Below are 57,671 nucleotides of genomic sequence, written 5' to 3'. Positions count from 1 at the left end.
TTTTTACTTATGCCGGAAGTAATTCTTTTCTTTTCAGAATAGATTCAAACAACTTCATATCGTGTTCACTATTAAAAACCGTGAAAGGAAACCGAAGGAACTGTCCTTTGCCGATAATTAATAAAAAGGAATCAGGTGTTTTTTCTGCTGACTGAATACTTTCCCATTTCATGATACCGCCCTCTTTTTGGTTCAGTTTTACTAATATCTGACGGCTATCTATTTCATACATAAATTTATCAAACATCTGTTTGTTCTGCTCCATCTGCGACGCAGCATAAAATTGCGCATACCAGAACAAAACGTATAATCCACCTCCTACAACAGCCACAACCGGAATCCACCAGTTTTTGTATGAACCTGTAAAATGTAATACTAATCCTAAGATGACTACTGCTGCCGGAATCAACAACCATTTCCAGTCTTTGCGCATATGGCGCTTAAAGGCAATACTTACGTAATCTTTTTTATCTAATGCAAATTTCTTTGTTTTAACTATCATTTTTTTGTTTCGTACTTAAATGAAAGCACAAAAATAGAAAAAGGCTCTGATAATATCAGAACCTTTAAGATTATTTTATACTTTTTAGGTAAATCAAATTTTGTATTTGAATTTCTAACTTTCCCGAAACTGAATAGTGTCTATAACGTATTTATTATTGTCTCCTCTTTTTACTAAAATATAGACCAGAAAATCTTTATTCCGGCTGCGATAATTGGCTACACTATACTTTAAATCAATATTTGATGCTCCCTGATACACATATTGAAAAGATAATGGAGGGTTATGCTGAAAAAACAATTTGAAAATCTGTTCAGCTTGTTGTGAAGATATTTTCTGGAAGTCAATTTTCTCAGAGTCAATAATTAGTTCTATTTCCTGATTAAGACAACTGGCAAGCATTTTAGGGTCTCCACCCTTGAATGACATCCTGATGCGATCTGTTAAGGCATTATCTATACTTTTTTTAGGGGTTTCAACCCTCCCCTTGGGTTTTGAGGCATTTACAAAAACTATCAGGACTAAAGCAGCGAATACGTATTTCATGAACTTCATATTATAGATATGCTAAGTTTTAAGTATCTTTGTTGGTGATTTATGGTTGCATAGTCTTTCACATAAACTATGCCAAAATCAGACACTACCAGTCCAGTATGGAATACCCAGTGTGAAATTCTTATTTGGATTTAATTGAAAAAAATATGTCTAATCAATTATTAAATAGTACTGAAACCTTCCAGAAAATCCGCCGGATAGCGTATCAGATTTATGAGCAGAATTTTGATGAGTCAGAAGTAATTATTGCAGGTATCAATGGCGAGGGCTATCATTTTGCTGAATTATTAGTAGTTGAACTGAAACAGATCTCGTCACTGGCAATACATATTGCTAAAGTAAGTGTAGATAAACAGGCGCAATCGCAACCTGATATTAAGATAGAAAGTGAAGTAGATACTTTTCGGAATAAAAATGTCGTTCTATGTGATGATGTATTAAACACAGGCCGTACACTCGCCTACAGCTTACGTCCGTTTTTAAGTATTCCTTTAAAGAAAATACAGGTAGCTGTAATTGTTGACAGAAATCACCCGATGTACCCTATTGCAGCCGATTATGTAGGATACTCTCTTTCTACAACTTTAAATGAGCATATTCAGGTGATTCTAAGCGATGAAGCAAAAACTGGCGTGTATTTATATTAACGTTGTTGAAGAATGGTTTCTAAAGTAAGTCTTGTCAGATTTGTATTTTTTTTCACGATTGCAGGTATTCTTTATGCTTGCGGTAAAAAAGAAGAAGATTATCACCCTAAACCTACCGGGTTTAATCGTCTTGATTTGCCCCCCCATACTTATCAGTCATTAAAAGAAGAACATCCGTATAGCTTTGAGTATTCAAAAGCTGCGATTGTTCAGAAAGACACTTTCGTGAATGCTGAGCCGCATTGGATAATAGTGTATTATCCAACATTGAATGCCCGGATCCAGTTTACTTATAAACCTGTTAATAATGACCCGAAGCGTTTACAGAATATGATGGGTGATGCCGCAAAACTGGCGTTTCATCATGATAAAAAGGCTTATTCTATTAAGGATGGAATACTCACAACGAAATCAGGCAAAAAAGCAGTTGTTTTTGAGCTTGAAGGGGAAGTACCCAGCCATTATCAGTTTTTTGTAACTGATACAACCAGACATTATCTTAGAGGAGCCGTATATCTGATGACCGCTACACAGAATGACTCTCTTCGACCAGTTATAGATTATATGAAAGTCGATTGCAGACATATCTTGGAAACATTAAAGTGGAAATAGCCTGAAATTTCACGACTATTCCCACTATTCATGGCTTAAAGCTAAAAAATCTACAACGGAAAAAAAACTTTAAAACTCAGCTTTACTTCATCTTTGGTTTTTAGTCCGAATAACGATGGTCGTTCTACCTGAAACTGGCTTAGTAAAATATCAAATTTACCATCAAGTATAATTTTTTTATCACTATCCGTGCGGGTTACGGTAATAGATATAGGTCTGGTGATTCCGTGAAAAGTAAGATTCCCATCAGCGGTTAAAGTATTGTTCTCACTCTTAATTTTACTGCTCGTAAAAACCACCTTAGGATACTTCAATCCCTCTAATACTTCTAAAGCGTGAGAATCACGATTGGCATTCCCACTATCAAAAGCATCTACCTTTAAAGATACGGCTACCTGACTGATAGTCTTGGTTGCGTCGTCATAAACAATCAGAGCGTTTACGTCTTTACAAACTCCCTCCCAGTCATGTGCCGGATGGCTCATGGCATAAGTAACAATCGAGTTTTTTTTATCGGCAACTATTTTTCTACTATCAGCCTTAGGAAAAAAAGCAAAAACGGTAAATAATAGAAGAATGGCTATAAAGTTCTTTATGGTTTTCATTTCGGTTAGTTGCTAAATGATATTTCTAAAATGTTGTTAGGATTTTTTAAGGATGTAGTTATCAATTTCCGAAGGATCAAAATTCAAACTTTAGTATAATCATAGAGGTAAAATAAGCTCCAAAAGTGGTGTATGCAGCTGCTCTATGATAAGGTTTCAGTTTAAAATTATCACTAATTTTATGTGCCAGTACATTGGTTGTTATCATGCCTGTCAGGTGAACGTACGATAAGATTTTATGCACTTTTACGTTGCTGATACCCTTACGGTTAAGCATGGCAGGAGGTGCCGTAAAGGCCATTAATGCTGTTGTACCATAAGCTATATTGATACCTAAAGCGGTGGCTTCATGCGCTTTCCGGATACGAGTATAATTATCCCCTCCGGCAGTGTACAGTTTGGCACCTAAAATACCCTGAGCTAACATTCCTGCAGCAGTTAATAACCCTATTGTCTGGTGAATTTTAAACATGGTTCTTCGTACTTTCAATTCTTTAGCCCTGTTTTCTGGGGTTAATTCAGGTGCAATACCCACTTTTCTATAAAGCCCATTTTCTCCCCAGAATATCCTTTGTGTTAATAGCATCTTATCTGGTAAAAGTTTTGTTTGAACAGTAATTGTATCAGAATCTAAGTCAGCTAAAAGGCTGTCAGAGTCAGTGACTTGTGCAAAACCCACTACAGAAAGCAAAAGAAAAAAAAACAAAAAAGCAATTTGTTTCATACGGTATATTAAAATTGGTTGGTTCATAATAGGGGAGGATATTGCTACCCTCCCTATTCAGCACACGCTATTCAGAAACACACATATCCACTTTATTTAAAAAACACATATATCAAAATTTTATAAGAAACACATATATCCAAAAAGAAGAGTTACGCAGAAACTCTCAGGGTATTACCACTATTCTGGATTTCAGTTTTATAAACTGTTAAGGAATTTGCTGCGGGAGATAGTTTAACCGAACCATCTAAATTAAATTCTGAGCCATGATTAGGACATTTCAGATCGTTAGTAGCACTTCGATATGCCACTGTGCTTCCTTCATGTGTACATACTTTTGATAAGGCCACATAAGCTCCACCAGAGTTTACAATTATAATATTTGCTACATAATTAAACTCACCGTTTGTTTTTAGTTTATTATAATCGGCATGGGTTAAGTCAATTGTGAAATCAATACCTGTGCCACTGGTAGTTCCTTTTATTGCACTGCTGGTTCCGCCTGTGCCCCCGGTTCCACCAGTACCTCCTGTCCCTCCTGTGCCACTTGGCGTTGGGTCGTCGCTACCCGAACTTGAGCAGGCAGTTAATCCCGTACCCATACAATAAAAAGCCATTAATGCGCCACTACTTAACCCAAGCTGTCGTAAAAATTGCCCTCTACTCAATTGTGTTTGTTCCATAGAAAGTATAAGTTTTATTTGGTTTAAAATGCGTAGTAATTACAATCCTTACGGACATTTTAAAAAGAGGGTTGCGTTGCCAAATAAAATCTTATAGCTTTTATTTTATTTCTGAGACGAAAAATAAACTAAATCGGGTTGCTTAAATTGGATAAAAATCTATATATTCGAGAGCGAAACAGAGTAAAAAAACTGATAATAATTTTATTATCAGTCGCTTAGTGTTAGATTCGAGGAGATTTGAAAATCAGGAAATATAAAATGGAACCGGGGCGTTTCTGGTAAGGAACTTTTGAAATGATAGTCGATTATTTTTCTAAATTCTTTTTAGCTTCGGCAATAATTCCCTTGTTTTCGGCTATGTCTAAAGCCTTTTTATACATATCCTGAGCATTTTTTTTATTGCCTGCTCTTTGGGCAATTCTTCCTAAGCCTAAAAAGGTCATGGCATAATAATCTTTAGTATAGCGCTCGTCAGGTTCGTTTTTTAGTACATTTGTATAGAATTCTGAAGCGAGCTTATCGTTTTTCTTTGCTTTTTCCGCCACCAGTCCATCAAATAGATTTGCAGCAATCTGATATACAGAGGTATTGATTTTCCGCAAAGTACCTATCTTCGGAATAGCCTCTTCATATTTTCCCATCATCACTAAAGTTTCAGTGAATCTCATCAGATAAATAGGATTATTGGGGTATTTATCATGAAGTAAATCTGCATAAACAAAGGCTTTATTATAGTTTAGTTCGTATTTAAGGTTCACATTCATGTAATAATAAGCGGCCTCTACTCTCGAAAAAACAGATTTCTGAATCGCCTGTTCCAATTGAGTTAAACCTGTTTTTTTATTGCCGTTTTCAAAGAAAATAACTACGGGTTTTACAATAGGATGGGTTTCAGGATATTGAATGCGATAGTAGTTGTATAATCCGGATGTAAAATAAAATTCAGGATTTCGATCCATCATACCAAATCCATCTTTCATATAACCATAAGCTTTTCTTGCTTCATTAGCGGCTTTCATGGGCTCTTTTCGGTAAGTATAAGCCAATGTGATATAGCCATGAGAAGCCAGTAAGAAGAAGGTCGCTTCGGCTTTTCTATTAGCATCATTGAGCATAGGCTCTGCCAGAGTCTGACACTTTTCTAAAAGTGCCATATACTGGTTAACTGCCTTCGGATTTTTTTCAAGTGGGAGATTCTGCCATTGTACCTGCAGGGCACTTAGCAGAGGTGTAACCGGATGATGCGGATAACGTGCTTTTACTCTCTGAAAAAAAGCATCAGCTTCCTTAAATTCATAATTATACAATTTGTCAAGACCTTTGATAATTGTCTGCTTTGAATCAGTATCGGTTAGTAGTTGTGCGGTCGTAGAAAAACTAAAAAGTTGGATGAGGATAATAAATATAAACGGCCTTTTCATAAAAGTTTATAGTAATACCCTTTATTAACAAATTAAAATAAAAAAACCTCCCGTTCAGGAGGTTTTTTTATTTGCTGCGTAACCTACTATTGTTGTGTAGTTTACAGATTAACGATGAGTTTGCAAGTAAGTTTCTACTGCTTCACGGCTTCTTAAATTAACACCGGCAGCTTTCATGTTTGCCAAAAGAGTTTTCTCGATAGTTGAGTAACCAAACACAAGGCTTGTTTGCGGTTTGTAGCTCATAACACCACCGGCAGCTTTTGAACTATAATAGAATGAAATCTTTCCAGTTTCGAAACCGAAACTAACCTGCTCTGTAGAACCATCTGTTTCTTTCACAAGAACTCTTGGCAATGCAACCCATTGAGTACCGATTTTTACGTAAGCCATTACAATACTGCTGGCTGAAATATTGGCGTCTGTTTTTTCAACTGCGCCAACCTGGCCTGTATTGCCAACTCCGGTACCTGCTGCATCTACTGTCTTCCAATCCGCTGCGGCTATTGTTGCTTCACTCCACTTCACGTTGGCATTTCCGTCCTTACCGTTAGTACCAGTAGCACCAGTAGCACCGGTAGCTCCTACTGCACCAGTCGCTCCTTGTGCTCCTTGTGCACCCTGTGCACCTTGAGGACCTTGAGCTCCTTGTGGACCAGCAGGACCTTGAGGACCTTGATCTCCTTTACATGACCATAAAGCAACAGATAACGCTAACGTTACCACTGAAAGAAGTCTATAAAATTTGTTCATGATTTGTTGGGTTTTGATAATTTGACTTCAGTTACGTAGCAATATTATTGAAATTTGCTCAACTTTGCAAATGCTAATATCGGTTTATTTATTTTACGGCGAAAATATTTAGGCGAAAAAATTAAAACATATTTTCTCTTTCGTCTTTTTGAAATAAAATAAACCTAAAATCGGCATAAAGCCGACAGATTAAAATATTATTAAATAAAAAAATAAATTTCTCGCTATTTATGCAAGTATTAGATTGTCTTAATCAGGTAGCTGATTTCCACCGAACATTCCAACACCCTGTTTTAGAAAGCCCACAGATACCTTCTAAAAAAAGATGTGATTTAAGGGTATCACTTATTGCTGAAGAATTGAAAGAATTAGAGGAAGCCATTGAAGAAAAAGATATTGTAGGTGTAGCTGATGCCCTCGCTGATATACAATATGTATTAGCAGGTGCAATTTTAGAATTTGGCTTGGGAGAAAAATTCCGTGAATTGTTTGATGAAGTACAACGTTCAAATATGAGCAAAGCCTGTACTACAATTGCTGAAGCTGAAGAAACCATGAACTATTATGCAGAAAAAGGAACAGAGTCTTACTATAAGGAAATAGAGGGAAAGTATTTAGTGTATAGAAAAGGTGATGATAAAACTTTGAAAAATATAAACTATTCTCCGGCAGATTTGCAAAGAATAATAGGTATCCCAGCTGACTGAAATAATAAACAAGAATTAGAAACTGTTTGAGTTAAATTTTGAAAATAAAAAAGGATGACTTTTGTGCCAGGACAAGGTGTAAAAACCGGAGTTTAGCAGAGCTACATGAGGATTTTTTCACCGCAGTATTGGTCAAAAGCAACTTTTTTAGTTCAATAAGATTAACTCAAACAATTTCTTAAAGTAAGAATCATCTCGAAGTAATAACTTACTTGCTCAATAACTCATTCACTCACTCATGAATTATGACACCTATTACTGATGCTATATATAATGTAAAAGAGAAGTTTCTCCGATACGTACAGATTGATACCCAATCTGATCCTAATTCAGAGTCAAACCCATCAACTGAAAAGCAAAAAGATTTAAGCAGATTGTTGGTTGAGGAATTACTGGCGATGGGTATTACGGATGCACATCTGGATGAATGGGGTTATGTATATGCCACTCTCCCAGGCAATTCGCCTAAAAATGTTCCGGTAATATGCTTCTGTTCGCATGTAGATACTTCGCCCGATTGCAATGGGGCAGGCGTAAAACCCATGATTACTGAATATTGGGACGGAACCGATATTTTTTTGCCCGATGACCCTACACAAGTCATCAGAATGGCAGAACACCCTGACTTAAAGCATCAGTTAGGGAATGATATTATTACAGCAAGTGGGACAACACTTTTAGGGGCTGATAATAAAGCAGGAGTGGCCGAAATTATGGCAGCAGCAGAGTATCTGATACAACATCCTGACATAGTACACGGAACTATCAAAATTTTGTTTACACCCGATGAAGAAGTAGGGCGAGGCACTGAAAAAGTAGATTTGAAGAAATTGGGAGCTGAATATGCCTATACTATGGATGGCGAGACGGTGGGTACACTGGAAGATGAAACATTTTCGGCTGATGCAGTTAGCTTGACCATTAATGGGGTTAGTACTCACCCGGGTTTTGCGAAAGGCAAATTAGAAAACGCCATAAAGATAGCGGCAGATATTTTGGCTACTTTACCTAAAGATACCTTATCGCCGGAAACTACTGAAGATTATGAAGGCTTTATTCACCCAACGCAAATATCGGGTATTCAGGAGCAGGTAAAACTGGATTTTATTATCAGAGATTTTACAGTGGCAGGTTTGCATGAGAAGGAAACTTATTTACAGAATATCGTAAATGAAATATTGAAGCATTACCCGAATTCAAGTGTTGATTTCAAAGTGATTGAACAATACAGGAATATGAAAGAAGTATTGGTAAATCATCCGAAAGTGGTTGAGTATGCTTTGGAAGCTATCAGACACTCTGGTATGAATCCTGAGCAACGAAGTATCAGAGGGGGGACAGATGGGTCTCGTTTATCTTTTATGGGTTTGCCTTGTCCGAATATTTTTGCAGGAGAGCATGCTTTTCATTCCAAACTGGAGTGGGTTTCGGTGCAGGATATGGAAAAGGCAACAGAAGTAATTATTAATTTAGTACGAATCTGGGAGCAGAAATCTTAGAGTCTGTTTGAATATTGTCTTTCTGATCGAAAAGCGTAGATTTTTCTGCCAGACAAGGCATATTTTGCAGACGTAGCCATCGAACCTCCGAAGCAGCAGCTACGGCGAAAAAAATATAATGCAGTATGGCTGGAAAAGCGGATGCTGCACGGATACCTTTGTAGGTCGAATTATAATATTTAAACAGACTCTTAAATGTCGATTGTAGATAATATAAAGAAAATAGAAAGCGAAATCAGTGGAAAAGGGGTAACGCTTATAGCCGTATCTAAAACCAAGCCTATTGAAATGCTAATGGAAGCATACAATGCGGGCTTTAAGCGTTTTGGAGAAAACTATGTGCAGGAACTAACCGAAAAACAGGAAAAAATGCCCAAGGATATTGAATGGCATTTTATCGGGCATCTGCAATCAAATAAAGTGAAATACATAGCACCTTTTGTGAGCCTTATTCATTCAGTTGATAGTTTTAAATTATTACAGGAGATAAATAAACAGGCAGCCAAAAATAATCGTGTGATTGACTGCCTGCTACAAATATATATTGCAGAAGAAAACACCAAAAGCGGCATGACGGAAGAGGAGTGTCTGGAAATTCTTCAATCAGAGACCATTAAAAATCTTACTAATATCAGAGTAATCGGCCTTATGAGCATGAGTACTTTTACTGATGATGAAATGCAGGTCAGAAAAGAATTCAGAAAACTCAAAACTTTTCATATCTCATTAATTAGCCAATATCCTCAGCTTACAACTATTTCAATGGGCATGAGCGGAGACTACGAAATAGCCATTGAAGAAGGAAGCACCATGATTCGGGTAGGTAGTAAGATTTTTGGTAACCGTGTATATACAGAATAATCTCATCCAACCTGAAAACACCGCATACTGATACTACCCATATCAAAACCTTCATAGGTATATATTATAGGCTCATCTTTATTGACAAGACCTGCTGTATATAACATAGGTAGATAGTGGTCATAACTTGGGTGAGCAATCTGTCCTAAAGCGCCGAAAGATTTGAAATCTGCCAGATCTGCTAATTGTCTGTTATCTAATTTGTTTTTAACAAGTGTATCGAACTCCAAAGCCCAATCAAAAGGTTTTGAGGCATCGCCATGCCAGTTAATCTGGCGAAGATTATGGACAATATTGCCACTTGTAAGAATTAGTACACCTTTGTTTCTTAAATTTTGTAATTCTTTAGCAAGTTCGAAATGGAATTGGGGTGGTTTTGAGAAGTCAATACTCATCTGGAATGTGGGAATGTTGGCTTCAGGATAAATATGACGAAGTACAGACCACGCACCATGATCGAGACCCATTTTGTGTTCTTCTATAATACCAATAGATTTAACTTCTCTGATTACTTCTCTGGCAACTTCCGGTGCACCTTTGGGTTCATATTTTACTTCATATAATTCTTTCGGAAAACCACCGAAGTCATAAATAGTCTGTGGCGCCGGATTGACCGAAACATAAGTTTTGTTCATGGTAAGCCAGTGTGCCGAAATAACTAAAATAGCTATGGGTTGTTCGATACTTTTGCCCAAAGCATGCAAACTATCTGTAAAATTATTATCTGCGAGCGCATTCATAGGGCTACCATGCCCGATGAAAATAGAGGGTGTTTTCTCTGACTTTGAGAAACTGTCTGTTATATTTTTTAAATCCTGTAAGTTCATTGCCTGGGTAGTAAAAGGTAAAATGCTTAACTTTTTAAGAAAGTCTGCTCTTTTCATACAAGTACATTATATGTATATACAACTATTTTTTGTTCAATAAAATTCAAATTCTTTATTTTTATATTTAAAGATAAATACAGTTATGTTTAATTGGTTGATTATAAGTAAGTTATGTAGATAATGACGAGAATATGACCTTTTATCTGTTTTTATTGGCAACGCTGACTTATTTTTGCCAATATTCCTCAATATATAAATATAGATAAAGCAATGAATAAATTTTTCTTACAGGCGGGGGCTCTTTTAGGAGCAATAGGTGTGGCATTAGGTGCTTTTGGTGCGCATGCACTAAAAGATAGACTGGTGGCAGCGGGCAGAATGGAAACATTTGAAACGGCTGTAAAATATCAGTTTTACCATGCATTTGCTTTGGTATTGATAGGCATATTAGCTAAAGAAATAATTTCAAAAAACCTGACTTATAGTGGTTATTGTTTTTTAGCAGGGACGCTCATTTTTAGTGGCTCTCTATATCTTATCTGTTTTACAGGAATCAAAACCTTTGGTGCCATCGCGCCTATTGGTGGGACATTGATGATTGCAGGGTGGTTGCTATTTTTCTGGGCGGTATTGAAGAGTTAATATTTTTATTTGCCCTACTTCCTTTGCCACAATGTATAAGTACATTGTGGTATTTTTACTCTACATAATCCAGATCCTTAGAAAAGGTTTCTTTAAGCGAAGCATTGGCAATAAAGGCTGCACCAAAACAAACAATACCTATAATAGTAGCACTCAGGATTAAATTGCCGTTCAGTGCTTTAGTAAGGTACTGATGTGCTATTGAGATAGGTACAGCTCCACCTCGGGCAAAGTTCGGAATAGTAGTAGCTACTGTGGCTCTCAGGTTAGTACCAAATTGCTCAGCCGACATCGTAATAAGCACAATCCAGTAGCCGGATGCTGCCCCCATTAAAAGGCACATGATAAATATTGCCGTATTACTGGCTGCCCAGAGATTGAGATAAATGAGGCACATACATAAACAGATAGCCTGAAAAATGAAAATAGTTTTGCGTCGGTTTTGTAATTTTTGGCTTACGTATCCACTAATGAGGTCACCGCACGTAAGGCCTATATATACATACATAACGGCTTGTCCGGCCGTTACTTTTCCTTCAATACCCAAGGCTTTAGCTACTTCAGGAGCTAATTGCATCAGGATACTTACAATAAAAAAAATAGGGAAACCTATAAACATACAGGCTATATAGCGTTTGAAACGGTCTTTATTTGTAAAAAGACTCAGGAAATCTCCTCTTCTTATACCCTGTTCTTCGGCATGCTTATACATTTTAGACTCAAAGGTTCCTACTCTTAATAATAATAGGAGCAATCCCATTCCTCCTCCAATAAAATAGGCTGTCCGCCAATAGAAGGCGTCACCTACCAATGCGGCTACAACCGCTCCAAAAGCACCTACAGAGGCCATAATCATAGTTCCATAACCTCTTTTTTCTTTTGGCATGGTTTCAGCAACGATGGTTATTCCGGCACCTAATTCGCCTGCCAGACCTATTCCGGCCAAAAATCTTAATATTCCGTATGTATATATATCAGTTACAAATCCGTTAATAATCGTAGCCAATGAATATAATATGATAGAACCAAACAAGACAGACAGGCGACCTTTTTTATCGCCTAAAACACCAAAAAAAATACCACCACACAATAACCCTATCATTTGTACGTTAAATAGCCATAAACCGACACTCGTATTATCAATACCTACTACACCTAATTCAGTTAGACTGCTATGACGAAGCACAACGAATAGAATCAAGTCATACGCATCTACGAAATAACCTAACGCTGCAACTAATACTAACAAAAAAGTTGATTTTTTCATGTATTAACAAAATTTCACGAAAATAGAGATTCGTGTAGAATTTCACGAAAAAAATAACGGCATTTTCGAAAATTTTCTGAAACTTATTCAATAAACTCAATAAAAGGCTAACTTTGTCGTTAGTAAGCCTAAACCGTTAAATACTAAATATTCAGATTTCTATGGAACAAACTCAAGAAAGAAGAAGTAACACGGCTATGACCGCCGGACTTGTTTTAGCCTGTGCTTTAGCAGCACTCTTCGGCTTCCTTTATTTCAATGCCCGTCAAGACATTGATTCAAAGAATGTAGACATTTCGCAAAAAACAAAAGAACTGCTCCTTACCAACTCTAAACTTGATTCCATTGCCGTACAACTTGATGCAAAAATTGCTGAAGTACAAGCTTTAGGCGGACAAGTAGAGGATTTACAAGCGTTGAAAGCTCAGTTAGAGCAAGACAAAAAGAATTTAGTTAATTCAAAGAGTGTGAGTATTAAACAATACGAAGGCAAAATCAAAAACTATGAGTTAGCACTTACAGAAAAAGATAATGAAATTGCCAAGTTAAAAGAAGAAAACGCAGTACTAACTACACAAAACGAGACTTTAGGTAGCGAAAATACCAACCTGAAAACCGAGAATACCGGCCTGAAAACTGACAAACAGGCATTAGCAGATTCAGTTTATAATGTTGGTGTTAAAAATAGAGAGTTAACCGAAAAGGTAACTCTGGCAGCAGCACTCAAGGCCATGAACGTAAATGTTAGTGCGATTAACTCTCGTGGTAAAGAGCGTGACGGAGGTGAATACAAAGCTAAAAGAGTAGATAAAGTAAAAGTATCTTTCAAATTGGCTGAGAACCCGCTTACCAAACGTGAAGAGAAAGTTATTTATATGAGATTACTTGACCCTAAGGGAAATGTAGTTTCAGATATGGCTACTGGCTCAGGTACATTTAATTTTGGAGGAAACGAAACCGTTTATACCTCAAAACAAACAGTAATGTATGATAATTCAGGCCAGAACGTGGATTTCGTTTATACACGTGGGAGTTCTTACGAAAAAGGCAAATATACTATTGAATTGTATTCAGAAGGGTTTAGCATTGGCCGTGGTACTTTCGATGTGAAGTAATATCATATCTTTGTATGGAAAATCCCTCCGGAGTGATCTGGCGGGATTTTTTATTATGTAAAATCTGATTGATCCTCTTGGTGTTTAACATCTTCTTATTCCTGGGCTATTTTCATAAGGGTGACATTTAATCAGCTTATCTACAGATTATCAGGATAGTTCTGAAACCAGTATTAAATTCAGTTGCACCGAATTTCAATCCATATACTCCAATCAAACATCCAGGAAAAAATGCTTTGTTTTTTCTACTACTTTTAGTTCATCAAACAAAAAAACTAAACATGAAAGCATTACTATTTCTATGCCTGATTTTATCAAATTTTGCTTTCGCTCAGGGTGTATCTATTTTACCAAACCAGGGAGTGAAATTTCCTCAATATTCTACTGCAAATATGCTGGCAATCGCTTCTCCTGAAAATGGCTCAACGATTTTTAATATTGAAACAAATACGCTTTGGACATACCTCGGAAGTGCCTGGAAGAACATCGGTAGCGGTGTAAATGGAACGAAGATTCAAACTTTTATTTTCAATAGTTTGTCTTGGAGCTCGGTAGATAGTGGATATGGGAGAACTTACACTGCTTCTGTTACCATCACTGAAATTAATTCAGAAATATTAAGTAGTGGAACGGTTGACGTTGCCTATATTCCTTATGGTAGTAGCACAACTATTTTTAGGAAATTACCAGAACCTGAATGGGGAGTAAGCATAGGAGGTACGGTTTATCCTATTATCAAAACTTTTTCTTACGAATCAAACGGTATTACTCTTATGGTAAAGATTCCCACTGGAAGCCCAAGTATAGGAGATTCTTTTATCATTCCACAGCAAATAAAGGTAACACTAATTTCTCCTAATGCAGGTAATTAAGTATTAAACTTTCCCTGATTAAATTCTTAGAAGTGTCACGAACTCGTGTAACTCTTCTATATAACCTTTCAAAGGTATTTATTATTCAACAACTATTAATTATACATAAATCAATTTGGCCAGAAATACAACCAGATGAGCCAAAGGAAGAATGAATAAGAGACTCAAACCCGTACCTATTATTCGGGCAATAACTACAAAAGTCAGATATCTTCTGAAATAAGTCTCAGAATAAAGCCCGTTAATAACTTTATCAGCCGTAATACCTAAATTAGGTTCTACGATAATCATAGATAAAACGGTAGAGAATCCGACAATAAAACCATTTAATGACAAGGAAGTTGTTCGTAAATCTGGATTTATATAGCCCGCATATAAACAGGAGAGTACACTGATGGTTGTTAATGAGGTAATAATTACATTCATTAAAAGAATACGTTTAGGTATATCACTTATTCGATTTAACCGACTTATATTTGACAACCTGGGTACAGAAAAAGATTGTAGAAAGTGTCTTAAAGAATCAAAAGTAAAAGATTTAACAATAACTCTTATCAACGAGTTTTTCTGATAAACTTTTTCTACTGTCTGATACATGGTTCTCTGAAGAGTGGGTATAAATAACGCCCCAGAAATACTACCTATTAACGAAACCAGACATAGTTTAAAAAATAGCCAGTTGTCTGGTCCCTGCCCGTTAAGAATTGATTTTTCGATTGATTTCGCTAAAAGAGGTGCCTGAAATGTATTCAAAAATCTGACGGCTAAAAAAATAATATTATACACTGCATAAGAAGCCGCCATTTTAGAAGTCCGTATGCCAACCAATCGTACAGAAAGTACAGCAATACTAAAAAAATGGATAAAAAAAGTAAGTAGTAAAACTATATTGATAATCATTAACTAAGAAATGATGCTTTTATTCTGTTTAAATACCATGACACAATAAATCGGGTAAGCGAGATTTCGGACTCTCTCAGAAATAATCTATAATAGAGGATTCTCTTGGTCGTCCCACCCCATAACATACTTATCAACCCATATTTTCTGATATCCCCAGATATGGAACGGTAATATTTCTCTTCCAGGTCATCGGTTTTAAGACGGCTTAAACTTTCCAGAAAATCACCAGGTATATTAAACTGATGCTGTTCAACCAAGTAAGGGAATGCTTTTTTGAGAAAAGGTTTAAACTGAAACCGCCTGATTATTTCAAGTAATTCCTCCCAATCTATTGCTGATTTATCAATAATAGTTTTGGCATCAGCTACCCATCTGAAAGGGGGTGTTGAATCAAAATTTCTTCCATGAACCATACTAAGGAAAAGTGCATGAGTGGCAGACATCCGGTAATTAATTACACCTGATTTTGTTTCTATAGTTGCATTTTTCCAGATAAAATCACATGAACCTGGTGTATAGATATATTCCCGAAAGGTGTTCCAATGTAAATCAATATCAACATCGCCTTCAAATTCAAGATGAAGGGCATGAGTAAAGTTTTTCATGGATAACTGAGAGATTTTTGTTTTATTCCCTAAAACCCCCTTCCCTGCTAATTCGATTGCCTTTTTTCGGAATTCGAATGGTATCAGAATATCTCCATCGTTCATTGGCCGATGTGCTGTATTTTCATAAAACCGACTGGCTATATCTAAACCTTTTATTTGCATACTTGGTATGCCATGCTGCTCTAAAAGCTTTTGTATTTGTATCGCTTTATGTTCAATCTGCTTGTTTCGTACCCAATAGTTTTTTCTTGTTCCAAGCAAAAAGCTAAAATACGGGTGGGTATGTTCTCCTAAATTATGAATAACCATTGGTAACATTCTATGGCTGCCCAAATCAAGGTTATCCATAAAGTCGGACAGAAAGTTTGGAGAAGTCATATCAAGATTATCCAGATGATTAGCCTCCAGCCATTCAGTAAAGTATCTGATGGCTTTCAAACGTTCACTTAATGCTGCCTTTAACAACAACGTTTGTTTTTCGTTCGGAAAATGCCCACCTGCATATTTCATGAATTTACCATTCTTTTGTTATTGATTCTGTCTTTTAAAAACCTTAATAAATAGGAGTAGTAATTATTTTCCTGTGAATGTGAATTATCTCTTACTCGTCTATATACTACTAAATTGTCGGTTTGGTTATAAACAATCCCTTTTGACTTAGCCGAATCAAACCAGATAATAAAATCAAGGGTTTGTACTTCAGGAAAATTCCCATACTTTATAAATACTTTTTTTCTGAATAATGAAGTGATTTTTGATTGAGCAGCTACTTCTCCTTTAATAAACTGATATCTTTCCTTATGCAATAATAATTCTGGGCTAAGGAATTGCTTCATTGTCCCGAATGTAGCCTCAAGACCTTGATTATGCTCAAATTCTTTAATCTGTTTTTCCAGTTTGTTTTCTAACAATATATCGTCTCCATCAAGAAAGGCTATCAGCTCTCCACTTGCTAATTTCAAGGCTTTATTCAAAGTTTTGGCAAGACCTATATTCTCCTGACTTACCAAAATTATTTTATCCTCAAAAGTATGCAGAATCTGCAAGGTATCATCAGTAGAACCATCGTTGATTACGATAATTTCAGTATTTGTATAGGTTTGTTTTAAAGCAGATTCCACAGCTTCGGCAATATACTTTTCTACATTGTAAGCTGTAATAATTATACTAATTTTCATTAATGAATTTTATTAGAGTCGGTGCAATTTGTTCCAGATTTACACCCGCCATTAATCTGAATGTAGGTGTTTTTGCTATAAGCAGTTTCATCTTTTCAACTGCTGTTTTATTGGTTCTTAAAATCCAGACAGAAGAAGGAACCAGTGCTTTGATGGCATCAATTTTGGAACATTCTTTAATAAAAGTATTTTCCAGACCTGTTATAGTCGGTAATAGAATTGCTTGAATACTGAATTGATTTATCATAGAATCTTTAAATGATTCATTGATATATATATGCCCTTTTTCTCTGGGAATATGTTCAATGTTACTTATCAGCGGCTTTAGATGAGGGAAATTCTCAAATTGCTCAACATTCAGTTTTGCAGCACCATAAAGGCTGTAAACAATGCTTTTCTCTGAATCGACCAAAATGAAGTCATCTCCGGCATATTTGAGTCTTGTATTCAGGCAAGATAAAGTACTCGTTGATTTGCCCGAACCACTTTTTCCGGTTAATAAAACACCTTTTTGGGAAAATCCTAATCCGGCTGCATGACATAAGAATAGTTTTGTAGATTCAAACCATAAATGAAACACCATTCTTAAAGGCGATGCTGTTTCATTGGGCGAAAGACGACAAAAATCATCTACCCAGTAATAAATCTCATTAGAAGCATAATCTACAAAGATAAAATAGGGCTCTGTTGAATTAAACAGTGCACGATTATCGCCAAAGTCAAGTAATTCACCACTATAGGGGTCAATCGTCGGCCAGTTTAACCAGGCCTCAGGAGGAGTTGAGCCAGTACTTCTTGACTCAATCAGATTTATCTTTATATTTTCTTCTCCTTTACTTTGGATTGCTAAGTGAGCAAGGGCTCTAAGATATTTCTCATATTTGAACGAACCATATGACAAAACTTTAAAAACCTGCCCTCCAATATTAAAAGTGTTTTCGGACTTTAGTAATTTCTCTTTATCAAAATTAAGCATCTCCCTGAATTACTTTTTTTGTGGCCATCCTCTAAATGACTCTACATCATGTATTGGATCAAGCAGAATAAGCTCCTGCATATCATCAAATATTTCCAACTCCACTTTCTCGTAAGGGAGTTTTATAGGAGATTCTTCACTAATAACAGGGTCAGTTAGCGATGTTTCAGTAATTATATTCTCATTTTCTAATTGACTAAGTAAATATTCTATTTCTACTCTTGCAGAGATTTTATCTGACTGAAATTCATTCTGAATAGTAGCTAATACAGTTTCTGTATTTGCTGGCTTCTGCAGCAACTCCAAGACTCTTATTCCCGTAGTTCCTCTTATACTATAGTATTTTCCTAAGGGGATATTAATTAAAATAGCTTCGTTTCCAAAAACCTCTTGAGCAATATTGGTGCTATCTAACTGGTAAGTTTTCATTTAGGTTAGTTAATTAATTGTCCGATTTATTTAAGTATTATTAATACCTTTTAAAGACATCTATAAATAATAATATGTTTTTTAATATATAAATTTCCGTGCTTCATTGGCTGACAAGCACAGTTAAAATGAAAATAAAAGTACGACTTAAAATCATTTGTTCTGCAAAAGTGTGCTGATTTTCATTTTTAAAGAAAATTCTTTCGTTGCTGATCAGGATTTCTAAATGTTATATACAGTTTGTTTTTAACGAGAGTTGTGAAGTATAAGAAGATTTTTTCGTATTTATTCTTTCTCTTTTTCTAATCAAAACAGTTGATGCCAAAGACAGCTTATCGAGCGGTTTTATCTGATAAAACTTTATAATATTTAAAAATGATTTTTGGGTATAATTGTCAAACCATTTATCTTGTCTGCTGAAAAATCAAAGATAGTATCCGGAGTATTCATTTCCTATTTTGCATGCTCATATTTGCATTAAACATACATTACCTAACAAGGTTGAACAATAGTTAAGAAATTTAAAAATGAATGCTGTTCAAAGTTTTTGGATTACTCCCGAATCAATAAATGCCGGAGGTTGGATAAATAAGCGCTTCGAATACATTGGTTGGTCTTTAAGTTTTTATTTACTTCAGAAAAACTTCAGTGAAGTTCATTTATACTGTAATTCGGCTGGTTACAAGATGCTTGTAGATAAACTGGGTTTAAATTATAGTAATATATATAAAACCTTAGATAATCAGGAAAAATTAATATCGAAATCGTGGGTTTTGGCAAAAATTCTTAATTTCTCTTTACAGGAAGCTCCCTTTGTACACGTAGATGGCGACGTGTTTTGGTTTGATTTGCCAAACAAAGATTTTTTTGAAGCAGATACATTTGCTCAATGTATTGAGATGGATGACGTCATGTATAAAAACATTCTGCAAAATCTTCAGACCGAGAATGCCTATTTACCTGATTTCTTAAAAATGCCAAATGTAAAAGCATGTTTATCGACAAATATGGGGATTGTTGGAGGGAACAACTTGAAATTTTTTAAGGATTTTTACCATGAAACAGTACTTTTTATTGATAAGAACCAAGAAATTTTTGAAAAGAATCAAGAGGGTTTTTCATTTGTCCCCATTTTTACTGAGCAATTACTATTCATTTATTTTGCCAATTACCTGCAAATCAAGCTTAGATTTTTGAAGAAGCCAGCATTCAGAGGTAACTTTATTGAGGTACTTGATTTCAATCAGATTTCCCCGGTTTCAAAGACTCCCGATTTTATTCATTTGTTAGGGTCTTACCGTGCCAGACTCACCTACTGTAATTTCGCAGAATTTTGGCTACATAAACTCTGGCCCGGGCAATTAGAAAAAATTAATGCTATTTATCAGATTGAGAAGGACGAATTAACCGGATTCCCTAATTTTTTAAGCCCTGAAAGAGAGAAACGGCTTCCTCATCTAAAATGGCTGTTTAGTAAACCGGAAGAGGTTTTAGAGTACCCATTCATCAGAACTCAAACTATTTTTGGAGTTAGTTTAGAAGAATATAACATTAATACTGTCGGAAATAGAGAGTTGCTTGATTGTGCTGAATTTGAAGAACAAAGAGTAAAAGTATTAAACAACCTGTTAAATGCAACTGATTCAGATACAATGTTCCAGCATTTTGAATCACATTTGAACTTTTGTTTAAAAAGTATTGACGAGGTGAAAGCCTTAAGCTTTGAGTTAAATCAGGCCTACATACTGAAAAGTAAATTCAATTGGTTTAACGACATAAAATATGAATCTCAATATTATTGGTACAACTTAATAATAGATTCGCAAAAAGAGTGTTTTCAGGAGTTTCTGCTAACAGAAAACGAATGTAAACTTGTAGAAATGTTTAAAGATGAAACCAGTTTTGTAGAATTAACTTCAGCCTGGTTAAGAAAGTATCCGACTCAAAATCAACAAAAGGTAGAAAAAACAATTCATGAAATGCTAAAAGAATTAATCAACCTTAACCTGATAATTTGTATCTGATGTCTCTTCAAATATAATACTACAAAGATTATCCCGAATAAAATCAGGTTTTCTGTATCTAAGGCAAGCTGATAAAGAAGTATAAAATTCATCCCAAAAATACTAACTTAGTTGCGCCATTAAAGAACTAAACTTTTAAAGATGAAAAATTTCTTACACTACATTTTGTATTTGAGCATTCTTCTTCCAGCTTGCAAGCAAAAGCCAAAAACTGATCAGGGCTCAATCAGTACTTCCACCATTTCGGTCTGTAGTTTGCCTGAGGTAATTGATAAAAACTGGTATTCTTCAAATAAAAAAGCTCCACTTTTATCTGGTCTGGAAGGGATTAATTTTCCTATCAGTACTAAAAATGTTGAAGCACAAAAGTACTTTAATCAAGGACTTATGCTGGCTTATGGCTTTAATCATGCCGAAGCGGCCCGGTCTTTTTATGAAGTGACGAGACAAGATTCAGCCTGTGCAATGGGGTGGTGGGGATTTGCCTATGTGCTTGGCCCTAACTATAATGCCGGAATGGAGCCGGATAATTTCCAGAGAGCTTACGATGCTGTGCAAAAGGCTAAATCTCTTTCTGTCAATTGTACACAAAAAGAGAAAGATTTGATTCAGGCATTAAGCAATCGCTACTCTGATGATATAAATGCTCCTCGAATCAAACAGGATACCGACTATATGTCGGCGATGAAAGCCGTGTATCAAAAATACCCGAACGATGCGGATATAGCAGCACTTTACGCTGAATCACTCATGAATTTGCATCCGTGGCAGTTGTGGAAAAATGATGGGACAATGCAGCCCTGGACACCTGAAATTATTGCAGTTCTGCAAAGTGCTTTAAAACTCAATCCTACCCATGCAGGTGCAAACCATTTCTATATTCATGCGCTGGAAATGTCGCAACATTCAGAAAAAGCGCTGTCTAATGCCAAATTACTTGAAACACTTGTACCAGGTGCAGGGCATCTGATTCACATGCCTTCTCATATCTATATCAGAATCGGGAGTTATCATGAAGGTGTAGTCGTAAATCAACAGGCTTCATTGGTTGATAGTTTATATGTAGAAGCCTGTCATGCCCAGGGAGCTTATCCGTTGGGCTATTATCCACATAATTATCATTTTATTGCCGCCTGTGGTACTTTGAGTGGCGAAAGCAAAAAAGCAGTATTAGGAGCTAAACAAACTGCCGACCATGCCCATAAAAAATTAATGCGTGACCCTGCCTGGGGTACTTTACAGCATTATTATACGATTCCGTGGTATGTACAGGCGAAGCTGGGATTATGGGATAATATCCTTCATTCTAAAGCACCGGAAAAGAATCTGAAATATCCTTCAATAATCTGGCATTATGCGCAGGCAATGGCTGTTCTTTCTCAGAATAAAACTGATTTAGCCAGACAACACCTGTCAGCCATGAAAAATATTCTGAAAGACACAACACTAAAAACCATAACCATCTGGAATATAAATAATGTTTATGATTTAAGTGTGATTGCCGCAAAAACAGTAGAGGGAGAGATTAATGCCAAAGAAAAGAATTATGCTCAATCAATTGTTTTTCTAAGTGAAGCAGTCGCCAAAGAAGATGCCCTTAATTATAACGAGCCGACAGACTGGTTTTTTTCTATCCGACATCATTTAGGGGCTGTATTAATTGAGGCTGGGAAGTATGATGAAGCAATTAAGGTTTATAAGCAGGATTTAAAAACATATCCTGCCAATGGATGGGCTCTCAAAGGCTTGATGAATATTTATAATAAAACAGGAGACAAAAAGAAATACAATCAAACCGAGCAGCAATTTAAAGAAGCATGGAAATTTGCCGATATTAAAATTACCTCTTCAAGAATTTTGTAATATTAGATAGGTTTATAATAAAAATACCGATAAATTGCTCCATCGGCATCTTTTGTTCTAATAAACCTACCTTTTTTCTTGCATAAGTATTCTCAGTGGGTCAAGTTTCAGGCGTTTTTCAAGCCAATCGAAGCAACTGATAAACACAGATATAATAATACCAGTTGTGAGTATGACCCGACCTGTTGTGCCGGACAATATTTGCCATAGATTGTTGAAAATGCCCATATAACCTAACCACGCAATTAATCCTACCCACCCAACTATACAAGTGGTGATTAACCAGAAATATCTCCTTTTTTCTTCACTATACTCCATTTGTTCAATTTGTGCCAATACTTCATTATTCCACACAAATGTGTCGTCTACTACAGAAGTTATTACTTGCTTTGACTCCAGAAATTGGTCGATAAGCCTGTAAGTAAATACCTGTTTCTGACAATGAAGACATGCCTTTATATGTTGTTCTTTGATGGAGTCGTTCAATTTCCCATTGATGTATGCTGCCAATTCCTGCTCGGAGAGATGAGATTGTTCCATTATATTAAAATTTGTATTTCTCAATTAATAATTCTTTTAAGTATTTTCTGGTACGAAACAAATGACTTTTGATTGTATTTATCGGAAGATTCGTAACCACTTCTATTTCTGCAAGGCTCATTTCTTCCTGATAAAATAAGGTCAGCAAGGTTCGAGGTAATGAGGGTAATGCTGCAATTTCTTGTTGTAAGATATTGGTTAATTCCTTACTCATCAATAGTTCATCAGGTTCTTCTTCTTTGTTAAAAGTAAAATCACCAATAGATTGAACAGTATTTTCTTCATCATCAGCTTTACCCGATACTTTCAATTCTTCCCAAAGTAAAGGACGTTTTTTGGCTATTTTTTTATGACAACTTGTATAAGCAATTTTAGCAATCCAGGTTGATAATTTGCTTTCAAAGGCAAAACCGGAAAGATTTTTATAGACTTTAAGAAAAATATCCTGATATAAATCCCGACGGTCTTCTGAGGCAGGAATTAACTGTTGAACGATGTGTAGTACCAATCGTTCGTTTTGCTTCATTAATCGGGCAAAAGCATTTCGTTCACCTTTCAAAACGGCGTTTACTATTTCACGATCTGATGCTTCTGCTTTTATCATCTAAGAGATTAGTTTCAAGAAGTTAGACCTTATGCTCCCATAAAAGTTGCATTTCTGAAATTTTTCCGATATTGCAACCTTTCACTTTGATGGTGGTCTAACGCAGTATAATCATTAAATTTTTATTCTTATGAAACGCTCTTATTTTTTTACCATATTATTATTAGGCTGCTCCTTCTCTGTCTTTGCTCAGGATGATAATACCAACGGACAATTACCAAAAGGCATTATCGAACAACTCTGGCAGCTAACTGCTGTTACACTATTGGTCTATTTACTGACCAGCATTGTTAAGACTTTATCAGACAACCGTCTGAAACGCCTGTTAATTGAGAAAGGATTAGCTACAAATCAACTAAAGTATCTATTTGGACAAGATCCAAGAGTAGGGCTACTTCAATCCTTACGTTATGGCTTATTAGCCTTAGGCATTGGCGGTGGTCTATGGTTCAATCACTTTCTGCCTTTTGGACTTATTACCTTCGGTTTGATTGGCATAGGAGCCAGTATTGGCTTTCTCTTATACGTGCTAATTGCTTATCAACTCATTAAACAAAATCCTATGTGGAACGATAAAAAGCCCGACGGAGATAAAATACCTCACTAATCATTTCATTAGCAAATAATCAATCTTCTGATTTACCAAAATTAATCTATTCTTATTCGAGTACTAAACAAGTCGAAAATCGACTTGATGGGATGTTATTACCCTATTTTTTCAAAAAATTAAAAAATTAATACGAATTATTATGAAACAGTTACTTACATTTCTACTAATGTGTCTTCTGACAACCGCCTGGGCTCAAACCCCTCAATCTAATTTGAATGATAAAGCTAAATTGATGGGTACACTCATCGACTCCTTAACGCACAAGCCCATTCCCTATGCTTCTGTCGCCTTAATGGCAGGCGAAAAAACTATAAATGGTTGTTTAACTGATGAAGCGGGTGTATTTGAACTTACCGGATTGAGTGAAGGGAGCTATACTCTACAAATAACTGGTTTAGGGTACAGACCCCAGCTAATACCTAACTTAATCATTAATCGTTCAACCAATGTTTCTGCTCTCGGAATTGTACAGTTAAGTTCATCAGCTCAACTGCTGAAAAGCGTTGATGTAGTCGGGCAGGCACCATTAATAGAACATCAGATTGATAAAGTAGTTTACCATGCAGATAAAGACATAGGGGCAGCAACGGGCGATGGTGCCGATGTATTGCGCCGTGCACCACAGGTTACGGTTGATGTCGATGGTACGCCTTCTTTGCGTGGCAGCAGTGCTTTGCGATTACTGATTAACGGGAAACCCTCAGGTTTGATGGGGAATCAGGCAGCCGATGTCCTACGTTCTATTCCGGCATCTCAGATTAAATCGGTTGAAATTATTACAAGCCCGGCTTCACAATACGATGCCGAAGGAACGGCAGGTATCATCAATATTATTCTTAAACGAAAAACGATAGAAGGAGTAAATGCCAGTCTGGATGCAGTATTAGGCTCTTTGCGTAGTATTGGGAACGCAAACGTAACATATCAACGAAAGCGACTAACTTTAGTGGGTAATATAGGAGGGAATAAACTTTGGCACCAGGTCTCAAAGGGGAGTTTTTCCAGAACTGATAATCGATTCAATACGCAAACACAACAGTCTGGTAGTCAGAACGACACCCGATATGCAGGAAATGGAAACATAGGCGTAGAATTAGATTTAAGCAAAAAGAGTACCCTAATGATGACCTTGCGAGGTAATACTTCTGTCAATGAAACAAATGGAACCGGGCATACACAATACAGAGCACCACAAGAGACAAACGCCATTTCGAGTACAATAAAACAGTGGGGGAGTGATTATTCAGTAGATTGGATAACAGATTTCCGTCAAAAACTACGACGTGAAGGAGAGGAAATCAGTTTTTCTACGCAGTATAGCCATAATGAAGGACAACCTAATTATCAGACACGCCTGAACTATGAGCAAGGGGCTTTATGGGCTGAAAGAAGTAAAGGTAAAAATAACTGGACTGAAAAAACCGCTCAATTTGACTATACTTTGCCCTGGAAAAAAGGAAGTTTAGCAATGGGTGCCAAAATTATTTATAGGCAGTTGAATACGCAACGTGATGTTTATCAATTGGATGAAACATTAGTCAGCGAACAATTAAATGCCGAGCGTTCAAATAAGTTAAGCTATGAGCAAACTGTCGGGGCTTTCTATGCTACCACCAATCATACACTTTCCGATTTGTTAAGCCTTAAACTGGGGCTACGCTATGAGTTTACTCAATTAGAAGGTTTATCGGTTTCAGCGCAATATTATCCGGTATTTTATCAGAAATACGGAAACCTGTTTCCCTATATAGCCTTAATGAGGCGTTTTAAAAAGCATGACCAGACCTTACGCTTAGTTTACAATAAACGATTACAACGACCCGGTATCGGGTATCTTAATCCGTTTCTGAGTGCCAGTAACCCTTTCTATCGTTCGCAGGGAGACCCATCTATAAAACCAGAATTGACTGACCAGATTGAGTTAGCATATTCTCAATCTAAAAATAAGTATAACCTGAATGTAGCTACTTACTATCGTTTAACCCGTCAATTGATTGAAAGATATACCAGATTGTCGTTAAATACTTTGAAAGTGATAGACAGTACTTCTTCACAGACTGTTGTGGCAACGGATACGTATGGAAACATAGGTGTACTTACTTCATGGGGAGTAAATCTGTTTGGTTCATTTAATCTTTCTTCTCAATGGAGTTTACGTTCTTCAATCAACCTGTCAACGTATCAGTTAAGCCTTCAAAAGGGATATACTGATTTGATTACCCAAACAGGTGTGCAAGGCTCTATTAATGGAGGCACTCAATATCAATTCAAAAAAGGGTTAAGTGTAGAACTTTCAGGCGTATGCAATACGCCTCGCAGAAATCCACAGGGTTGGAATAATCATTTTTCGTTCTTTAGTATCAATATCCGTAAGCAATTATCATCTAAAAAAGGATACTGGCAATTGAATATAGTAGAGCCTTTTCAGGGAATTAAGACTTTTCGTACAGAGGTTGAGGGAGAAGGGTTTTATCAGACAAGTGCACGGTTTTCTCCTTTTCGTGCATTTAACCTGAGTTTTAATCTGAATATAGGCAAGGAAATTAAACGCCAGAACAGAGGTAGTAAAATTAATAATGATGATTTGAAATAGAAGATTAGCATTAACTATCAACAAAAATACCAATAAATCGCTCCATCGGTATTTTTATATTAATCTATCGTATCTTCTTATTTCGGGAAGGTTACATACATTTCTTTACGGTTCTGGTATGGATTTTCAGATTCGTTTACTTTTAATGGATCACCTTTCATCTCTGTTATTGATACCCGTGCATTTGGAGCTATTTGTTGTGTAGCCACCTGTCCGGTAATTAATTCCAATGCTTTTTTCAAAAGGGTTTCGTTTTCATCGCCCCAGTCTTTAAACGGAACTACATTATCTACTACTTCATAATCAGGAGCGAACCCTGATTTTGTGCCATAATTTGACTCACCTTTAGAGTTTATGGTTTTCAATACAATAGGTTGCATCGCCCATTTCCAACGTTTCTCCGAATCAGACAAGGTTACGGAACCTACATTTTTACCGTAAGTATGAGAACCAATCAGAATAACATCCATATAGGGTCTTAAACCATTAATAACCAGTTCACTGGCAGAAGCTGTTCCGTTCGAGGTTAATACATACAGACGGGTCAGTGTACCTAAATTATTGGCTTCGTTTCTGAATTTAGTAGGAGTAGAGTATGAAGGTCGGTCTTTTGTTATATTCGCATTCCATTGGTCGCTATGTATTACATTATCAGTATTAAGGTTTTTCACAATCAATGAAGCCATAATATCGGCAGAAGAAATATATCCACCAGGATTCAATCTTAAATCAAGTACAAGTTCATTCACTCCTTTGCTTTTAAATTCACCGAACACTTGTCGCAGATTACTGTCAAAAGTGCTGATAAACTGGCTATAAACTAAATAACCGATTTTTTTATTACCTTTTTCTATTACTTTCCAGAAATGTACAGGGTTATCCTGTACTTCAGCCTTAGTTACCTGAATAATCGTACCGTTCAAAGAAAAGACACCACTTTCTGCTTTCCCTAAACCAAAAGAAGCATTTTCGGCAGTTGTTAAAGAACTATAGTTGGTTGCAGTCAGCTGAGTACCGTTGATTGTTAGAATAATATCACCACGCTTTAATCCGGCTTTTTCGGCAGGACTACCTTTTATAATATAGGTTATAAAAAAACCAACATTAGTTTTGGCATTATCGAGGTAGTAAATCGTATATTTCATACCAAACACTTTATTAATACCGTTTAAAGAGTTTGTTAACTCCTCAACATCTTTCTGAATCCAGGAAAAACGATCAGTATTCGGATAATCATTCAATAGAGGGTAGAAATAGTCATCTGGCGAAACATTAGATGTCGTTTTGGCAGGCATGTTATCTGTCCAGAGATACCAATATTTCATATTATCATAAATCCAGGCATTTATTGCTTCGTTAGAAGTATCATTTGTTGAAGGAGTAGGGTCAGTTTTTACTTTACAAGATAGTATGCTTCCTGTCAGAAATAGGCCCAAAATCAGAGATTTTGCAGGGGTAAATTTCATGGTTAAAAATATTATTTAGCGTTCTGTTGATAATGACGTAAGTTATTAACGAGAAGTTGCGGATTTTGTTTTATTTCAGTAAATATATATGTCTTTACGTGAAATAACTACAATATCTCAGCCAAATTGCCTTTAATATTTTTAACCATTGCATCTAATCCTAAGTCATTGGCATCTGTTCCGAAAGGCTCTTCTATTTCTTCTGCCATAATCTCAATTCCGGCAAAAGCATAGAATACCAGAGTTACAATTGGAATTGACCAGAATTTATATTCTAATACTGCAGTGATAGGCATTGTAAAAACATAGATAAAGATTATTTTCTTTATGAAGATATTATAAGAAACCGGGATAGGAGTATTTTTAATCCGTTCACAAGCACCAAGATTATCGGTAAATGAAGCAAGTTCGTTATTGATTACAATTAACTGCTCGGCATTAATGATACCGGATTTATGCAATTGATTAATTTCGATATACATAGCCTGGCTTATTCTGTTCGGAAGATGTTTGAAGTCTTTATAATATTTTTCATCATAAACTTCGGTAAAGACCAGACTATTAATATGACCTTTGCCACGGAGGTGTTCTTTTACTGCTTGTAAGTAATTGCCTGTCAATATTTTTAAAGTCTCTTTCGCAGGATGATTTTCAGGTAAATAAACTGCCAGTTTTAAGGCGAAATTTCTTGAATTATTGGTAAAACTACCCCATATTTTACGTCCCTCCCACCATCTGTCATAGGCTGTATTGGTTCTGAAAACTAATAATAATGATAATACAAAACCAACTAATGAGTGGATTGTCAGAGGATTTTTGATGGGTACATAGTGCAGAATATTGTTTTCAATGTAAGCAAATATGGCAGTATAGGCAGCCAAGCCCAACATGGCAGGCATTAGTTTACGGAATGTATCGGCCTTGTGGAAGTAAAAAATAAATTTCCACCAGTTTTTCGGATTGTAATCTATCATAAATTTGTGGGTAGTTTTTTTAGGCAATAATTAAGCAATTGCGGCTGCAAAGATAATTTTTTTGATCAATACTACTAAAACCGAAAAACAGAAACATTGTTCTTTTGGTTGTAAAGATGAAGATTAAATTGTAGGGATAATTTTTTATGAATAATTAAGAAAAAATCAATTAATTTCTCAGAATGCTTGTATATTCGTGCCAAAACCGTTGAAAATATGAAAAAACTGCTTTATTTGGTTCGCCATGCTACTGCTGAAGAAGGAGGCAATACTCCTATGTTTCGGGACTTTGACCGAAACCTTACCTCGCATGGTATTATCGAATCAGCCCGGATGGGTAAATTTTTAGCAGAGAAAGGAATAAAAATTGAATTGCTTGTAAGCAGCGCAGCCGACCGTTGTAAATCTACTGCGAAGATTTTTGCTGAACAGTTGCATAAAGATGCTGACGAAATCTTTTTAGATGAAGCCATTTATGGAGGAGGAGCGAGGGCATATTTAGCAGCTTTGAATAACTTGGACGATAAAGTAAAAACAGTTGCTATTTTTGGACATAACCCTGATATAACTTTTTTTGCTGAGTACCTTACCCGCGCCGATATTGGTGGATCAATGGAAAAAGCAGGTGTAGTAGTAATAGAATTTGAAAATGTAAAATGGGCTGAAATCTCGAATAAAAGTGGTAAGTTTTTGAACTATTACTCTCCAAGTAACATTACAAAAACAGAGTAGTAATTAAGTTTTGGTATTTAATCTGATGGCAAACAATCCTCAGGGCAATAAAAATCGCCTTCTTTTCAGAATTATATTCATTGCATTTATAGCCATTGTGCTTTGGTTTTTGTATGATTTGTCACGGCAGACCATAGCTCCTTGGAATAAGAAAAAACAGATTGAAAGGGCTCTCTGAGCAGATATTCAATCTGTTTTTATAAATTGTTTTCTTAAAACGATATAACCGCTAACACCGGATGATGGTCAGATGCAAATCTACCATTCCATGACATCGATATTGTAGCGTGTTTTTTTACTTTAAAATCGGCATTTTTTACAAAAATGTAGTCAATTCGCATTCCTTCTTGTTCCTTTGATTGAAAACCAGTGAATGAACTATATGGCCCGAAATGGGGTGTAAGTGTCAGGTTTTCAGTGTCAAGCAGATGATCTGGATTGGTCATATCAGTCAGAATCTGAATAGGCTCAGAACTTGGCGTAGCGTTGAAATCTCCTGTAATGATAGTAGGTGTATTGCCTGCAATCTCTTTGATTCTGGATAGTAATAATTTGGCACTTTCCCGGCGGGCCACTACCGCTTCATGGTCGAAATGCGTATTGAAAACAAAGAAAATTTTCTTATCAGCTACACGCTCAAATTTTGCATAAGTCACAATACGGTTATACTTGGCTTCCCAACCCAAGCCCACAGTTTCCGGGTGTTGATTCAGCCAGAAAGTATTGGTCTGCAGCATTGTATATCTGTCTTTTCTATAAAAGATACACGAAAACTCTCCGGCTTCTTTGCCATCATCACGCCCTTTACCGACCCATGCGTAGGTCTCAGGTAATAAACTTTCAAGGTCTTGTATCTGGCTATAAAAGGCTTCCTGCATACCGCAAATGTCTGCTTCAAAATAATTTAAGATGCTTGCCAGGTTTTTCTTGCGGTTATTCCATTGGTTATCACCGTCGGAAGCAATACCTAAGCGGATGTTATAAGTCATGAAGTTCATGTCTTTCTGAGCAAAAATGGCTTGTACTGAACTAAAACTAAGAATAGCAAAAAATAAGATTTTTTTCATAATGTTTAAAACCAGATAACTGGATTTCTAATAGGTAAATTTCTGATTACTTCTTCTGTAGAAGGATTATGCTCTAAGGCTTTCCAGGTTTGCAGCCACTTGTGTTGCTGAAATTTAGCTGCACCAAAGACTAAAAACGGTTGTGCTACTGGCCAATACTCCCAGTACATGACATCTTGCTTAAATGGCCATTTACTTTTGTCTGCCACATAAGGATATAAAAACTCAATACCTTTGCTGATGGCCTGGCCTTTCGGTGCTTTGTACTCCCAAAGATTATCCTCCTCTGTTGAAAGTATCTGGCAGATCATCACCATTGCATCTAAATTAAACAACGAATAACCATAGGGTTTGGTACGATTTATTTCTAAAGGGAAACTTCCATCCGTCGCCATCTGCTTTGGTAGTAAAACAGTTTTATAACGATTACGACAAAACTCCAGCAGATTCTGGTTATCGGTTAATTTAGCAAAGGAAGCTACTTGCATAACCCAGCAAGTACCGTGGTTATTTTTAGCCTCCATCTCCTCCTTTCCATATTGGTGGGTAGTCAACCAGTTCAGGTATTCTGCGAACCAGTTTTTAATATCTGCCAATAGTTTCTTGTCTACGTTTGATGCTTTTTCCATTTTACTTATACCTTGCGCTACTTCCATCAGATGAATGGTATCTATAATACCAATGCCTCTGCCTGATACTTTACGTGTAATAGCCTGTGCATACAATAAAGAAGGATTCATTTTGGTAGCAGGATTGACAAACCAGGCCTGCAAATGCGTGAAAGCATGAGTAACATATCTTGGATTATTAGTCAAAACATAAGCTGATGCCAATGCACCTATAATTTTGCTGAACCGGATCATGGCTAAACGATGCGCCACAAAATTATCAGGGTTGGTCATGCCATCTTTCTGAATGTATGGCCCATCAGGGTTGGCAGGGTCAGGCCACCAGTAATCTCCTTCTGAATAAAAATCATGAATAGTGCCCTGGCTACGACTACTAACAGCGGCTGTAACTGTAACCGGGGTTTGCCGTATAGCCCAGTCTGCCTGGGTTATTATCTGTTTGCGGAGTGTTTCAATTGCTTGTTGTTTGACTGTTTGTTGCGCCAAAGCAGCCTGTGTGAATAAGAAGCAAAAAAAAATACATAATAAACGCATAGTTAATCTTATTTCGTCATAAATTTCCATGATACATTGGCAATGGTATTAGGCTTTCCGGTTTGAGGAGCAGAAATGCTGCCTTTCCATTGCCCATCGGCTTGTTTTTCTGCTTTCAGTTCCCGCCATGAGTAAGCGCCTTTTTCATAGTCAAAAGTTTCACCATCATCGTCATAGAGTTTACTGGTACTATTCTTTTTTCCATAATGTCTTATTTCCAAATCAACTTTCTGATTGAGTTCAGGGGCATGAAGCATCGGCTGCATCATCGGGATAATTCCTCCGTCTTTTACAAAAACCGGAATCTTATTGAGTGCGGCGTTTATCGTAATTATCTCTCCATTTCCTGCATAGTCTCCGGTATAAAAATCATACCAGTTACCTCTTGGCAAAATAACTTTACGGGAAGTTTGTCCGGTAAAGACCGGTGCCACCAACAGATATTCGCCTGCCATATACTGGTCTTTGATTTCTTTATTGAGTGCTTCTTCATAAGGATTCTCTTCCAGACTCTTCGTATTCTTTTCTTTCGCTGATCCAGAAACAAAGCCCTCTTCTAAATTCACAGCCCTGAAAGGGGGCGTTCCTTCAAAATGATATTTGGCAAATTCGGTGTACCAATAGGGTATCATTTGCATGCGCAATTGGGCGATTTCTTTTACTTCATTGGCTACATCTGGAAAAGACCAGGGTTTGGTACTGCTCGACCATGCGTTAATCATTGCCATTGGCGAAAAACAAACCGTTTGCATTCGCCGAAGCCATTCTTCGCTGGTTTTGGAAGCTCTTACTTCAGGTGTCCATAATACACCGGCAAAACCGCTATTAATTAAAGCAGTGATAAAATCCTGATGGCTGTAATTATCATTATAAATCACATAGGGAAAAGAAACCCCTCCGGCATTCGACCCTCGTACCAGGCCATAAGTCCGCCTGTTTTTCTTGTGAAAAACTTCTGTGCTGTACTTCTGAACTAATAGCCCGTAAGTCTGTCTGATTTGCTCGGCACTTCTTCCTGACGGGAAAGTAGTTACATCAGGAAACAAATAAGAATCATAACCGTCTACCTCATCAATTTTATAACCACTCACACCGATATTGATATGATCCTGCTCAAATTTATCAAAAAATACTTTCCGTGCCTGTGGCAATGTCAAATCAGGAATTGCACCAACCCAAACCGTATGTGAGGCTGTATAAGTTTCAATTTTCGGATAAATAGAAGCTTTTGGAGAAACATAGGGATTTGTCCATAAATTTAAGCGGATATGTCTGTCGCTCATTTCTTTTACAAATCCGGCAGGGTCAGGAAAACGACCTTTGTCCCATTCAAAAGTACATGGATAAGAAGCACTCTGCCAGCCTGGTTCTAAACCAATGAAATCGAGCGGATAGCCTTTTTCTTCAAATTCTGTGGCTTCTTGTTTTACGTCGTCTGCATTATAAAGCCGATTCACTCTTTGAGTGAAACCAAGCCCCCATCGTGGTGGTAAGCAACCTCCACCGTTAAACAAATTAAAACGACGGATAACGTCCATAGGGTTAGGGCCTGCAAAAACATAAAACTCAACACCGTGCGCCGGAACCAGAATTTCTACAGCATCGGAGTATGGTTTGGCTGACCAGTTTTTATCTGAGTTACGATCTTGTAATTCAGGTGGATTTTTACTGTCTTTGCGTACATTCGAGCCCGCATAGACATCAAGATAACGAGCCGAATTAATAAAAACGCCATAACCTTTTGTTGAAACATAGAATGGAGTAGGGGAGTGTGTCCGACCATTATCGCTATTCCCATAATGGTCTACATGCAGGCGTAGAATTCTGCCTCTCTGATGAATAGTCTGAAAATTCAGTCCAAACCCATATAATTGCTCTTCTCTTTCTAAAGGGAATCGTAAATAGGTTTTGCCGTCCTGAAACCTGACTATGACGTCCGTTTTAGGTAACGGGAAGGTCGAAGCAGGTAATTTTTGGATGCCAGCAGTATTGGGTTTTACATCAGCGGCCTTCAGTAAATCATAAACTTCGGGTTTGCCAACAGACCCTTTCCAGATACCATTCGCGACTTCAACCCATTTTAAAGGCTGTGCATGAATAGAAAATGAGATAAATAATAAGGCGAATAGTAGTGGTTTCATAGAGGTGCAGGTTGTATCAGATTGTGGCAGAAAGGTACAAATTTTTTCTATTTTGCCAATACAATGCTCCCCGATTCTATCACAGGCTCAAGGGTAATCACTACAGATTTTGAGGTGGGTGTCTGGCTTACATCTGCATAGCTATCAATAGGAATTAGTACATTGGCCTCAGGAAAATAAGTGGCTACGCACCTGGCTGGGATGCTATAAGGAACCACAATAAATCTTTCGGCTTTACGTGTAATCCCCCCAGAATGATTATGAAGATTCACCACCTGATAGATCTGTAAGCCAGCATCTTTAATATCATTTTCATTCATGAAAATAATTCTTCTTTCGTTATAAATACCTCTGTATCTATCATTCAGTCCATATACCGTAGTATTAAACTGGTCATGACTTCTGATGGTCATCATCAGGTATTCATCTTCTTTCAGTTGAATCGAATGCAAGGTATTGATACTGAATTTCGCCTTATTCGAATCCGTAGTAAACTTCTTCTCTCTTGGAGCATTAGGTAGATAAAAACCACCTTCCTGCCGTACTCTGAAGTTATAGCTCTCGAACCCTTCAATCGTTTTCTCAATCAAATCTCTGATATGATCGTAATTGGAAATCAGGAAATCCCAATTGACTGTGGAAACTTTATTAGTTAAAGTAGCATTGGCAATACCTGCCACAATAGCAGGTTCACTCAGAAGTGTTTCATCAGGTGGTGTTAATATACCCTGACTACTATGCACTACCCCCATAGAGTTTTCGACACTTACAAATTGATTGCCTGTAGCCTGATGGTCAATATCAGTTCTGCCTAAACATGGCAATATCAAAGCGGCTTTACCATGGATTAAATGGCTACGATTGAGTTTCGTAGAGACGTGCACAGTCAAATCACAATTTTGTAAAGCTTTTGCTGTAAATTCTGTATCAGGGGTGGCCGACAAGAAATTACCACCCATTGCGATAAATACGCTGGCTTTTTTCTCTGCCATCGCTTTAATAGCTTCAACTGTATCATAGCCATGTTTGCGTGGGGGTGAGAACTGAAAGACCTCTTGCAACTTATTTAAAAAAGACGCCTTGGGCTTTTCATAAATGCCCATTGTGCGGTCACCTTGCACATTCGAGTGCCCACGCACCGGGCAGGTACCCGCACCCTCTTTGCCTATACTGCCTTTCAGTAACAACATATTTACCAGTTCTTTGATAGTAGGAACAGAGTTCTTGTGTTGAGTAAGCCCCATAGCCCAACAAACAATAATTTTATCATGATTAATTAACAATTGTGCGGCTTCTCTTATATCATCGACTGAAATACCACAGGCATTAGCTAATTTACTTAAGTCATACTTCTTTAAGTCTTCAACTAAAGCTTCATACCCTTCTGTATTTTCTTCAATAAATACCTTATCTAATACATTGCCTTGTTTCTCTTCTGCTTCCAGTATGATTTTATTAAAGGCTTTTAATAATGCTAAATCACCGTTAATACGTATCTGTAAATAGAGGTCTGTTAATTTCTCACCACCAAGTAGTAAATCCTTTACTTGCTGAGGATGGTTAAATTTCAATAAACCTGATTCAATTAAAGGATTAACAGAGATAATTTTTACCCCAGCCCTTTTGGCTTTTTCAAGTGCAGTCAACATTCTTGGATGATTCGTGCCAGGGTTCTGTCCCAGAATCATAATCACCTCTGCTTTTTCAAAATCATCTAATTTTACAGAACCTTTGCCTAAACCTAATGTTTCACCCAATGCTGAACCACTTGATTCATGACACATATTAGAGCAATCAGGCAGATTATTGGTACCGTACATTCTGACAAAAAGTTGGTAGAGAAAGGCTGCTTCATTGCTGGTTCTGCCCGATGTGTAAAAGATAGCTTCATCAGGCGAGGCTAATTGATTGAGATGTTTTGCAATTAACTGAAAAGCCTCTGACCATGCCATTTTTTCATAATGTGTATGCCCTGGTCGTAAAACCATCGGATATGTAAGCCGCCCTTGTTGCCCTAACCAGTAATCAGATTTCTGAGATAGCTCAGCTACCGAATATTTCTGAAAAAATACAGGTGTAACTTTTAGTGTAGTTGCTTCTTCTGCAATAGCTTTTGCTCCGTTTTCACAATATTCAGCTATACTCGACCGCTCTCCATCGGGGTCTGGCCAGGCACAGCTGGGGCAATCAATACCGCCTTTCTGGTTAAGATGAGCTAAAGCCTTTAAGCCTCTACCCACAGGCATCGCGCCAAATACGTGCTTAAATGATGAATACACAGCTTTTATCCCGGCAGCAGCCTTGGCAGGTTTACTAATTTCAATACCCGTGAAATCGACAGGAGGCTGAGAGTTTACACTATTTTTATTAACTTTTTTCATGAATTCAACTGATTACTTTTGAGCTTCCGCTATAAATGTTAAAACTATGCTCTTTAGTAAAGCCTATCAGAGTCATACCAAAGGTCTGAGCGGTTTCAATGGCTAAACTGGAAGGTGCACCTACGCATACCATGAGTGAAATCCCTGCCATTACTGCTTTTTGAATTAACTCAAAACTTGCCCTGCTACTCATAAACAATAAGGTATCAGCCAATGGCAGAAAATTCTGCTGCAATGCAGCACCAATCACTTTATCTAAGGCATTGTGGCGACCAATGTCTTCTCGAACTAATAACAGGTTGCCTTTAAAAGGGGTATCTAATCCTATCAGTGCCGCAACGTGAGAGCCACCGGTATGTTTAAAGAAAACCTGTTTTTCTTTAACAATGTTTGGTAATTGATAAATTAAACCACAGGAGATTTTGAGTGGGGAGTCTACAGGAGCAGGGCATTGTACCCGAATGGCTTCGATAGAGGCTTTACCACATATACCACAGCTTGAAGATGTATAAGAGTATCGCTCTGATTTCTGAAAGTCTAATTGAACAGCAGGGTGTAGTTCTACTCTTACGATATTTTCTTGTTTTTGCTGCTGATTATCAGTACAATAATGAATAGAAAGAATCTGATTGAAACGGCTGATAATGCCTTCAGTAAACAGATAACCCATAACTAATTCAAAATCATGCCCTGTGGGCGTTCGCATTGTCACGGAAATACTCTTTTGCTGACGGTCATTCGCTGCTCCATAGCCCAATCTTATTTCTAATGGCTCTTCAACCACCACCAAATCAGCTCTTTCTAAGGGTTCGTTTCCATTAAATTTAATGATTGTTTCAGACTTGATGGAGTTAATCATGTTTAAGAAACTATGTTTTTAGTGTAACAAGAATCAGTTAGCTAAGGTTTTGAGGAGATAAAGACAAGTATGATTTTTGTACAAATTAAATATTTCTGATTGATTAGTCTTTTTAAAATCCTTTAAAACAGATAGAAATTAATATTTGCATATAGTATTATGGGCTACCTTTTTTTGCAAAATATGCTTTACTTTGTAGTAATAAAAACTCATCTCCGACTATGAAAAGACCAATCGGCATATTCACTATCACGCTTATTATGGCTCCTTTTTTCTTAATGGCTCAATTAAAGTATCCCACAACACGAATGGTAGAACAAAAAGACAATTATCACGGCACTACCGTTGTAGACCCTTATCGTTGGTTAGAGGATGACCGATCTGCTGAAACAGCAGAATGGGTAAAGCAACAGAATCAGGTAACATTTGGTTATTTAGAGAAAATACCATATCGTGAAGCATTAAAAAAGCGATTGGAGAAAATTTATAATTATGCTAAATATTCAGCCCCAAGTCGTAAAGGCGAATGGTATTATTTTTATAAAAACGATGGTTTACAAAATCAATCGGTGCTATATCGCCAGAAAGGTCTGAATGGTACACCTGAAGAAATATTAGATCCTAACAAACTATCTACAGATGCAACTACCCGGCTGGCACAATTTCATTTGTCCAGAGATGGTAAATATGCCGCTTATGCTTTATCGAAAGGAGGTTCAGACTGGCAGGAAATCTTTATCATGGATATGTCAACCAAGCAGAATCTATCAGATAAAATTGAATGGGTAAAAGTTTCTGGCATTGCCTGGCAGGGAGATGGTTTTTACTACAGCCGTTATCCTAAGCCTGATGGTAGTGCGTTAGCAGCAAAAAACGAAAATCATCAGGTGTTTTTTCATAAGTTGGGTACATCTCAAAGTGCAGATGCACTTGTATATGAAGATAAGGCTAATCCGCAACGTTTCCATACAGTAAGCACTACAGAAGATGAACAGTTCGCGATTTTGAATGTGAGCGACAGAGGCAAGGGTAAAGATGGCAATGCCTTATTTTACAAGGAAATGGGTGGTAAGACATTCAAACCTGTGGTAAGAGAGGTAACTGACTTTTCATATGGAGTAATTGAGAATGTGGGTAAGACGCTGTTGATTCAAACCAATAAAGATGCAAAAAACGAAAAAATTGAGAGCTTTAACACCGCAGATGGCTCATGGAAATCAATAGTAGCAGAGAAAACCGAACCTCTACAGTCATCTAATGTAGCAGGTGGAAAATTATTTCTGACTTATATGAAAGATGTGACTACCCGTGCCTACGTATATGATTTGAAAGGTAAGCTGGAAAATGAAATTAAATTGCCGGGCTTAGGCACTGCTTCGGGTTTTGGGGGTAATGCTGATGATAAATCGGTATTTTATACTTTTACTTCGTTCAATTATCCATCTACTATTTTCAGTTATGATATAGCTGCCAGACAAAGTTCAGTTTTCCGCTCACCCGAAGTTGATTTTAAAGCTACTGATTTTGAAACTAAACAGGTATTTTATCCGAGTAAAGACGGTACCAAGATTCCGATGTTCATTGTATATAAGAAAGGTATTGAATTAAATGGACAAAATCCTACGCTTTTGTATGGCTATGGAGGTTTCAATATTAGTATGAATCCAGCGTTTAGTCCGTTGTTGATTCCGTTCTTAGAGCAGGGGGGAGTGTTTGCTCAGGCTAATTTAAGAGGAGGCAGTGAATATGGTGAGAAATGGCATGAGCAGGGAATGAAACTGAAGAAACAAAATGTATTTGATGATTTCATTGCTGCAGGAGAATACCTGATAGCACAAAAGTATTGTGATAATGCCCACCTGGCTATACGTGGCGGCTCAAATGGTGGGCTTTTGGTGGGTGCTGTAATGAACCAGAGACCTGAGTTAGCCAGAGTAGCAATTCCACAGGTAGGAGTAATGGATATGTTGCGCTTCCAGAAATTTACTATCGGCTGGAACTGGATTGCCGATTATGGTTCGGCTGATAATGCCGATGAGTTCAAGGCTCTTTATGCCTACTCACCTTTGCATAATATCAAAGAGGGAGTAGATTATCCGGCTACTTTAATTACTACTGCCGACCACGACGACCGCGTTGTGCCTGCACACTCATTCAAGTATGCAGCGATGCTACAGGCAAAAGCCGGAAAAAGCAGTACCAATCCATTATTAATCAGAATTGATACCAACTCCGGGCACGGAGCAAGTAATACAGCCAAAAATATAGAACAAACCGCCGATATCTATGCCTTTATATGGTGGAATATGGGTACGGTATTGAATTTGTAAATAGTAAGTAGGGTAGAGGAGCAAGAATGTTTCTCTACTCTTTATCCTCATCTATAGCCTAAAGAAACTATTCCTCGATTAATGAAAAAGTATCAGAAGCTTTATTTAGCCTTAATAATTATTGTTACCTGTATTGTTTATAGCAATCATTTTTACAATGCTTTTCATTTTGATGACTCCCATACCATTGAAAACAACCTCTATATCCGTAGCCTGAAAAACATACCTTTGTTTTTCAAAGATGCTACTACATTTAGTACCTTACCCGCTAATCAGGCTTATCGGCCTGTAGTTACTACCTCACTTGCCATTGATTACTGGTTAGGAAATGGCTATAACCTTTTTTATTTTCATCTGCTTACTTTTGTCTTCTATCTGATTCAGGGGATATTAATGTTACTCTTTTTTTTAAAGATTTTTAATATTGCCTATAAGAATCCCTGGAATTACTATATTTCCTTAGTGGCTGTTGCATGGTATTTATTACACCCTGCTATGGCTGAGACCGTAAATTATGTGATTGCCCGCTCTGATATCCAATCTACTTTTTTTGTTATACTTGCTTTTGTATTATATACCTATTCATCTTTTTGTCGAAAAACTTTTCTATACCTGCTTCCAATTGTTTTAGGCACTTTAGCCAAACCTACTGCGGTGATGTTTGCCCCTATATTATTTTTCTATGTTGCTTTTTTTGAGAAAAATAGTAGTATGGCAGACTTTTTCAAGAGAAGCTGTTTTAAACAGACACTTAATAGCATTGTGAGGATAACTCCCGCTCTGGTTGTGTGTGTTTTACTGTATTGGTGGGTTGATCAATTTACACCTAAAACCTGGCAGGCAGGAGGGAATTCCCCCTGGTTATATCTTATCACACAACCTTTTGTTATTACCTATTATTTCGGTACATTATTTTTGCCTGTCCACCTGAGTGCTGATACCGACTGGCAATTATTGAAAAATATCTGGGATATAAGATTTTTTATAGGTTTGTTGTTTATTATACTCATGCTTATAGTAGCATTTTACAGCTCAAAAAAAACAGCTACACGTCCGGTTAGTTTCGGTATTATCTGGTTTTTTTTAGCCTTAGTACCTTCATCAAGTATTATTCCCTTAGGAGAAGTAATGAATGACCACCGGATGTTTTTTCCTTTTATAGGGCTTATCATGGCAATAGTCTGGGGAGTGGCTTTGCTATTGATGAAATACAAAAGCTTCTATGAAAGGTATTCAAAAGCAATTGTCTCAGTTATTGTAATTATTTTAATTGCTTATGGTTCCGGAACTTATCAGCGAAACAAAGTCTGGAAAACCGAAGAAAGTTTATGGTATGATGTAACAGTAAAAAGCCCTGAAAATTATAGAGGTTTGATGAACTATGGGCTTTCTAAAATGACTAAGGGAGAATATGCTATAGCTGAAAAATATTTTACAGATGCCTTGGTAGGGTTACCATACTATGCTACGCTTCATATAAATCTGGGAGTATTAAAAGAGGCTATGAGAGATAAAACAAGTGCAGAAACTTATTTTAAAAAGGCTTTATCTTATAATAGTACCAGTGCAGATTCTTATTATTTCTATAGTAGATTTTTAGTAAACCAATTCAGATATACCGAGGCTGTTCCGCTTTTATTAAAAGCAATTGAAATTTCTCCTGCTTATTTAGCCTCAAGAGAGTTGTTGATGAAAATTTATGATATTCAGCAGGAGTATGAAAAATTAGCGCAGTTAGCTCAAAGCACCTTACAATTAGCCCCTGATAATCAGGAAGCATTAAGGTACAAGGAGTCTGCATCAAAAAAACAGAATAGCCTGAGTTTACAGTTAGAACTGATCAGACAGAATCCAAGCCCTGAAAAATATCTTGCTTTGAGTTTGTCATATTATCAGGCAGGGCAATATCAGCAAAGTATTGACGTAGCTTCAGAGGCTTTAAAACTAAAATCTGATTATGCAGAGGCTTATAATAATATTGGCTCGGCCTACAATGAACTCAAACAATTTGATAAAGCCATTCCGTTTCTGAAAAAGGCTATTGCCTTAAAACCCGACTTTCAGTTAGCCCAAAATAATCTGGCATTAGCCGAAAACAGTATCAATACATCGAGTACAGCACAACAAGTAGCGAAACAACCATCAGCAGAGAATTTTCTGACTTTAAGCCTGATGTATTTTAATCAGAAAAAATATAAGGAATGCATCGAGGCTTGCCGGAAATCATTGGCTTTAAAACCCGATTATGATTTAGCTTACAATAATATATGTGCAGCCTACAACCAATTAGGCGATTGGGAAAATGCGATTATTGCAGGAGAGAAAGGGTTAAAGATAAATCCGGCTAACGAACTTTTAAAAGGGAATTTGGCAGAGGCATATAAGAGAAAAAATAAATGACAGCAGCAATGAATAATTTACAATGTATTGTTTGTGGAAATACACAGAATTTGAAATTTGAATTGAAACATAAGGTTTACAAGTGTCCTTCGTGTGATTTATATTCTTCTGATGCAGCTTTCGATTTATCTTTCCAGTCCAGTTTAGAAGAAGATAGCCGTGAAATTGGGCTGAAAAAACTTCGTTTACACAACTTTGAGTTAATTGTAAAAGCGTTAAAGGGGACCTTTTTTAAAGAAATGGAAACTTTTAAGGGGCTTGAAATAGGAAGCGGAAACGGGTGGTGGTTAGAAGTATGTCGTGCTAATAATATTGATTGTATCGGGATAGAACCCGAAAATACATTCGCAGATTATTATGAAAAAAATAAACTGAATGTAGTAAAGGGTTTTTACCCTAATGAATCTACTGCTTCTGAAGAGGGATATGATTTTATCATTTTCAATGATGTATTTGAACACATTTCTGATTTAAATAATCTTTTATTGAGTATCAAAAAAGACCTGAAAAAATCTGGGATATTAATTATCAATATACCCATGAGCAGTGGTTTTTTCTATCGCACTGCTACAACTCTCTATTATCTGAAAATCAAGTCGTTTTTAGACAGGCTTTGGCAGTTTAATTTTCATAGCCCCCATATTAATTATTTTAATGCTAAAAACCTTTCGGCCTATATAAATCAATATGGGTTTAAACTTTTGCAAAGCTTTAGGTTAGAAACTTTAGATTTTTCGAGCATTAAAGAGCGTATTATGGCTGATAGCAAGATAAGTAAACCTAAAGCATATGCAATCAGTAGTTTGTTGGTATTGATAAAACCCATTATTCAGAATACCAGTGCCGACATCCGGGTCTTCTTTTTCCGTCAGTAGATTATTTCCTTATGTAAGCAAAAAACATGGCTATGCTTACTTTTATCATATAGTAAATACCTGAAAAAGAACTGATTGATGATTGACCTCCCTGACGTTCTTTCATCACAACCGCTATTTCATCAATGGTGAGTCCTGCCTTGGCAAAGGCAACCAGCGATTCGGGCTCAGGGTATTCATCAGGATAGCTGTTAGCGGCAATACGGATAGCTTTTTCATCAAACAAACGAAAGCCTGAGGTAATATCTAAAATGCGTTTACCGGTAAATAACTGATTAAGCCGATGAAAATAAGCAATTCCACTTCTACGCAAAAAGGAAGACTGAAAACCCTCTTTTGAAATAAACCTTGAACCAATTACTATATTCGCATTTGTTTTTTTATAATGGTCTAATAATTTAGCCAATTGGCTTGGGGGGTGTTGCCCGTCACCATCCATTTGAACAGCTAAATCATAATTATGCCTGGAAGCATACTTATAGCCGGTTTGCATGGCACCTCCTATACCCAAGTTAACTGGTAGATTTAACACAACTATATTAAATGGCTGTATAACCGATAAAGAGTTATCTGTTGAGCAGTCGTTTACTACCGCAATACACAATCTGTAGGGCAGTTTTAAACTCAATAATTCTGTCAGGAGTTGAGCAATAGAGACCTCTTCATTAAAGCAGGGAATAATTATTAATAGTTTTTTTTCATTGAGTGGCATAACATTAGTTTTCAAAAGTAATTAGGCGGTAGCGTACAAACAACAATATAAAATTTGAAAGATTTTATTAGATATTCTTTATACAAAACAAGAAAAATATTTTGAAATATAAAAACTAATGATTTATATTTACCCCTTTCTACCATCGATTGTAGCAGATTCTTTGCATTGAACTGCTAACAGACTGCATATTTTAAACAATAGTTCATTAAAGTATTCTTAATATAACCTAAAGCAATACTTTCTGAAACACCCGTTTTTGTCCCATTAAAATCTGTTTAGTTATCAAACGATTTAAGTATCATAGTACTTAAAATTGTTGATGATATTATTCTCAAGTTATTTTATAACACATTAATGGCAGATTCTCTTTTTGAACTGCTAAGGAAAACTCGTTTCTCAAGCTGTTCTGATTAATTACATAAGGGTACTTTTAAAATTAAGAAAACTAAGTAAGTATATTATGAAGAAAAATCTACTCTTTTTCATTTTTGCTGTTTTAATTGTTCTGAATACCTTTGCTCAGGCTCCTCAGGGAATCCCTTATCAGGGTCTTGCCAGAAATGCCAGCGGAACAGTTATTTCCAATCAATCTGTTTCAGTCAGATTTACTATCCTGAATGGCGCCCCTAACGGGACCGTAGTTTATGTGGAAACTCATAGCACTACTACTAATACCAACGGGATTTTTAGTCTGACTATAGGTCAGGGCACTCCTCAAACTGGTTCATTCAGTGGTATAAACTGGGCTTCAGGAAGTAAGTTTCTGAAAGATGAAATAGATATAGGTAGTGGTTACGTAACATTGGGTACCATGCAAATGATGAGCGTACCTTATGCTTTATATGCTGCAACAAGCGGAACACCCGGTGTTACAGGTGCAACAGGAGCTACCGGGCCTACTGGAGCAACCGGTAGCCAGGGAGCAGTTGGTCCTACGGGTACAAAAGGTGCTACTGGTGCCACAGGCGCAACAGGTGTACAGGGTATTGCAGGTCCAACTGGTGCTACTGGCACAGCAGGAGCTACAGGCCAGATTGGTCCTACAGGAGCAACCGGTAGCCAGGGAGCAGTTGGTCCTACGGGTGCAAAAGGTGCTACTGGTGCCACAGGCGCAACAGGTGTACAGGGTATTGCAGGCCCAACTGGCACAGCAGGAGCTACAGGCCAGATTGGTCCTACGGGAGCAACCGGTAGCCAGGGAGCAGTTGGTCCGACGGGTGCAAAAGGTGCTACTGGTGCCACAGGCGCAACAGGTGTACAGGGTATTGCAGGTCCAACTGGTGCTACTGGCTTAGCAGGAGCTACAGGCCAGATTGGTCCTACAGGAGCAACCGGTAGCCAGGGAGCAGTTGGTCCGACGGGCGCAAAAGGTGTTACTGGTGCCACAGGCACAACAGGAGTACAGGGTATAGCAGGTCCAACTGGTGCTACTGGTACAGCAGGAGTAACGGGTCCCACTGGCGCAACAGGAGGTACAGGGAATACAGGTCTAACCGGAGCAACAGGCCCGACTGGCGCAACGGGAGGCACGGGGAATACAGGTCTAACCGGAGCTACAGGTCCTACCGGGGTAACTGGAGCAACAGGCCCGACTGGCTCAACGGGAGGTACTGGTAATACAGGTTTAACCGGAGCTACAGGCCCTACCGGGGTAACTGGAGCAACAGGCCCGACTGGCTCAACAGGAGGTACGGGGAATACGGGTTTAACTGGAGCTACAGGTCCTACCGGGGTAACAGGGGCAACAGGTGATACCGGAGCTACAGGTTCTACTGGGGTAACAGGGGCAACAGGTGACACTGGAGCTACAGGTCCTACTGGGGTAACAGGGGCAACAGGTGATACAGGAGCTACAGGTCCTACTGGGGTAACTGGAACAACTGGGTCTACAGGAGCAACAGGTGCTACTGGCAATAATGGAGCAGGAGCTATTATTCCTTTCGCATCAGGTACACCTTTTAGTATGACTACTGTTGCAGGGGGACTTACCGGAACAGTTGCTTTAACAGGTTTTGGCCACAGTACAGACGGGGTTAATTTGTCGGGTGGAGCAATTGATCTTACCGGGTCTCCGGGAACGGATTTAAATTATGCCTTTATGATGCCCCGCGATGGTACAATTACCTCTATTTCAGCTTATTTTACCAACACTGTTGCATTGGCTTTGGTCGGGACAACTATAACTATTACTGCCCAATTATATAGTTCTACTACACCTGATAATTTCTTTACTCCTATACCAGGAGCAGTGGTCAACTTATCTCCTCCATATACCGGGGTGTTGGCTATGGGCACGGTTACTAATGGAATTACAACTGGGTTAGCTATCCCTGTCACGTCTCAGACTCGCTTATTAATGGTATATTCAATTACTGCTTCTGGAGTAACTCTGACAAATACAGTATCAGGATATGGTAGTGCAGGCCTTAGTATTGATTAAATAAGCCCTAAACTTATTGATATGAAGAGATTATGTCTATTATATATAAGTCTGGGATTTATCTTCATTACGAAATATTCACAGGCTCAGAGCGTTAACCCCAAAGTTTTATCTACGGCGGGGGGTAGCGTATCTGTGGGCAATGTACAGGTATCCCGTAGTATTGGTGAAACCTTCATTGTGCCAGACCCTTTGAATGCTACTTCTGTTTCGAGAGGATTCCAGCAGAACACCAGTAGTATCAGCGTGGGTATCATAAGCCCCAATACTTTTTGTAGCGGGGCAACTATTGATATTCCTTTTACAGCAGTTGATATAATTGGGAGTGGAAATGTTTTTATTGCCGAATTATCTGATGCCAGTGGGAATTTTACGAGTCCGGTCAAGTTAGGGAGTTTAAGCAGTAATAACTCAGGAAATATTCAGGGTATCATCCCTTTGAATACAATCACCGGAAACGGGTATCGTATCAGAGTAAAAAGTTCAGCGCCGGCTGTAATTTCATCACCTAATGCCACAAATCTGACTATCAATCAGACGCCACAAGCTTCAGCCAGCAACACAGGCCCTTATAATGTTGGGCAAACTGTTGCATTGAGTGCAATCGGAGGAACTTCTTATAATTGGTCAGGTCCTGCTTCATTTAGTAGTTCAGCACAATCACCAACAATTGCTGATGCAGTTCAGGCTAACGCTGGGATTTACACCGTAACTGTTAGTAACAATGGTTGTAGTGCAACCGCAACTACAAATGTGGTTATCAATGGTTTAGACCCTTGTGTCAGATTGGTGGATTATTATTACAACAGATCCGGAAACCCTTATCAGTCTTTGTTCCCTCTGGTTGATGGTATGGTTATCGATCAGGTTTCTTTTCCTACAAACATCTCCTTAGTGCCTGTTTGTAATACGCTAACAATCGGGAGTTTCGAGCTCAATATGCAAGGCCCAGATTTGAATTGGAATATTATTCAGAATGTTTTCCCATACACAGTATTTGATAATTTGGGGAATCATTTTTATGGCATGAATCTTCAACCGGGTCAATATACCTTAACAGCCACAGGATATGCAGAAGATAATAAAGGAGGTGGGCGTACTTACGGCCCCGTTATTGTCAGATTTACAATTGTTGGTAATTTAGCAACTATTTCAGCACCTATGCTCTCTACAGCCAACTTATGTGCAGGAACCAATGTCGACGTAAGTTTTACAACTACAGGTAGTTTTGGTGGAGGAAACACCTTTAAAGTACAGTTATCTGATGAAACTGGCAATTTTGAGACAGCTATCCCTACAATTATAGGAACAACTAATACGGCAGGGGTAGTGCATTGTTCTATTCCATTAAGTGTTACTGGTGGTACAGGTTATCGCATAAGAGTAGCCTCGTCAAATCAGATACTAACAGGAAATCCAACAATGAGCCCTCTGACAATAAACCCATTGAGTAGAAACCTGACAGATGATATTGTTTCAGGTGATAATCTCTTTAAAGCGTCAGGAGAAATAACAGGAAGCAATAAATTACTATCACCTGCCAGCGTGGTTTATCAGGCAGGAAAAGCAATAATACTGACTCCTGGTTTTGAAACTTTGGGTGCCGTATTCAAAGCAGAAATAAAAGGCTGTACAGATTAAGAAAGCTATTTTACTTTTATATCTGCACTTTTTATGAAGCCTTTTAGAAGCTCCTGATAATTTGAAATATTATTTTGTTTTTGCTCGTCTGTCCACTGCAACAGCTTGCCCATCAGGTTGGCAACCTTTGGTACGGTGTCATAGGTTGCCTGCCAGTCGAGCAATTCCATGCGCGTTCGTCTGGCAAAAAAATCACGGAGCGAGCAAGCCATCTCTTCCTGTACAGCATAGATGATTTCTGCGGTAATAAAAGGATATTCCTGATGAAGTCTTTCTGTAGATTTATATTTCAATATGGCTTTTGCCTGTGTACCATATTTCTGCAATAGATGCTGACAAATATCAGCATCTAACTGATATTCCTTCTGTATTTTCTTCCATTCTTCAAATTGGTAGTTTTTACCACCTACCAGATAATGGTGTTCAGTAGTGCAGGGAGTATCTATACTCAATAAATGGCAGGCATCGTCGATTGTATCTTTGGCCATCAATCGGTAAGTTGTCCATTTGCCACCTAAAAGACTTAATAAATTAGATGTTTTATCATGCTCAACTTCATGGTCTCTTACCAATTTCTTAGTTGCCTTAGAACCCGACGAAGCAATAAGCGGGCGCAAACCACCGAAGCCTGATTTGATGGCAGAACGCTCAGGTACTTTGGCAAGATAGGGTCGGAGAGTATCTAACAGAAAATCAATTTCCTGACTTTCTAAAACTGGTTCTAGCTCAAGATTTTTATACTCGTCGTCAGTTGTACCCACCATTACCTCGCCCTCAAAAGGTATCACAAAAACTACTCTTCCATCTTTTGTTTTCGGAATCAGCATTGCGTCTTTACTTTTTAATACGCTGGCAGGTAACATGATATGCACCCCCTTACTCGGACGCAATCTTTTCTCTAATGAATAATTAGCCAATAGCCTGATACTATCCGCAAAAGGACCTGTGCAATTGATAAAAAGTTTTGACTTTATATTAAATGAGGTATTACCGGATAAATCTTTGATATCTGCCGAAATAATTTTGCCATTAGAATCTTTTTTAAAATTTACCACCTCTGCATGATTCACTACCGCAACTCCCTGCTGATCAGCACTATGTGCAAGAGCCAGACAATACCTTGCATCGTCTAATTGCCCATCATAGTACATCACCGAACTATGCAACTTCGGTGTAAGAGTCGGAATTCGCTCAAAGGTTTCTTTTTTATTCAACCACTGAGCTTTAGGCATACTATCATTTCTGGCAAAGAAACCATAAATAGTAAGCCCTATAGTAAAGTACAAACCCTCTAACCAACTATAAACAGGCGTAATTAACGCTAAAGGATGAGCCAGGTGCGGTGCATTTTTAATGACAATATGACGCTCTTCCAGACCATGCCTCACCTGACGTAATTGCCCGAAATCTAAATTCTTAAAAGCTTGTTCTAAATATCTTACGCCTCCGTGGATAAGTTTTGTAGACTTTGAAGAAGTTTCGGCTGCGAAGTCATTTTTTTCGATTAATGCCACTTTTAAACCACGAAGTGCGGCATCTAAAGCACAGCCTGCCCCACTTGCACCAGCGCCTATGATGCAAATATCAAAATCTTCATTTTTTATACGCTCGATATTTTGAGTTCTATTCATAACAGGTTTGTTGTGTTGTCTCCAGAACGGATATAAAAAAAACGTTTACATATCGTTAAACAAAAATCATACTTGTAATGCCCCCTAACATAATAATTTTACAGATTCGGCTTAGTAGAGTAAAATCTTTTTTGCGATCGGCCCAATAGAGTTTATTCATTAGCCAGGTAAAAACGATAATAGAGCCACTGAAAATGACAATCAGATAACGATTATGTAGACTATAGGCCATAAAAAACAGGATAGACACAAAAATAACAATGAATATATACAGCAGGATTTTTGTACGCCTGATGCCCCAGATAATTGGTAGTGTGCGGCAACCGTACCGGGCATCACCTCTGATGTCCTCCATATCTTTAATAATTTCTCTGATTAATGAGATAGAAAAAGCAAAGAGTGCATAAATATTGACATACATCTCGTTTTTTTTATAAAATACCGATAGCACTATCAGAGAAAAAGAAGTGAGAAACGCTACCAAGAAGTTTCCGATAAATGCCTGTCTTTTAAATCGTTCAGAATAAAACCAAAGGGCTGATACGGCAAAAACATTGATTAAAAAAACTTTTAATCCTAAAAAAAAACCGAGTGCAATGCCAATAAAATTCAGTATTTGATGATGTAGAATTGCCCACCTGCGTTTGAGAAGCCTACCTATAATTACTTCTCGCGGTTTATTGACCATGTCAATTTTTATATCAAAATAATCATTAATGATGTATCCCGCAGCTGCAATACATACCGTTGCGAGCACCAACATAAATTGCTTATAGTCAAAGATATAAGAGAGCCACTCTGCTTTTGGTCCTACTAAAAAAATCCGGGCCATGTATTGGGTCAATACAATAATAAAAAGGTTGTTGATACGAACCAGTCTAAAAAATGCGCTTATTGTTTTCAGGAATTCTGTAGTGTTCATTTTTCCAAAAATAATAAAATTGTTTGAAAGAAATCGGCATTGGCTTAAAAAACACAAATACTTAATGTGCAGATATGAGATTTTTTTTAAAAAAAATTGTTGTAGTATAAACAGGTATTTAAACCGCATCTATGAAAATTGGAATTGTTTGTTATCCCACCTTCGGAGGTAGCGGAGTTGTTGCTACTGAATTAGGCAAAGCACTTGCAAAAAACGGCCATGAAGTACACTTTATCACTTATACGCAGCCAGCAAGATTAGATTTTTTTAATGAAAACATTTTTTACCACGAAGTAAACATTGCGAGCTATCCGCTCTTTCAATATCCACCTTATGAGTCTGCTCTGGCAGGTAAGATGGTTGATGTTGTGAAGTACGAAGAGTTAGATATTCTGCACGTTCATTATGCAATTCCTCATGCAACTTCGGCATTTCTGGCCAAACAGATATTGCGTTGTCATGGGATTCATATTCCGGTTATTACTACTCTTCACGGAACCGATATTACAATTGTAGGTAAAGACTCCACCTTGTCGCCGGTAGTGACCTTTAGTATCAATGAATCTGACGGTGTAACTACAGTATCGGAAGATTTGCAGAAAGAAACATATAACACGTTCAGAGTTAGAAAAGAAATAGAGGTGATTCCGAATTTTGTTGATCTCGAACGTTTCAAAAAACAAAAGAAAGAGCATTTCAAGCGGATTATCTGCCCTAACGACGAAAAACTGTTAGTACATACTTCCAACTTCCGGCGTGTAAAGCGTATTGATGATATTATTAAGGTGTTTGCCAAACTAAAAACCTCCATACCAAGTAAATTATTGTTGGTAGGTGATGGCCCCGAACGGGCAGCTATGGAGCAACTGAGCCGTGATTTAGGTCTGGGTGAAGATGTACGTTTTGTTGGCAAATTAGATGCCATAGAAGAAGTACTTTCTGTAGCTGATTTGTTCCTGATGCCCTCTGAAAAAGAGAGTTTCGGTCTGGCTGCTTTAGAGGCAATGGCCTGTGAGGTTCCGGTTATTTCTACTAATACGGGTGGTTTACCTGAATTGAATATTAATGGAGTAACTGGCTTTTTGAGTAATGTGGGTGATATTAACGATATGGTTAAAAACGCAGAATATATTCTGCAAGACGAAAACCTGCCAAGATTCAAGGCAAATGCGCTGGCACATGCCCAGGAATTTGATATTTCTAAAATAGTGCCTAAATATGAAGCCTATTATGAAAGGATATTAAAAGAACAGGAAGTTATTCAGTAATGGCATAGCAAGGCCATAAAAAAGACTCACGCAGATACGTGAGTCTTTTTTATAAAGATATATGTCAATTAAAGAGCCGCCACGGTTCTTTCTACAAATCTGGTTAAATCACCGCCTGATAACATACCCTGCGCCAACAGTGCCAGATCATACAATTGTTTTGCCAACTGTTTTTGAGCATCTGCATCGGCTGTTTTCAAGAGTTTGTCAATTAAGGTATGATTTGTATTTATTACTACATTGTTACCCATTGACATCATACCAAACATATCGTTTTGTCCGCTAATACGTGACATGTCTTTCCAACGACGCATAAATTCAGGTTGAATGATAGTCACTGGCATTTCGTCTGTCGGAAGTGATTCTAATTGAATGGTATTATTTCCGGCTACAGCTTTAAACAATTCTTCCACCTGTTTTTTCTCATCTTCGCTTAACACACTTTCCATAGCCAGACCTTTGTCAATTAATTTTTCGATACTATCAGAGTCAACGCGTTTGAACGTCACTTTCTCTAATTTAGCTTCTAAGGCATTGATAAAGTGTGCATCTAACGGAGAGTCCATAATCAGAACATCATATCCACGCTTTTTAGCAGTATTAATAAAAGCATCTTGCTGATTAGCATCATTGGCATACAAAAATACTGCCTTATCGTCTTTATCACTTTGAGTTACCTGTACCTTTTCACGATATTCATCAAGTGTAAAGTATTCATTATCTACATTTTTCAGTAAGGTAAACTCTTTGGCTCTGTCATAAAATTTATCGTCTGAAATAATACCGTATTTTACAAAGACACCTACACTTTCCCATTTATCTTCAAAACCCTTACGATCCTGGCGGAATAATTCCTGTAATTTATCGGCAACTTTCTTGGTGATGTGTGAGTTGATTTTCTTTACATTACCATCGGCCTGTAAATAACTACGGGAAACATTCAGCGGAATATCCGGAGAGTCAATCACTCCATGCAACATTTGCAGAAACTCCGGTACTACGTCTTTTACATCGTCAGTAATAAATACCTGGCGGCTATATAATTGTACTTTTTCGCGATTCAACTGAAAATCTTTTTTGATTTTCGGGAAGTATAAAACCCCTGTCAGGTTAAACGGATAATCTACATTCAGGTGAATCCAGAATAAAGGTTCTTCGCTGAACGGATAAAGCTCTTTATAGAAATTTTTATAATCTTCTTCTGTCAGTTCAGAAGGAGATTTTGTCCAGATAGGATTTGGATTATTGATTACCTTTCCGTCAAATTCTATCTCTACAGGTAAGAATTTGGCGTATTTTTCAAGAATCTGATTAATTTTGAAGTTTTCTAAGAATTCTTCTGAATCCTGTGCAATATTTAAGATAATATCAGTACCTCGTTCTGCTTTTTCTGTTTCAGTAATTTCAAACTCAGTACTTCCATCACATATCCAACGGGCTGCAGGTTCATCACGGAAGGATTTAGTAATAATTTCCACGTTCTGAGCTACCATAAAAGCAGAATAGAAACCTAAACCAAACTGACCGATAATCTGGTTAGTATCTTGTGTGTCTTTGTACTTTTCTAAGAACTCTTTTGCGCCTGAGAATGCAATCTGATTGATGTATTTTTTAATCTCCTCTGCACTCATACCAATACCCTTGTCTGAAATGGTAATGGTTTTTGCTTCTTTATCAACCGAAACTTTTACAGTCAAATCACCTAATTCTCCATTAAACTCACCCATAGAAGCTAATTTTTTTAGCTTTTGGGTGGCATCGACAGCATTAGAAACCAACTCACGCAAGAAAATTTCGTGGTCAGAATAAAGAAACTTTTTAATGATCGGAAAAATGTTTTCGGTATTAATCGAAATCGTACCTTTTTCAGCTACCATAAGTATATTATAATTTTTGTTGTTTTAAAACGATGCTCTATTTACATCAATTAATATTCCAAGAAGGGTTAAATATCCAAAAGGCTGACATATTGGCAGAAAAACCATTAAAGGTTGAATAGGTAGTTAAGTCAAAAATGTAGTAATAAGAATTTAGTGTCAAAAAATACGTACTTTAGTAAATGCTTTTTTTTGCAATTTCGTTACTATCAGGAACGGTGGCATAATTTTGGGTGTTATCGTATATATCCATAAAGTCTATATAGAATAGCGTACATTTTAATGAATAAACTATGAATAAGCTTTTCTTTCAACATATCTTCGACAAGCATCAGCATACTGAACCTGTACCGCCAACCAAAGATATTGCCGCATGGGCTTTACGAATCATCCGTTTGCTTTTTCCTGAGCAAAACAAGGTGTATTACCGCTCTGAGGAAGAAATAGAAATTCAATTCAAGAATCTTGAACTGGAATTAAGAAATATTCTGATTTCTACTTATCAGTGCAAAGGTTGCCATCCTGAAAGAAGAGCACAGGAGTTTTTTGAAAGGATTCCTCATATATACGAATTATTAAAGACTGATATTCAGGCAATTTTAGAAGGCGACCCCGCTGCTAAAAGTGAATTTGAAGTAATAAGGGCTTATCCGGGCTTTTATGCTATTTCCTTTTATCGTATAGCCCACGAATTACACTTGTTGCAGATTCTTTTATTGCCTCGTATCCTGACAGAATATGCTCACTCAAAAACCGGAATTGACATACACCCTGGGGCACAGATTGCCGAACATTTCTTTATTGACCACGGTACAGGCGTTGTTATTGGCGAAACCAGTATCATAGGTAAACACGTAAAACTCTATCAGGGGGTAACTTTAGGTGCTTTGAGTGTAGATAAATCAATGGTAAATACGAAACGCCATCCTACCGTAGAAGATCATGTAGTGATTTATTCCGGAGCTACAATTTTGGGGGGCAATACTGTTATCGGGCAGCATTCTATTATAGGTGGTAACGTATGGTTGACTAAATCGGTGCCTGCATATTCTACGGTTTATCATAAACCAGAAATCAAGGTAGTAGAACGTGAAACAGTTTAAATGTAAATCTTTTTAGAAAAAAAGTCAGGTATAACAAACCTGAAGAAACATACAGTTTGGAATGGCAACAATTATTGACTTAGTAGGAAACACCCCGTTAGTAGAGTTAAAAAAACTGAACCCTAATCCTGATGTAAAGATTTACGGTAAATTAGAGGGAAATAACCCTGCCGGAAGTGTGAAAGACCGCCCCGCTTTAAATATGATACGAAGTGCCGTAGAGCGTGGCGATATAAAGCCGGGAATGAAGCTGATAGAAGCAACCAGTGGAAACACAGGTATTGCCTTAGCTATGATTGCCCGATTGTTCGACCTGGAAATAGAATTAGTGATGCCGTCTAATTCGACCCGCGAACGTACACTCACTATGGAGGCTTTCGGAGCCAAGGTAACTTTACTTGAAAACATAGAAAAATGCCGTGATTACGCCGAAGCACAGGCGGCCACAGGTCAGTACTATTTACTGAATCAGTTTGCCAACCCTGATAATTATCTGGCGCATTATAAAACTACGGGTCCTGAAATCTGGCATGATACCAGGCATCAGATTACACATTTTGTAAGTTCTATGGGTACTACCGGTACTATTATGGGTACTTCTATGTATCTGAAAGAGGTGAATCCGAATATTCAGATTGTGGGTTGCCAGCCTACCGAAAATTCTTCAATACCCGGAATCAGGAGATGGCCTGCTGAGTATCTGCCTAAAATTTTTGACCCGACTCGTGTAGATAGAGTATTGGATATTTCAGAAACCGAAGCAACTGATATGGCGCGTCAATTAGCCAAAACAGAAGGTATTTTTGCAGGTATGAGTAGCGGAGGGGCAGCCTCAGCAGCTATTAAACTGGCGCAGGAATTAGAAAGCGGTGTAATTGTATTTATCTGTTGCGATAGGGGAGATCGTTATTTGAGTAGTAATTTGTTTGGGTAACACTGATTCAGAACGGAACAATAAGTCTCTGCGGGATAATGGCAGATAGGGATAGAAAATTTCATTCACAATATCTATACAGTTGAGGGGTGATTTAACACCCCTCATTTTATTTAAGGGCAAGATACTCTTACCAAAGTTTGCCCAATAGTTGCCTTGGCGCGATCTTTTATAAACAATTTGCCATTCTTATCCTCTAATTCACCACTTTTAATCAGTAATTTATCCCCTTCAATTATAAATATCTTTTCTTCTAATTGGTTAGAACCTTCAATCATATAATCATAATCTGCAACTATTTCATTCCCTTTTTTTTCACCTGATAGTGTACCTCTTGCCTGGTCTTTTTCCCAGGGTAACCATTCCATACTTCCTGTTACCTTATTCCCTTCAATGGTAAGGTTGACCGTCGTAATATCCTTACCAACTTTTTCTTCAAAACAAAGCGTTTCAGCTGAAGGTACTGTAGCGGTGGCCACAGTATCGGCATTGACAGCGGTACTGTCAGTTGTCTTGGTTTCTGAACTTTTCGTCTGACATGCACTTAAAGTGAAGATAAAACTGCAACAGAATACGATTTTTTTCATAAACATTCAATAATTAAAGTTGAAGTATATTGACAAAAGTATTGATATTTTAATACTATCAATCAAAGTTGGTAAAAAACTATGCCAAATACCATAACAAGAGCAATAGTAATAAGGATGAATATTTTGCTAATTGCCTGATTATTAAAACATTTTAATCTGAATCTCACTATAAATAAAGTTGTATTTTTCCTTTTTCTTTATAATTTTACTTATTGTTAACTCCGTCTTACTTAAACCTTTGCTGCTGGAAAGCGAAATATTCTTCGTAAATCGACTAAAAAATCGTGAAGAGAAAGCATTTGCCGAACTTTACGATAAATATTACTCTGCTCTTTATGGAATCCTGCTTAAAATTGTAAATGACACCGAAGAAGCTGAAAATCTTATGCAGGATTCATTTGTTAAAATCTGGAAAAATATTGATAGCTATGATGCTGAAAAAGGCCGCTTATTTACCTGGATGTTGAACATTGCTCGTAATACTGCTTTGAATCATCTGCGCTCAGTAAAAAATATAGAGTACGTCGAAATCCAAAATTCAGAAACCAGTGTATATAGTACATGGATAAGTGTATCTCCCAAAGAACCGGAAGAGTTTTTTATCAAAGACCAGATTGCAAAAATGGATTTTGCTCTACGACAGGTAATTGATATGATATACTATTGGGGATATACTCAGCAGGAAACTGCTGAAAAACTAAACCTGCCTTTGGGTACTGTCAAGACCCGAACGCGTACCGCATTGAGTTATTTAAGAGATAAATTAGGAAATTGGGATTAATTAAAAATGGAAGACGTAAAAAACATACTTGAATCAGGGATTATTGATGAATTCTGTCTGGGGTTATTACCTAAAGAAGGCATCAATAAGGTGAATGATTGGGCGAAGGAGTACCCTGAAATAGAGCAAAAAATCCAGGAAACTTTTACAGCATTAGGGAAGTACTCGTTTGCTAAACCAAGCGATGTAGTAAAGAAGAAGACTTTTGATTTTATCAGAGAACTAAGTAAAGAACAGCAACTAAGTCTGGAAGATAAACCAAAACTAAGTAAATATTCCGATTTGAATGCCTGGAATGAACTGTTAAAAGACCACCAACCCGATCAGGAATTTGGAATTATGAAGATTAAATTCCTGATAGACCAGCCTACCCACCAGTTGTGTCTGGCGTGGTTGGAAGATGAACTAAGCGAAACCGAGCATCATGAAGAAGAATTCCACGAGAGTTTCTTTATTCTGGAAGGGAGTTGCATTTGTAACGTTGGCGGAAAGATAATCCATTTACAAGCCGGTGACTATCTGGATATTCCTGAAAACACCATTCATACTATCAAAAATACTTCGATAAATTTGCCTTATGTGAAGGCACTGATTCAACGTTTAGCTGCTTAATAAATTTTTAGCGTATAATTTTTGGTAGTCCTAAAAATGTAATGCTATGTTTATCTTTGTAAAAAGAACAAAGATGAACTGTAGTCATTGTAATAGCGAAAATACTAAAAAGAATGGTCATACCCATTATGGTAAGCAAAACTATT

At 37.3% G+C, this 57,671-nt stretch carries 51 protein-coding genes; 23 read left to right on the top strand and 28 right to left on the bottom strand.

Annotation, left to right across the window (positions count from 1 at the left end; translation table 11 throughout):
- Window positions 1–7: 7 nt before the first annotated feature.
- Together H1R81_RS21825 and H1R81_RS21820 are read right to left on the bottom strand one after the other, a co-directional pair.
- Entirely contained in the window at window positions 8–502 is a 495-nt protein-coding gene (locus H1R81_RS21825) for a YcxB family protein (protein WP_181842875.1), read from the bottom strand.
- 114 nt (window positions 503–616) lie between these two features.
- Window positions 617–1,048 carry a DUF4783 domain-containing protein gene (locus H1R81_RS21820; protein WP_181842874.1) on the bottom strand — a complete coding sequence of 144 codons (432 nt, stop codon included), beginning with the start codon at window positions 1,046–1,048 and terminating at the stop codon, window positions 617–619.
- Between the two features lie 155 nt (window positions 1,049–1,203).
- On the opposite strand from H1R81_RS21820, the gene H1R81_RS21815 reads away from it, so the two are divergent.
- Together H1R81_RS21815 and gldD are read left to right on the top strand one after the other, a co-directional pair.
- Complete coding sequence (locus H1R81_RS21815) at window positions 1,204–1,704, top strand: phosphoribosyltransferase family protein (protein WP_181842873.1); 501 nt, start codon at window positions 1,204–1,206, stop codon at window positions 1,702–1,704.
- A 12-nt stretch (window positions 1,705–1,716) separates the two neighbouring features.
- On the top strand, window positions 1,717–2,316 hold the full coding sequence (gldD, locus tag H1R81_RS21810; RefSeq protein WP_181842872.1) for a gliding motility lipoprotein GldD: 600 nt from the start codon (window positions 1,717–1,719) through the stop codon (window positions 2,314–2,316).
- Window positions 2,317–2,366: 50 nt separating this feature from the next.
- Here the strand turns inward: gldD and H1R81_RS21805 are convergent, their stop codons facing one another.
- The 5 genes from H1R81_RS21805 to H1R81_RS21785 all read right to left on the bottom strand — a co-directional run bounded on the left by H1R81_RS21805 (window position 2,367) and on the right by H1R81_RS21785 (window position 6,505).
- The gene (locus H1R81_RS21805; protein WP_181842871.1) at window positions 2,367–2,921 is read right to left on the bottom strand and encodes a YceI family protein; all 555 of its coding nucleotides are present in this window, start codon (window positions 2,919–2,921) and stop codon (window positions 2,367–2,369) included.
- 76 nt (window positions 2,922–2,997) lie between these two features.
- Complete coding sequence (locus H1R81_RS21800; RefSeq protein WP_229251194.1) at window positions 2,998–3,672, bottom strand: hypothetical protein; 675 nt, start codon at window positions 3,670–3,672, stop codon at window positions 2,998–3,000.
- A gap of 125 nt (window positions 3,673–3,797) precedes the next feature.
- On the bottom strand, window positions 3,798–4,328 hold the full coding sequence (locus H1R81_RS21795; protein ID WP_181842869.1) for a ubiquinol-cytochrome c reductase iron-sulfur subunit: 531 nt from the start codon (window positions 4,326–4,328) through the stop codon (window positions 3,798–3,800).
- Window positions 4,329–4,636: 308 nt separating this feature from the next.
- Window positions 4,637–5,752: a M48 family metallopeptidase gene (locus tag H1R81_RS21790; protein WP_181842868.1), complete on the bottom strand. Its 1,116-nt coding sequence runs from the start codon at window positions 5,750–5,752 to the stop codon at window positions 4,637–4,639.
- Window positions 5,753–5,860: 108 nt separating this feature from the next.
- A complete protein-coding gene (locus H1R81_RS21785; RefSeq protein ID WP_181842867.1) occupies window positions 5,861–6,505 on the bottom strand; it encodes a hypothetical protein in 645 nt (214 codons plus the stop codon).
- 230 nt (window positions 6,506–6,735) lie between these two features.
- Between H1R81_RS21785 and H1R81_RS21780 the strand changes: the two genes are divergently transcribed.
- The 3 genes from H1R81_RS21780 to H1R81_RS21770 all read left to right on the top strand — a co-directional run bounded on the left by H1R81_RS21780 (window position 6,736) and on the right by H1R81_RS21770 (window position 9,572).
- The gene (locus tag H1R81_RS21780) at window positions 6,736–7,212 is read left to right on the top strand and encodes a nucleoside triphosphate pyrophosphohydrolase family protein (RefSeq protein WP_181842866.1); all 477 of its coding nucleotides are present in this window, start codon (window positions 6,736–6,738) and stop codon (window positions 7,210–7,212) included.
- Window positions 7,213–7,457: 245 nt separating this feature from the next.
- On the top strand, window positions 7,458–8,711 hold the full coding sequence (pepT, locus tag H1R81_RS21775) for a peptidase T (protein WP_181842865.1): 1,254 nt from the start codon (window positions 7,458–7,460) through the stop codon (window positions 8,709–8,711).
- Window positions 8,712–8,906: 195 nt separating this feature from the next.
- Window positions 8,907–9,572, top strand: coding sequence for a YggS family pyridoxal phosphate-dependent enzyme (locus tag H1R81_RS21770; RefSeq protein WP_181842864.1), 666 nt, complete (start codon window positions 8,907–8,909; stop codon window positions 9,570–9,572).
- A 2-nt stretch (window positions 9,573–9,574) separates the two neighbouring features.
- On the opposite strand, the gene ygiD is transcribed toward H1R81_RS21770, so the two are convergent.
- Window positions 9,575–10,456, bottom strand: a complete 882-nt coding sequence (gene ygiD, locus H1R81_RS21765) for a 4,5-DOPA dioxygenase extradiol (protein WP_220275287.1) — start codon at window positions 10,454–10,456, stop codon at window positions 9,575–9,577.
- A 213-nt stretch (window positions 10,457–10,669) separates the two neighbouring features.
- Between ygiD and H1R81_RS21760 the strand changes: the two genes are divergently transcribed.
- Window positions 10,670–11,041, top strand: coding sequence for a DUF423 domain-containing protein (locus tag H1R81_RS21760; RefSeq protein ID WP_181842863.1), 372 nt, complete (start codon window positions 10,670–10,672; stop codon window positions 11,039–11,041).
- A 55-nt stretch (window positions 11,042–11,096) separates the two neighbouring features.
- On the opposite strand, the gene H1R81_RS21755 is transcribed toward H1R81_RS21760, so the two are convergent.
- Complete coding sequence (locus H1R81_RS21755; protein ID WP_181842862.1) at window positions 11,097–12,308, bottom strand: MFS transporter; 1,212 nt, start codon at window positions 12,306–12,308, stop codon at window positions 11,097–11,099.
- Window positions 12,309–12,469: 161 nt separating this feature from the next.
- Here H1R81_RS21755 and H1R81_RS21750 point away from each other — a divergent pair, with 161 nt between their 5' ends.
- Both H1R81_RS21750 and H1R81_RS21745 read left to right on the top strand, forming a co-directional pair.
- Window positions 12,470–13,423 carry a hypothetical protein gene (locus H1R81_RS21750; protein ID WP_181842861.1) on the top strand — a complete coding sequence of 318 codons (954 nt, stop codon included), beginning with the start codon at window positions 12,470–12,472 and terminating at the stop codon, window positions 13,421–13,423.
- Between the two features lie 281 nt (window positions 13,424–13,704).
- Complete coding sequence (locus H1R81_RS21745) at window positions 13,705–14,295, top strand: hypothetical protein (protein ID WP_181842860.1); 591 nt, start codon at window positions 13,705–13,707, stop codon at window positions 14,293–14,295.
- A gap of 99 nt (window positions 14,296–14,394) precedes the next feature.
- Here the strand turns inward: H1R81_RS21745 and H1R81_RS21740 are convergent, their stop codons facing one another.
- From H1R81_RS21740 to H1R81_RS21720, 5 genes are read right to left on the bottom strand one after another with little or no spacing between them, the layout of a single operon-like run.
- Window positions 14,395–15,195: a lipid II flippase family protein gene (locus H1R81_RS21740; protein ID WP_181842859.1), complete on the bottom strand. Its 801-nt coding sequence runs from the start codon at window positions 15,193–15,195 to the stop codon at window positions 14,395–14,397.
- Window positions 15,195–16,316, bottom strand: coding sequence for a nucleotidyltransferase family protein (locus H1R81_RS21735; RefSeq protein WP_181842858.1), 1,122 nt, complete (start codon window positions 16,314–16,316; stop codon window positions 15,195–15,197). The genes H1R81_RS21740 and H1R81_RS21735 overlap by 1 nt, the downstream gene beginning before the upstream one ends.
- A complete protein-coding gene (locus H1R81_RS21730) occupies window positions 16,313–16,984 on the bottom strand; it encodes a glycosyltransferase family 2 protein (protein ID WP_181842857.1) in 672 nt (223 codons plus the stop codon). The genes H1R81_RS21735 and H1R81_RS21730 overlap by 4 nt, the downstream gene beginning before the upstream one ends.
- On the bottom strand, window positions 16,974–17,960 hold the full coding sequence (locus H1R81_RS21725) for a hypothetical protein (RefSeq protein WP_181842856.1): 987 nt from the start codon (window positions 17,958–17,960) through the stop codon (window positions 16,974–16,976). Before H1R81_RS21725 ends, H1R81_RS21730 begins: the two co-directional genes overlap by 11 nt.
- Window positions 17,961–17,969: 9 nt before the next feature.
- The gene (locus H1R81_RS21720) at window positions 17,970–18,389 is read right to left on the bottom strand and encodes a PqqD family protein (protein WP_181842855.1); all 420 of its coding nucleotides are present in this window, start codon (window positions 18,387–18,389) and stop codon (window positions 17,970–17,972) included.
- 527 nt (window positions 18,390–18,916) lie between these two features.
- Here H1R81_RS21720 and H1R81_RS21715 point away from each other — a divergent pair.
- Window positions 18,917–20,413 (top strand): DUF6734 family protein, encoded by a 1,497-nt coding sequence (locus tag H1R81_RS21715; RefSeq protein ID WP_181842854.1) that lies wholly within the window; start codon window positions 18,917–18,919, stop codon window positions 20,411–20,413.
- A gap of 141 nt (window positions 20,414–20,554) precedes the next feature.
- The gene (locus tag H1R81_RS21710; RefSeq protein ID WP_181842853.1) at window positions 20,555–22,276 is read left to right on the top strand and encodes a hypothetical protein; all 1,722 of its coding nucleotides are present in this window, start codon (window positions 20,555–20,557) and stop codon (window positions 22,274–22,276) included.
- 66 nt (window positions 22,277–22,342) lie between these two features.
- On the opposite strand, the gene H1R81_RS21705 is transcribed toward H1R81_RS21710, so the two are convergent.
- Window positions 22,343–22,816, bottom strand: coding sequence for a hypothetical protein (locus H1R81_RS21705; protein ID WP_181842852.1), 474 nt, complete (start codon window positions 22,814–22,816; stop codon window positions 22,343–22,345).
- A gap of 4 nt (window positions 22,817–22,820) precedes the next feature.
- The gene (locus tag H1R81_RS21700) at window positions 22,821–23,420 is read right to left on the bottom strand and encodes an RNA polymerase sigma factor (RefSeq protein ID WP_181842851.1); all 600 of its coding nucleotides are present in this window, start codon (window positions 23,418–23,420) and stop codon (window positions 22,821–22,823) included.
- A gap of 130 nt (window positions 23,421–23,550) precedes the next feature.
- On the opposite strand from H1R81_RS21700, the gene H1R81_RS21695 reads away from it, so the two are divergent.
- Window positions 23,551–24,027, top strand: a complete 477-nt coding sequence (locus H1R81_RS21695; RefSeq protein ID WP_181842850.1) for a hypothetical protein — start codon at window positions 23,551–23,553, stop codon at window positions 24,025–24,027.
- A gap of 142 nt (window positions 24,028–24,169) precedes the next feature.
- On the top strand, window positions 24,170–26,623 hold the full coding sequence (locus tag H1R81_RS21690) for an outer membrane beta-barrel family protein (protein ID WP_181842849.1): 2,454 nt from the start codon (window positions 24,170–24,172) through the stop codon (window positions 26,621–26,623).
- Between the two features lie 77 nt (window positions 26,624–26,700).
- Here the strand turns inward: H1R81_RS21690 and H1R81_RS21685 are convergent, their stop codons facing one another.
- On the bottom strand, window positions 26,701–28,089 hold the full coding sequence (locus H1R81_RS21685; RefSeq protein ID WP_181842848.1) for a S41 family peptidase: 1,389 nt from the start codon (window positions 28,087–28,089) through the stop codon (window positions 26,701–26,703).
- Between the two features lie 107 nt (window positions 28,090–28,196).
- On the bottom strand, window positions 28,197–29,063 hold the full coding sequence (locus H1R81_RS21680) for a bestrophin family protein (protein ID WP_181842847.1): 867 nt from the start codon (window positions 29,061–29,063) through the stop codon (window positions 28,197–28,199).
- A gap of 216 nt (window positions 29,064–29,279) precedes the next feature.
- On the opposite strand from H1R81_RS21680, the gene H1R81_RS21675 reads away from it, so the two are divergent.
- A complete protein-coding gene (locus H1R81_RS21675; RefSeq protein ID WP_181842846.1) occupies window positions 29,280–29,795 on the top strand; it encodes a histidine phosphatase family protein in 516 nt (171 codons plus the stop codon).
- Between the two features lie 212 nt (window positions 29,796–30,007).
- Here the strand turns inward: H1R81_RS21675 and H1R81_RS21670 are convergent, their stop codons facing one another.
- Genes H1R81_RS21670 through fdhD form a run of 5 tightly spaced genes read right to left on the bottom strand, consistent with a single transcriptional unit; the run spans window position 30,008 to window position 37,406 of the window.
- Window positions 30,008–30,862, bottom strand: a complete 855-nt coding sequence (locus H1R81_RS21670) for an endonuclease/exonuclease/phosphatase family protein (protein ID WP_181842845.1) — start codon at window positions 30,860–30,862, stop codon at window positions 30,008–30,010.
- Window positions 30,863–30,867: 5 nt separating this feature from the next.
- Window positions 30,868–32,025, bottom strand: coding sequence for an alginate lyase family protein (locus tag H1R81_RS21665; RefSeq protein ID WP_181842844.1), 1,158 nt, complete (start codon window positions 32,023–32,025; stop codon window positions 30,868–30,870).
- A gap of 8 nt (window positions 32,026–32,033) precedes the next feature.
- Entirely contained in the window at window positions 32,034–34,166 is a 2,133-nt protein-coding gene (locus tag H1R81_RS21660) for a TIM-barrel domain-containing protein (RefSeq protein WP_181842843.1), read from the bottom strand.
- Between the two features lie 47 nt (window positions 34,167–34,213).
- The gene (locus tag H1R81_RS21655) at window positions 34,214–36,547 is read right to left on the bottom strand and encodes an FdhF/YdeP family oxidoreductase (protein WP_181842842.1); all 2,334 of its coding nucleotides are present in this window, start codon (window positions 36,545–36,547) and stop codon (window positions 34,214–34,216) included.
- Between the two features lie 4 nt (window positions 36,548–36,551).
- Complete coding sequence (gene fdhD, locus H1R81_RS21650) at window positions 36,552–37,406, bottom strand: formate dehydrogenase accessory sulfurtransferase FdhD (RefSeq protein WP_181842841.1); 855 nt, start codon at window positions 37,404–37,406, stop codon at window positions 36,552–36,554.
- 221 nt (window positions 37,407–37,627) lie between these two features.
- Between fdhD and H1R81_RS21645 the strand changes: the two genes are divergently transcribed.
- From H1R81_RS21645 to H1R81_RS21635, 3 genes are all read left to right on the top strand, one after another.
- Window positions 37,628–39,736 (top strand): prolyl oligopeptidase family serine peptidase, encoded by a 2,109-nt coding sequence (locus tag H1R81_RS21645; protein ID WP_181842840.1) that lies wholly within the window; start codon window positions 37,628–37,630, stop codon window positions 39,734–39,736.
- A gap of 81 nt (window positions 39,737–39,817) precedes the next feature.
- Window positions 39,818–42,136: a tetratricopeptide repeat protein gene (locus H1R81_RS21640; protein WP_181842839.1), complete on the top strand. Its 2,319-nt coding sequence runs from the start codon at window positions 39,818–39,820 to the stop codon at window positions 42,134–42,136.
- An 8-nt stretch (window positions 42,137–42,144) separates the two neighbouring features.
- A complete protein-coding gene (locus tag H1R81_RS21635; protein ID WP_181842838.1) occupies window positions 42,145–43,011 on the top strand; it encodes a class I SAM-dependent methyltransferase in 867 nt (288 codons plus the stop codon).
- Between the two features lies 1 nt (window position 43,012).
- Here H1R81_RS21635 and H1R81_RS21630 read toward each other — a convergent pair whose 3' ends face one another.
- Window positions 43,013–43,723 carry a glycosyltransferase family 2 protein gene (locus tag H1R81_RS21630; RefSeq protein ID WP_181842837.1) on the bottom strand — a complete coding sequence of 237 codons (711 nt, stop codon included), beginning with the start codon at window positions 43,721–43,723 and terminating at the stop codon, window positions 43,013–43,015.
- Window positions 43,724–44,186: 463 nt separating this feature from the next.
- Here H1R81_RS21630 and H1R81_RS21625 point away from each other — a divergent pair, with 463 nt between their 5' ends.
- Window positions 44,187–46,166 (top strand): exosporium glycoprotein BclB-related protein, encoded by a 1,980-nt coding sequence (locus H1R81_RS21625; protein WP_305040911.1) that lies wholly within the window; start codon window positions 44,187–44,189, stop codon window positions 46,164–46,166.
- A gap of 21 nt (window positions 46,167–46,187) precedes the next feature.
- Window positions 46,188–47,807, top strand: a complete 1,620-nt coding sequence (locus tag H1R81_RS21620) for a 3-coathanger stack domain-containing protein (protein WP_181842836.1) — start codon at window positions 46,188–46,190, stop codon at window positions 47,805–47,807.
- Window positions 47,808–47,812: 5 nt separating this feature from the next.
- Here the strand turns inward: H1R81_RS21620 and H1R81_RS21615 are convergent, their stop codons facing one another.
- Together H1R81_RS21615 and H1R81_RS21610 are read right to left on the bottom strand one after the other, a co-directional pair.
- On the bottom strand, window positions 47,813–49,438 hold the full coding sequence (locus H1R81_RS21615) for a glycerol-3-phosphate dehydrogenase/oxidase (RefSeq protein ID WP_181842835.1): 1,626 nt from the start codon (window positions 49,436–49,438) through the stop codon (window positions 47,813–47,815).
- 55 nt (window positions 49,439–49,493) lie between these two features.
- Entirely contained in the window at window positions 49,494–50,360 is an 867-nt protein-coding gene (locus H1R81_RS21610) for a geranylgeranylglycerol-phosphate geranylgeranyltransferase (protein WP_181842834.1), read from the bottom strand.
- A gap of 131 nt (window positions 50,361–50,491) precedes the next feature.
- Here H1R81_RS21610 and bshA point away from each other — a divergent pair, with 131 nt between their 5' ends.
- Window positions 50,492–51,628, top strand: a complete 1,137-nt coding sequence (gene bshA / locus H1R81_RS21605; RefSeq protein ID WP_181842833.1) for an N-acetyl-alpha-D-glucosaminyl L-malate synthase BshA — start codon at window positions 50,492–50,494, stop codon at window positions 51,626–51,628.
- Between the two features lie 68 nt (window positions 51,629–51,696).
- Here the strand turns inward: bshA and htpG are convergent, their stop codons facing one another.
- Window positions 51,697–53,505 (bottom strand): molecular chaperone HtpG, encoded by a 1,809-nt coding sequence (htpG, locus tag H1R81_RS21600; protein ID WP_181842832.1) that lies wholly within the window; start codon window positions 53,503–53,505, stop codon window positions 51,697–51,699.
- A 293-nt stretch (window positions 53,506–53,798) separates the two neighbouring features.
- Between htpG and epsC the strand changes: the two genes are divergently transcribed.
- Window positions 53,799–54,608: a serine O-acetyltransferase EpsC gene (gene epsC / locus H1R81_RS21595; protein ID WP_181842831.1), complete on the top strand. Its 810-nt coding sequence runs from the start codon at window positions 53,799–53,801 to the stop codon at window positions 54,606–54,608.
- A gap of 61 nt (window positions 54,609–54,669) precedes the next feature.
- The gene (cysM, locus tag H1R81_RS21590) at window positions 54,670–55,542 is read left to right on the top strand and encodes a cysteine synthase CysM (RefSeq protein WP_181842830.1); all 873 of its coding nucleotides are present in this window, start codon (window positions 54,670–54,672) and stop codon (window positions 55,540–55,542) included.
- A 113-nt stretch (window positions 55,543–55,655) separates the two neighbouring features.
- Here the strand turns inward: cysM and H1R81_RS21585 are convergent, their stop codons facing one another.
- Complete coding sequence (locus H1R81_RS21585; RefSeq protein ID WP_181842829.1) at window positions 55,656–56,129, bottom strand: hypothetical protein; 474 nt, start codon at window positions 56,127–56,129, stop codon at window positions 55,656–55,658.
- A gap of 241 nt (window positions 56,130–56,370) precedes the next feature.
- Here H1R81_RS21585 and H1R81_RS21580 point away from each other — a divergent pair, with 241 nt between their 5' ends.
- Window positions 56,371–56,913: an RNA polymerase sigma factor gene (locus H1R81_RS21580; protein WP_181842828.1), complete on the top strand. Its 543-nt coding sequence runs from the start codon at window positions 56,371–56,373 to the stop codon at window positions 56,911–56,913.
- 6 nt (window positions 56,914–56,919) lie between these two features.
- Window positions 56,920–57,525 carry a cupin domain-containing protein gene (locus tag H1R81_RS21575; RefSeq protein ID WP_181842827.1) on the top strand — a complete coding sequence of 202 codons (606 nt, stop codon included), beginning with the start codon at window positions 56,920–56,922 and terminating at the stop codon, window positions 57,523–57,525.
- Window positions 57,526–57,671 lie beyond the last annotated feature (146 nt).

The organism is Emticicia sp. BO119 (genome assembly GCF_013912375.1).
In the GTDB taxonomy this organism is placed as follows: Bacteria; Bacteroidota; Bacteroidia; order Cytophagales; family Spirosomataceae; genus Emticicia.
Note: the sequence above shows the minus strand (reverse complement) of the source record. Positions and strands in the feature narration are given on the sequence as shown.

Bases quoted from the DNA above. Each gene is read 5' to 3' on its own strand.
- H1R81_RS21770 (WP_181842864.1), top strand. From the start codon at position 8,907: ATGTCGATTGTAGATAATATAAAGAAAATAGAAAGCGAAATCAGTGGA.
- H1R81_RS21640 (WP_181842839.1), top strand. From the start codon at position 39,818: ATGAAAAAGTATCAGAAGCTTTATTTAGCCTTAATAATTATTGTTACC.
- H1R81_RS21750 (WP_181842861.1), top strand. From the start codon at position 12,470: ATGGAACAAACTCAAGAAAGAAGAAGTAACACGGCTATGACCGCCGGA.
- H1R81_RS21680 (WP_181842847.1), bottom strand. From the start codon at position 29,063: ATGATAGATTACAATCCGAAAAACTGGTGGAAATTTATTTTTTACTTC.
- H1R81_RS21760 (WP_181842863.1), top strand. From the start codon at position 10,670: ATGAATAAATTTTTCTTACAGGCGGGGGCTCTTTTAGGAGCAATAGGT.
- H1R81_RS21700 (WP_181842851.1), bottom strand. From the start codon at position 23,420: ATGATAAAAGCAGAAGCATCAGATCGTGAAATAGTAAACGCCGTTTTG.
- H1R81_RS21645 (WP_181842840.1), top strand. From the start codon at position 37,628: ATGAAAAGACCAATCGGCATATTCACTATCACGCTTATTATGGCTCCT.
- fdhD (WP_181842841.1), bottom strand. From the start codon at position 37,406: ATGATTAACTCCATCAAGTCTGAAACAATCATTAAATTTAATGGAAAC.
- H1R81_RS21815 (WP_181842873.1), top strand. From the start codon at position 1,204: ATGTCTAATCAATTATTAAATAGTACTGAAACCTTCCAGAAAATCCGC.
- H1R81_RS21800 (WP_229251194.1), bottom strand. From the start codon at position 3,672: ATGAACCAACCAATTTTAATATACCGTATGAAACAAATTGCTTTTTTG.
- H1R81_RS21695 (WP_181842850.1), top strand. From the start codon at position 23,551: ATGAAACGCTCTTATTTTTTTACCATATTATTATTAGGCTGCTCCTTC.
- epsC (WP_181842831.1), top strand. From the start codon at position 53,799: ATGAATAAGCTTTTCTTTCAACATATCTTCGACAAGCATCAGCATACT.
- H1R81_RS21705 (WP_181842852.1), bottom strand. From the start codon at position 22,816: ATGGAACAATCTCATCTCTCCGAGCAGGAATTGGCAGCATACATCAAT.
- H1R81_RS21625 (WP_305040911.1), top strand. From the start codon at position 44,187: ATGAAGAAAAATCTACTCTTTTTCATTTTTGCTGTTTTAATTGTTCTG.
- H1R81_RS21730 (WP_181842857.1), bottom strand. From the start codon at position 16,984: ATGAAAATTAGTATAATTATTACAGCTTACAATGTAGAAAAGTATATT.
- htpG (WP_181842832.1), bottom strand. From the start codon at position 53,505: ATGGTAGCTGAAAAAGGTACGATTTCGATTAATACCGAAAACATTTTT.
- H1R81_RS21740 (WP_181842859.1), bottom strand. From the start codon at position 15,195: ATGATTATCAATATAGTTTTACTACTTACTTTTTTTATCCATTTTTTT.
- gldD (WP_181842872.1), top strand. From the start codon at position 1,717: ATGGTTTCTAAAGTAAGTCTTGTCAGATTTGTATTTTTTTTCACGATT.
- cysM (WP_181842830.1), top strand. From the start codon at position 54,670: ATGGCAACAATTATTGACTTAGTAGGAAACACCCCGTTAGTAGAGTTA.
- H1R81_RS21660 (WP_181842843.1), bottom strand. From the start codon at position 34,166: ATGAAACCACTACTATTCGCCTTATTATTTATCTCATTTTCTATTCAT.
- H1R81_RS21790 (WP_181842868.1), bottom strand. From the start codon at position 5,752: ATGAAAAGGCCGTTTATATTTATTATCCTCATCCAACTTTTTAGTTTT.
- H1R81_RS21795 (WP_181842869.1), bottom strand. From the start codon at position 4,328: ATGGAACAAACACAATTGAGTAGAGGGCAATTTTTACGACAGCTTGGG.
- H1R81_RS21675 (WP_181842846.1), top strand. From the start codon at position 29,280: ATGAAAAAACTGCTTTATTTGGTTCGCCATGCTACTGCTGAAGAAGGA.
- H1R81_RS21780 (WP_181842866.1), top strand. From the start codon at position 6,736: ATGCAAGTATTAGATTGTCTTAATCAGGTAGCTGATTTCCACCGAACA.
- H1R81_RS21670 (WP_181842845.1), bottom strand. From the start codon at position 30,862: ATGAAAAAAATCTTATTTTTTGCTATTCTTAGTTTTAGTTCAGTACAA.
- H1R81_RS21710 (WP_181842853.1), top strand. From the start codon at position 20,555: ATGAAAAATTTCTTACACTACATTTTGTATTTGAGCATTCTTCTTCCA.
- H1R81_RS21665 (WP_181842844.1), bottom strand. From the start codon at position 32,025: ATGCGTTTATTATGTATTTTTTTTTGCTTCTTATTCACACAGGCTGCT.
- H1R81_RS21655 (WP_181842842.1), bottom strand. From the start codon at position 36,547: ATGAAAAAAGTTAATAAAAATAGTGTAAACTCTCAGCCTCCTGTCGAT.
- H1R81_RS21820 (WP_181842874.1), bottom strand. From the start codon at position 1,048: ATGAAATACGTATTCGCTGCTTTAGTCCTGATAGTTTTTGTAAATGCC.
- H1R81_RS21630 (WP_181842837.1), bottom strand. From the start codon at position 43,723: ATGCCACTCAATGAAAAAAAACTATTAATAATTATTCCCTGCTTTAAT.
- H1R81_RS21575 (WP_181842827.1), top strand. From the start codon at position 56,920: ATGGAAGACGTAAAAAACATACTTGAATCAGGGATTATTGATGAATTC.
- H1R81_RS21745 (WP_181842860.1), top strand. From the start codon at position 13,705: ATGAAAGCATTACTATTTCTATGCCTGATTTTATCAAATTTTGCTTTC.
- H1R81_RS21825 (WP_181842875.1), bottom strand. From the start codon at position 502: ATGATAGTTAAAACAAAGAAATTTGCATTAGATAAAAAAGATTACGTA.
- H1R81_RS21785 (WP_181842867.1), bottom strand. From the start codon at position 6,505: ATGAACAAATTTTATAGACTTCTTTCAGTGGTAACGTTAGCGTTATCT.
- bshA (WP_181842833.1), top strand. From the start codon at position 50,492: ATGAAAATTGGAATTGTTTGTTATCCCACCTTCGGAGGTAGCGGAGTT.
- pepT (WP_181842865.1), top strand. From the start codon at position 7,458: ATGACACCTATTACTGATGCTATATATAATGTAAAAGAGAAGTTTCTC.
- H1R81_RS21635 (WP_181842838.1), top strand. From the start codon at position 42,145: ATGAATAATTTACAATGTATTGTTTGTGGAAATACACAGAATTTGAAA.
- ygiD (WP_220275287.1), bottom strand. From the start codon at position 10,456: ATGAAAAGAGCAGACTTTCTTAAAAAGTTAAGCATTTTACCTTTTACT.
- H1R81_RS21720 (WP_181842855.1), bottom strand. From the start codon at position 18,389: ATGAAAACTTACCAGTTAGATAGCACCAATATTGCTCAAGAGGTTTTT.
- H1R81_RS21585 (WP_181842829.1), bottom strand. From the start codon at position 56,129: ATGAAAAAAATCGTATTCTGTTGCAGTTTTATCTTCACTTTAAGTGCA.
- H1R81_RS21805 (WP_181842871.1), bottom strand. From the start codon at position 2,921: ATGAAAACCATAAAGAACTTTATAGCCATTCTTCTATTATTTACCGTT.
- H1R81_RS21690 (WP_181842849.1), top strand. From the start codon at position 24,170: ATGAAACAGTTACTTACATTTCTACTAATGTGTCTTCTGACAACCGCC.
- H1R81_RS21620 (WP_181842836.1), top strand. From the start codon at position 46,188: ATGAAGAGATTATGTCTATTATATATAAGTCTGGGATTTATCTTCATT.
- H1R81_RS21610 (WP_181842834.1), bottom strand. From the start codon at position 50,360: ATGAACACTACAGAATTCCTGAAAACAATAAGCGCATTTTTTAGACTG.
- H1R81_RS21715 (WP_181842854.1), top strand. From the start codon at position 18,917: ATGAATGCTGTTCAAAGTTTTTGGATTACTCCCGAATCAATAAATGCC.
- H1R81_RS21725 (WP_181842856.1), bottom strand. From the start codon at position 17,960: ATGCTTAATTTTGATAAAGAGAAATTACTAAAGTCCGAAAACACTTTT.
- H1R81_RS21755 (WP_181842862.1), bottom strand. From the start codon at position 12,308: ATGAAAAAATCAACTTTTTTGTTAGTATTAGTTGCAGCGTTAGGTTAT.
- H1R81_RS21685 (WP_181842848.1), bottom strand. From the start codon at position 28,089: ATGAAATTTACCCCTGCAAAATCTCTGATTTTGGGCCTATTTCTGACA.
- H1R81_RS21735 (WP_181842858.1), bottom strand. From the start codon at position 16,316: ATGAAATATGCAGGTGGGCATTTTCCGAACGAAAAACAAACGTTGTTG.
- H1R81_RS21615 (WP_181842835.1), bottom strand. From the start codon at position 49,438: ATGAATAGAACTCAAAATATCGAGCGTATAAAAAATGAAGATTTTGAT.